Annotated in this window: 48 protein-coding genes (1 of these 48 running past the window's edge); 25 read left to right on the top strand and 23 right to left on the bottom strand. The window is 65.2% G+C overall.

All coding sequences use genetic code 11. The annotated features are described in order from the left end of the window. The 3 genes from bhcC to ACXAED_RS25540 form a co-directional block, all read left to right on the top strand. On the top strand, window positions 1-278 hold the final stretch of the coding sequence (bhcC, locus tag ACXAED_RS25550) for a 3-hydroxy-D-aspartate aldolase BhcC (protein WP_475054636.1). 886 nt of this gene lie to the left of the window's left edge; 278 of the gene's 1,164 nt are visible here — the last part of the coding sequence; its start codon lies beyond the left edge, outside the window; it ends in the stop codon at window positions 276-278. Between the two features lie 72 nt (window positions 279-350). Further along, window positions 351-1,316: an iminosuccinate reductase BhcD gene (gene bhcD, locus ACXAED_RS25545; RefSeq protein ID WP_475054635.1), complete on the top strand. Its 966-nt coding sequence runs from the start codon at window positions 351-353 to the stop codon at window positions 1,314-1,316. Window positions 1,317-1,411: 95 nt separating this feature from the next. Continuing rightward, a complete protein-coding gene (locus tag ACXAED_RS25540) occupies window positions 1,412-1,924 on the top strand; it encodes an AmiS/UreI family transporter (protein ID WP_475054633.1) in 513 nt (170 codons plus the stop codon). A 64-nt stretch (window positions 1,925-1,988) separates the two neighbouring features. Here the strand turns inward: ACXAED_RS25540 and ACXAED_RS25535 are convergent, their stop codons facing one another. From ACXAED_RS25535 to puuE, 3 genes are all read right to left on the bottom strand, one after another. Continuing rightward, a complete protein-coding gene (locus ACXAED_RS25535; protein ID WP_475054631.1) occupies window positions 1,989-3,461 on the bottom strand; it encodes a uracil-xanthine permease family protein in 1,473 nt (490 codons plus the stop codon). 76 nt (window positions 3,462-3,537) lie between these two features. Continuing rightward, the gene (locus ACXAED_RS25530) at window positions 3,538-4,029 is read right to left on the bottom strand and encodes an ureidoglycolate lyase (protein WP_475054630.1); all 492 of its coding nucleotides are present in this window, start codon (window positions 4,027-4,029) and stop codon (window positions 3,538-3,540) included. Beyond that, entirely contained in the window at window positions 4,026-5,441 is a 1,416-nt protein-coding gene (puuE, locus tag ACXAED_RS25525; RefSeq protein ID WP_475054628.1) for an allantoinase PuuE, read from the bottom strand. Before puuE ends, ACXAED_RS25530 begins: the two co-directional genes overlap by 4 nt. A 151-nt stretch (window positions 5,442-5,592) precedes the next feature. On the opposite strand from puuE, the gene uraH reads away from it, so the two are divergent. Next, window positions 5,593-5,949, top strand: coding sequence for a hydroxyisourate hydrolase (gene uraH / locus ACXAED_RS25520; RefSeq protein WP_421056872.1), 357 nt, complete (start codon window positions 5,593-5,595; stop codon window positions 5,947-5,949). A gap of 79 nt (window positions 5,950-6,028) precedes the next feature. Here the strand turns inward: uraH and ACXAED_RS25515 are convergent, their stop codons facing one another. Then, entirely contained in the window at window positions 6,029-6,937 is a 909-nt protein-coding gene (locus ACXAED_RS25515; protein ID WP_475054626.1) for a LysR family transcriptional regulator, read from the bottom strand. Between the two features lie 105 nt (window positions 6,938-7,042). Between ACXAED_RS25515 and ACXAED_RS25510 the strand changes: the two genes are divergently transcribed. Beyond that, window positions 7,043-8,302 (top strand): urate hydroxylase PuuD, encoded by a 1,260-nt coding sequence (locus ACXAED_RS25510; protein ID WP_475054623.1) that lies wholly within the window; start codon window positions 7,043-7,045, stop codon window positions 8,300-8,302. Window positions 8,303-8,629: 327 nt separating this feature from the next. Further along, window positions 8,630-8,833, top strand: a complete 204-nt coding sequence (locus tag ACXAED_RS25505; protein ID WP_475054622.1) for a hypothetical protein — start codon at window positions 8,630-8,632, stop codon at window positions 8,831-8,833. 74 nt (window positions 8,834-8,907) lie between these two features. Here ACXAED_RS25505 and ACXAED_RS25500 read toward each other — a convergent pair whose 3' ends face one another. Next, window positions 8,908-9,825: a LysR family transcriptional regulator gene (locus tag ACXAED_RS25500; protein WP_475054620.1), complete on the bottom strand. Its 918-nt coding sequence runs from the start codon at window positions 9,823-9,825 to the stop codon at window positions 8,908-8,910. Between the two features lie 207 nt (window positions 9,826-10,032). Here ACXAED_RS25500 and xdhA point away from each other — a divergent pair, with 207 nt between their 5' ends. From xdhA to guaD, 5 genes are all read left to right on the top strand, one after another. After that, complete coding sequence (xdhA, locus tag ACXAED_RS25495) at window positions 10,033-11,496, top strand: xanthine dehydrogenase small subunit (protein WP_475054619.1); 1,464 nt, start codon at window positions 10,033-10,035, stop codon at window positions 11,494-11,496. A gap of 12 nt (window positions 11,497-11,508) precedes the next feature. Beyond that, window positions 11,509-13,827 carry a xanthine dehydrogenase molybdopterin binding subunit gene (gene xdhB / locus ACXAED_RS25490; protein ID WP_475054617.1) on the top strand — a complete coding sequence of 773 codons (2,319 nt, stop codon included), beginning with the start codon at window positions 11,509-11,511 and terminating at the stop codon, window positions 13,825-13,827. 3 nt (window positions 13,828-13,830) lie between these two features. Continuing rightward, a complete protein-coding gene (gene xdhC / locus ACXAED_RS25485; RefSeq protein ID WP_475054615.1) occupies window positions 13,831-14,724 on the top strand; it encodes a xanthine dehydrogenase accessory protein XdhC in 894 nt (297 codons plus the stop codon). 31 nt (window positions 14,725-14,755) lie between these two features. Continuing rightward, a complete protein-coding gene (locus ACXAED_RS25480) occupies window positions 14,756-16,351 on the top strand; it encodes a xanthine/uracil/vitamin C permease (protein WP_475054614.1) in 1,596 nt (531 codons plus the stop codon). Window positions 16,352-16,414: 63 nt separating this feature from the next. After that, window positions 16,415-17,719, top strand: a complete 1,305-nt coding sequence (gene guaD, locus ACXAED_RS25475; RefSeq protein ID WP_475054612.1) for a guanine deaminase — start codon at window positions 16,415-16,417, stop codon at window positions 17,717-17,719. Between the two features lie 145 nt (window positions 17,720-17,864). Here guaD and ACXAED_RS25470 read toward each other — a convergent pair whose 3' ends face one another. Together ACXAED_RS25470 and ACXAED_RS25465 are read right to left on the bottom strand one after the other, a co-directional pair. Continuing rightward, the gene (locus tag ACXAED_RS25470) at window positions 17,865-19,229 is read right to left on the bottom strand and encodes a sensor histidine kinase (RefSeq protein ID WP_475054610.1); all 1,365 of its coding nucleotides are present in this window, start codon (window positions 19,227-19,229) and stop codon (window positions 17,865-17,867) included. Continuing rightward, the gene (locus ACXAED_RS25465; protein WP_475054609.1) at window positions 19,219-19,890 is read right to left on the bottom strand and encodes a winged helix-turn-helix domain-containing protein; all 672 of its coding nucleotides are present in this window, start codon (window positions 19,888-19,890) and stop codon (window positions 19,219-19,221) included. Before ACXAED_RS25465 ends, ACXAED_RS25470 begins: the two co-directional genes overlap by 11 nt. A 142-nt stretch (window positions 19,891-20,032) precedes the next feature. Here ACXAED_RS25465 and ACXAED_RS25460 point away from each other — a divergent pair, with 142 nt between their 5' ends. Both ACXAED_RS25460 and ACXAED_RS25455 read left to right on the top strand, forming a co-directional pair. Next, window positions 20,033-21,148, top strand: coding sequence for a Do family serine endopeptidase (locus ACXAED_RS25460; RefSeq protein WP_475054608.1), 1,116 nt, complete (start codon window positions 20,033-20,035; stop codon window positions 21,146-21,148). Between the two features lie 245 nt (window positions 21,149-21,393). Beyond that, window positions 21,394-23,931, top strand: a complete 2,538-nt coding sequence (locus ACXAED_RS25455; protein WP_475054607.1) for an AMP-binding protein — start codon at window positions 21,394-21,396, stop codon at window positions 23,929-23,931. Here ACXAED_RS25455 and ACXAED_RS25450 read toward each other — a convergent pair. The 3 genes from ACXAED_RS25450 to ACXAED_RS25440 all read right to left on the bottom strand — a co-directional run bounded on the left by ACXAED_RS25450 (window position 23,928) and on the right by ACXAED_RS25440 (window position 27,158). Further along, a complete protein-coding gene (locus ACXAED_RS25450; protein ID WP_475054605.1) occupies window positions 23,928-25,136 on the bottom strand; it encodes a pyridoxal phosphate-dependent aminotransferase in 1,209 nt (402 codons plus the stop codon). The two genes, ACXAED_RS25455 and ACXAED_RS25450, sit on opposite strands and share 4 nt — an antisense overlap. A gap of 227 nt (window positions 25,137-25,363) precedes the next feature. Then, window positions 25,364-26,251 carry a LysR substrate-binding domain-containing protein gene (locus tag ACXAED_RS25445; RefSeq protein WP_475054604.1) on the bottom strand — a complete coding sequence of 296 codons (888 nt, stop codon included), beginning with the start codon at window positions 26,249-26,251 and terminating at the stop codon, window positions 25,364-25,366. Window position 26,252: 1 nt separating this feature from the next. Beyond that, window positions 26,253-27,158, bottom strand: a complete 906-nt coding sequence (locus tag ACXAED_RS25440) for a LysR substrate-binding domain-containing protein (RefSeq protein WP_475054602.1) — start codon at window positions 27,156-27,158, stop codon at window positions 26,253-26,255. A 138-nt stretch (window positions 27,159-27,296) separates the two neighbouring features. On the opposite strand from ACXAED_RS25440, the gene amaB reads away from it, so the two are divergent. Further along, window positions 27,297-28,799, top strand: coding sequence for an L-piperidine-6-carboxylate dehydrogenase (amaB, locus tag ACXAED_RS25435; protein WP_475054600.1), 1,503 nt, complete (start codon window positions 27,297-27,299; stop codon window positions 28,797-28,799). Continuing rightward, window positions 28,789-30,060, top strand: a complete 1,272-nt coding sequence (locus ACXAED_RS25430; RefSeq protein WP_475054598.1) for an NAD(P)/FAD-dependent oxidoreductase — start codon at window positions 28,789-28,791, stop codon at window positions 30,058-30,060. The genes amaB and ACXAED_RS25430 overlap by 11 nt, the downstream gene beginning before the upstream one ends. 30 nt (window positions 30,061-30,090) lie before the next feature. Here ACXAED_RS25430 and ACXAED_RS25425 read toward each other — a convergent pair whose 3' ends face one another. Beyond that, window positions 30,091-31,155 carry a zinc ABC transporter substrate-binding protein gene (locus ACXAED_RS25425; protein WP_475054596.1) on the bottom strand — a complete coding sequence of 355 codons (1,065 nt, stop codon included), beginning with the start codon at window positions 31,153-31,155 and terminating at the stop codon, window positions 30,091-30,093. A 101-nt stretch (window positions 31,156-31,256) separates the two neighbouring features. On the opposite strand from ACXAED_RS25425, the gene ACXAED_RS25420 reads away from it, so the two are divergent. Genes ACXAED_RS25420 through ACXAED_RS25410 form a run of 3 tightly spaced genes read left to right on the top strand, consistent with a single transcriptional unit; the run spans window position 31,257 to window position 33,288 of the window. Continuing rightward, complete coding sequence (locus ACXAED_RS25420; protein ID WP_475054595.1) at window positions 31,257-31,739, top strand: Fur family transcriptional regulator; 483 nt, start codon at window positions 31,257-31,259, stop codon at window positions 31,737-31,739. Further along, window positions 31,736-32,485, top strand: coding sequence for an ATP-binding cassette domain-containing protein (locus tag ACXAED_RS25415; RefSeq protein ID WP_475054594.1), 750 nt, complete (start codon window positions 31,736-31,738; stop codon window positions 32,483-32,485). The genes ACXAED_RS25420 and ACXAED_RS25415 overlap by 4 nt, the downstream gene beginning before the upstream one ends. Further along, window positions 32,482-33,288, top strand: a complete 807-nt coding sequence (locus ACXAED_RS25410; protein ID WP_475054593.1) for a metal ABC transporter permease — start codon at window positions 32,482-32,484, stop codon at window positions 33,286-33,288. The genes ACXAED_RS25415 and ACXAED_RS25410 overlap by 4 nt, the downstream gene beginning before the upstream one ends. A 68-nt stretch (window positions 33,289-33,356) precedes the next feature. On the opposite strand, the gene ACXAED_RS25405 is transcribed toward ACXAED_RS25410, so the two are convergent. Continuing rightward, window positions 33,357-35,642: a response regulator gene (locus tag ACXAED_RS25405; RefSeq protein ID WP_475054592.1), complete on the bottom strand. Its 2,286-nt coding sequence runs from the start codon at window positions 35,640-35,642 to the stop codon at window positions 33,357-33,359. Between the two features lie 18 nt (window positions 35,643-35,660). Beyond that, window positions 35,661-36,557, bottom strand: coding sequence for a PhnD/SsuA/transferrin family substrate-binding protein (locus tag ACXAED_RS25400; RefSeq protein ID WP_475054590.1), 897 nt, complete (start codon window positions 36,555-36,557; stop codon window positions 35,661-35,663). 409 nt (window positions 36,558-36,966) lie between these two features. Between ACXAED_RS25400 and ACXAED_RS25395 the strand changes: the two genes are divergently transcribed. The 4 genes from ACXAED_RS25395 (at window position 36,967) to ACXAED_RS25380 (ending at window position 42,462) form a co-directional block, all read left to right on the top strand. Continuing rightward, entirely contained in the window at window positions 36,967-40,824 is a 3,858-nt protein-coding gene (locus ACXAED_RS25395) for a PEP/pyruvate-binding domain-containing protein (protein WP_475054701.1), read from the top strand. Window positions 40,825-40,969: 145 nt separating this feature from the next. Continuing rightward, the gene (locus ACXAED_RS25390) at window positions 40,970-41,206 is read left to right on the top strand and encodes a type II toxin-antitoxin system ParD family antitoxin (protein ID WP_475054589.1); all 237 of its coding nucleotides are present in this window, start codon (window positions 40,970-40,972) and stop codon (window positions 41,204-41,206) included. Continuing rightward, entirely contained in the window at window positions 41,199-41,501 is a 303-nt protein-coding gene (locus ACXAED_RS25385) for a type II toxin-antitoxin system RelE/ParE family toxin (protein WP_475054586.1), read from the top strand. Before ACXAED_RS25390 ends, ACXAED_RS25385 begins: the two co-directional genes overlap by 8 nt. 49 nt (window positions 41,502-41,550) lie before the next feature. Further along, complete coding sequence (locus ACXAED_RS25380; protein WP_475054585.1) at window positions 41,551-42,462, top strand: MurR/RpiR family transcriptional regulator; 912 nt, start codon at window positions 41,551-41,553, stop codon at window positions 42,460-42,462. A 9-nt stretch (window positions 42,463-42,471) separates the two neighbouring features. On the opposite strand, the gene ACXAED_RS25375 is transcribed toward ACXAED_RS25380, so the two are convergent. From ACXAED_RS25375 to ACXAED_RS25365, 3 genes are all read right to left on the bottom strand, one after another. After that, entirely contained in the window at window positions 42,472-42,906 is a 435-nt protein-coding gene (locus ACXAED_RS25375) for a GFA family protein (RefSeq protein WP_475054582.1), read from the bottom strand. Between the two features lie 67 nt (window positions 42,907-42,973). Further along, window positions 42,974-44,248: a Vi polysaccharide biosynthesis UDP-N-acetylglucosamine C-6 dehydrogenase TviB gene (tviB, locus tag ACXAED_RS25370; RefSeq protein WP_475054579.1), complete on the bottom strand. Its 1,275-nt coding sequence runs from the start codon at window positions 44,246-44,248 to the stop codon at window positions 42,974-42,976. Between the two features lie 106 nt (window positions 44,249-44,354). Next, entirely contained in the window at window positions 44,355-45,038 is a 684-nt protein-coding gene (locus ACXAED_RS25365; protein WP_475054577.1) for a DnaA N-terminal domain-containing protein, read from the bottom strand. A 554-nt stretch (window positions 45,039-45,592) separates the two neighbouring features. Between ACXAED_RS25365 and ACXAED_RS25360 the strand changes: the two genes are divergently transcribed. Together ACXAED_RS25360 and ACXAED_RS25355 are read left to right on the top strand one after the other, a co-directional pair. Beyond that, window positions 45,593-46,897: an AAA family ATPase gene (locus tag ACXAED_RS25360; protein WP_475054575.1), complete on the top strand. Its 1,305-nt coding sequence runs from the start codon at window positions 45,593-45,595 to the stop codon at window positions 46,895-46,897. Beyond that, entirely contained in the window at window positions 46,894-47,994 is a 1,101-nt protein-coding gene (locus ACXAED_RS25355; RefSeq protein WP_475054573.1) for a ParB/RepB/Spo0J family partition protein, read from the top strand. Before ACXAED_RS25360 ends, ACXAED_RS25355 begins: the two co-directional genes overlap by 4 nt. Before the next feature lie 772 nt (window positions 47,995-48,766). Here the strand turns inward: ACXAED_RS25355 and ACXAED_RS25350 are convergent. Next, window positions 48,767-49,807: an OmpA family protein gene (locus ACXAED_RS25350; RefSeq protein ID WP_475054571.1), complete on the bottom strand. Its 1,041-nt coding sequence runs from the start codon at window positions 49,805-49,807 to the stop codon at window positions 48,767-48,769. Window positions 49,808-49,995: 188 nt separating this feature from the next. On the opposite strand from ACXAED_RS25350, the gene ACXAED_RS25345 reads away from it, so the two are divergent. After that, on the top strand, window positions 49,996-51,510 hold the full coding sequence (locus ACXAED_RS25345; protein WP_475054570.1) for a caspase family protein: 1,515 nt from the start codon (window positions 49,996-49,998) through the stop codon (window positions 51,508-51,510). Between the two features lie 396 nt (window positions 51,511-51,906). On the opposite strand, the gene ACXAED_RS25340 is transcribed toward ACXAED_RS25345, so the two are convergent. From ACXAED_RS25340 to ACXAED_RS25315, 6 genes are all read right to left on the bottom strand, one after another. After that, complete coding sequence (locus tag ACXAED_RS25340; RefSeq protein ID WP_475054568.1) at window positions 51,907-53,457, bottom strand: DUF4384 domain-containing protein; 1,551 nt, start codon at window positions 53,455-53,457, stop codon at window positions 51,907-51,909. Continuing rightward, window positions 53,457-53,864: an ExbD/TolR family protein gene (locus tag ACXAED_RS25335; protein WP_475054566.1), complete on the bottom strand. Its 408-nt coding sequence runs from the start codon at window positions 53,862-53,864 to the stop codon at window positions 53,457-53,459. Before ACXAED_RS25335 ends, ACXAED_RS25340 begins: the two co-directional genes overlap by 1 nt. Next, window positions 53,861-54,271, bottom strand: a complete 411-nt coding sequence (locus tag ACXAED_RS25330; protein ID WP_475054564.1) for an ExbD/TolR family protein — start codon at window positions 54,269-54,271, stop codon at window positions 53,861-53,863. Before ACXAED_RS25330 ends, ACXAED_RS25335 begins: the two co-directional genes overlap by 4 nt. Before the next feature lie 17 nt (window positions 54,272-54,288). Then, window positions 54,289-54,906 carry a MotA/TolQ/ExbB proton channel family protein gene (locus ACXAED_RS25325; RefSeq protein WP_475054562.1) on the bottom strand — a complete coding sequence of 206 codons (618 nt, stop codon included), beginning with the start codon at window positions 54,904-54,906 and terminating at the stop codon, window positions 54,289-54,291. Between the two features lie 3 nt (window positions 54,907-54,909). After that, the gene (locus ACXAED_RS25320) at window positions 54,910-55,329 is read right to left on the bottom strand and encodes a hypothetical protein (RefSeq protein ID WP_475054561.1); all 420 of its coding nucleotides are present in this window, start codon (window positions 55,327-55,329) and stop codon (window positions 54,910-54,912) included. A gap of 66 nt (window positions 55,330-55,395) precedes the next feature. Then, the gene (locus ACXAED_RS25315) at window positions 55,396-56,241 is read right to left on the bottom strand and encodes a hypothetical protein (RefSeq protein ID WP_475054559.1); all 846 of its coding nucleotides are present in this window, start codon (window positions 56,239-56,241) and stop codon (window positions 55,396-55,398) included. Window positions 56,242-56,456: the final 215 nt, after the last annotated feature.

Raw genomic sequence — 56,456 nt, 5'->3', positions numbered from 1 at the left:
AAGCCGACAAGGCCATCGTGGACGCGGGCCTCAAGGCGCAGTCGGTCGACAGCGGCCTGCCCTTCATCTTTGGCCGCGACGACGTGGAATACATCAAATGCTCGGATGAGCACGGTGTGGTCTCCGACCCGAACGGCGCGCTGAAAGTGGGCGACAAGCTGCGCCTGGTGCCCGGCCACTGCGACCCGACCGCCAACGTGCATGACTGGTACGTCGGTGTCCGCAACGGAAAGGTCGAAACCGTCTGGCCCGTTTCGGCACGCGGCAAGGCCTACTAAGCAAACGATCCCCGAACTGGCGGAGGTGCGCATGCCGCCCTCCGCCGGCTTTTTTGTTGAGGAGAAACAGACATGTATATCGTTCCGGAAAAGGCGATTGCGGACCTGGTGACCCGCGAGGCCTCGTTCGATGCGGTCGAGAAGGTCTTTGCCGCCATGGCTTCGGGAGATGCCTACAACTTCCCAGTGGTGCGCGAGGCGATCGGTCACGAAGACGCGCTTTACGGCTTTAAGGGCGGCTTCGACCGCGCAGGCCTCACCCTGGGCCTCAAGGCCGGCGGCTACTGGCCGAACAACCTGGAAAAGCGCGGGCTGATCAATCACCAGTCCACCGTTTTCCTGTTCGACCCAGACACCGGCAAGGTGAAGGCGATGGTGGGCGGCAACCTGCTGACCGCGCTGCGCACCGCTGCGGCCTCTTCAGTGTCGATCAAGCATCTGGCCCGCCAGGACGCCAAGGTGATCGGCATGATCGGCGCAGGCCACCAGGCCAAATTCCAGCTGCGCGCGGCGCTGGAGCAGCGCAGCTTCGAGAAAGTGATCGGCTGGAACCTGCACCCCGAAATGCTGCCGAACCTGCAAGAGGTGGCGGACGAGGCAGGGCTGCCCTTTGAGGCGGTCGAGCTGGACGGCATGCGCGAGGCGGATGTGATCATCTCGATCACCTCGTCCTTCGATGCGATCCTGAAGGCCGGTCAGGTCAGCCCCGGCACCCACATCGCCTGCATGGGCACCGACACCAAGGGCAAGCAGGAGGTTGATCCCCAGCTGCTGGTGGCGGCAGACGTCTTCACCGACGAGGTCGCGCAGTCGATTTCCATCGGCGAGGCGCAGCACGCAGTGGCCCAGGGCCTGATCCAGGAGTCTGACGTGGCCCAGATCGGCGCGGTGATCAACGGCACCAACCCGGGCCGCACCTCCGACGATCAGATCACCCTTTTCGACGGCACCGGCGTCGGCCTGCAGGATCTGGCCGTCGCGGCCTCGGTCGTCGAAGTTGCGGTCGAGAAAGGCATCGCCATCGAGGTCGATTTCTAAGCCCCAGCCAGAAACACATTCTGCAAATATCCGCGTAGCGGAGCGGCAGGAGAGAGGTGTACCTCTCTCCTGTTTTTCATTGGGGTACTGCAAAAATGTTTCTGGGATTGAGCCTGCTGGTGGTCGGCGTAGTGCTGTGCCTGAACGGTCTCTGGCAGATGGGCCGCATTCAGGACCGCGAGATCATCCTGATCAACGCGGTTGCGACGCTGGTGTTCTTTGCCGTGGTCCTGCTGATCGCGCTGGATGCACAGCAGCCGACGGACCTGCTGGATGCAGGCATGACACTGCTGTTCGGGACCACCTATCTGTGGGTTGCCTACAACCGCACCTTTGCGTCCAGCGGCGAGGGGCTGGGCTGGTTCAGCGGCTTTGTGGCGCTGACCGCAGCGCCGATGGTGCTGCGGGTCCTGGCACAGGCAGACTGGCTGTTCGATGTGTGGCTGGCCGGATGCTGGGCCGCCTGGTCCGGGCTGTGGTTCTTGTTTTTCCTGAACCTCGCTCTCAGGCGCGGCAGCCCCCAGCTGACCGCCATTGCAACGCTGCTGTGCGGGATCTTCACGGGCTGGCTGCCGGGGCTGGCGGTGCTGCACGGCTTGGGCGGGTGAACCCGCACAAAAAAGCCGACCCAAAATGGGCCGGCTCTCTCATTTTCACTCGACGCTGGGCGCGTCAGGCGTGGTCCTCATGCGGCAGCGACCCTTTGCCATGGCCGCTCATGCCGCCCGAGACTTCCTCAGTGGCCTCATCCGCCAGCTCTTCCGGCAGGATCAGGTTCAGCACGATGGCAATCAGCGCGGCCGGAAGGATCCCCGAAGCGGCCAGGATGCGCAGGGTATCGGGCAGGTACTGCAGCGCGTTCGGCGAGCCGGGCTTGAGGTTCATCACCTCCAGCTGCAGGCCAAAGCCGATCGACAGCGCAATGGCAAAGATCACCATGTTGCGGCGGTTCCAGACCACATCCGACAGCATCGAGACGCCGGCGGACACCACCATGCCGAACATCACGATCACACCGCCGCCCAGAACTTCGATCGGGATGGTGCGGATCAGCGCGCCGACTTTGGGCACCAGGCCGCAGATGATCAGGAAGATCGCGCCGATGGTCACCACATGGCGGCTCATCACACCGGTCATGGCAATCAGGCCGACGTTCTGGCTGAAGGAGGTATTAGGCAGCCCGCCGAACAGGCCGGCGATGGCCGAGCCGACACCGTCAGCATAGGTCGCGCCCTGGATCTCCTTGTCCGTCGCCTCACGCCCGGCACCGCCCTTGGTGATGCCGCTGACATCGCCCACGGTTTCCACCGCGCTGACAAAGGACATCAGGCAGAAGCCGATCACCGCCGCCGTGGTGATCTCGATCCCGTATTTGAACGGGTTCGGCAGGCCAAAGGCGGCTGCATTGCTCCAGCTTTGGCCGATGCTGTCAAAGCTGACGAGGCCAAAGAACATCGAATAGACATAGCCGACCAGGATACCGATCAGCACCGCGGAGACCGACAGCATGCCGCGGGTGAAGAACTTGAGGCCCAGCGTCGAGAAGATCACCACCAGCGCCACCGACCAGTTCAGCAGGCTGCCGTATTCTTCTTTACCGAAGGCCTTGGCCGGCACGCCGCCTGCCGCGTATTCGATGCCAACGCGCACCAGGTACAGGCCGATCATCAGGACCACGAGGCCGGTCACCAGCGGCGGCAGCGCAAAGCGGATGCGGCCGATAATAGTGCCAAGTGCTGCGTGGAACAGCCCGCCGACCAGCACCCCGCCGAATATCGCGGGGAGCGCCTCAACCCCCTTGCCGGCAACCAGCGGGATCATGATCGGAATAAAGGCAAAGCTGGTGCCCTGCACAATCGGCAAGCGCGCACCAACCGGGCCCATTCCGATCGACTGGAACAGCGTCGCGATGCCGGCAAACAGCATCGACATCTGGATCAGGTAGCTCATGTCCGGGAAGCCCTGCGCCCCCGCATCAGAGCCAAAGCCAAAGCCCGCCGCACCTGAAATGATGATCGCGGGCGTGATGTTCGAGACGAACATCGCCAGCACATGCTGGATGCCCAGGGGCACGGCCTGCATCAGCGGCGGGGTGTAGTTGGGATCGCGCAGCTGCGCTGGCGTCCCAAGGGAAGTGTCAGCCATGAATATTCTCCTGTCGGTCATGGGGATCTCGCCGCTTCTTGTTATTGTGTGAGCGGCTTCGGGATTTTCTGGGGGGTTACTCTGAAATTACCGTGTAGGGGTCCTGGAACCAGTGTTCTTCCAGGTTCGGGGTTTGTCCGATGCGGTCGACCACGATGTACTGGCCGGGTGCGCCCAGCGGGGCGAGCACCCCGTGCCAGGTGCCCCGGTGCAGGTTGATGGACTGGCCCGGCTGGCTGATGAAGGCTTTAAGCTCAACCGGGACTCCGCCGGCGTCTTCTGCAACAACAACCAGCATCGGAACGCCGCTCACAGGCACAAAGGCCTGGCTGCCGTCGGGGTGGCGCTCCACCATGTCCACCTTGTGCGGCAGATGGCGGGCCTTGGCGTCGAACAGGCTGATGCCTGCCCGGCCGCCCTCTCCGAAATCCAGGGCTGCGCGGTCGTGATGACGGCCGCACATGCCCTGATTGATCAGCTTGTCCGGCGCGCCCGCGACCTCGATCACGTCGCCATAAGGCGCAAAGGCCTCTGCGGTCAGCGGCACGGCGGTCAGCAGCCGGCTCATGGCAGCAGATCCTGCAGCCGGAACTGGGCGATACGCTCTACCTGACGGCAGGCCTCATCGAATTCGGTTGCCCGGTCGTTGTGGATGCGGCGGTGGAACGCCTCCATGATCGACGCCTTGTTGTGGTCGCGCACCGCAATGATAAAGGGGAAGCCGTGCTTCTCCACATATTCGGTGTTGAGCCGGGTGAAACTCTCGCGCTCCTCGTCGGTCAGCATATCAAGGCCGGCGCTCGCCTGTTCAGAGGTGCTCTCCGCCGTCAGACGGCCCGCGGCTGCCAGCTTGCCCGCCAGATCCGGGTGCGCGGTCAGCACACCAAGGCGCTCATCCTCGCTGGCGGTGCGGAAGACCCGGCACAGCGCGTTGTGGACGCCGGCCGCGCAGTCATGCGCCGGGCCCAGCTCCAGATCAAAGGCGCGGTCAGCAATCCAGGGCGAATGCTCGAAGATCGAACCGAACTTGGCGACAAACTCTTCGCGCTCCATCCGGCTGGGGCGCTCGCGCTTCACCGGCGGGTGGGTCTCCGCCCAATGCCCGGCAATGTCGACGCGGCGCGGGCACCAGACGCCATCGAAGCCCTGGATGTAGTCGATGAAGCGCTTGAGGCCCGCGATCTTGCCCGGGCGTCCGACCAGACGGCAGTGCAACCCGATGGTCATCATCTTCGGCGCGCCAGCTTCGCCCTCGGCATAGATCACGTCAAAGGCATCCTTCAGATACTGGAAGAAATGCTCACCCGTGATCCAGCCCGGCGAGTTGGAAAACCGCATGTCGTTGGCTTCCAGCGTGTAGGGGATGATCAGCTGATCGCGCCCGCCGGTTTCCAGCCAATATGGCAGGTCGTCGTCGTAAGTGTCGGAGATGTAGTCGAACCCGCCTTCCTCAGCCACCAGACGCACCGTGTTGGCGCTGCAGCGCCCGGTGTACCAGCCGCGCGGGCGCTCGCCGGTCACCTCGGTGTGCAGGCGCACAGCTTCGGCAATCGCGGCGCGCTCTTCGTCCTCGGCCATGTCCTTGTGCTCGACCCATTTCAGGCCGTGGCTGGCGATTTCCCAGTCCGCGTCCTTCATCGCCTGCACCTGCTCAGGGCTGCGGGCCAGCGCGGTGGCGACGCCATAAATGGTCAGCGGGATGCCCGCCCCGGTGAACAGCCGGTGCAGCCGCCAAAAGCCTGCGCGCGATCCGTATTCATAGATCGACTCCATGTTCCAATGGCGCTGGCCGGGCCATTGCGTGGCACCGGGAATGTCGGACAGAAAGGCCTCCGAGGCTGCATCCCCGTGCAGGATGCAGTTCTCGCCGCCTTCTTCATAGTTAAGGACAAATTGCACGGCAGCTTTGGCCTCATTGGGCCACTGCGGGTCAGGTGCCTCAGCACCGTACCCGCGCAAGTCACGAGGATAGCGCGTCACGACTGGTCTCCTGTCTGTTTCATTGTTTATAGAACAAAATAATCCCGTTCGGCTTTCAGTATATTTTTGAAAGAACTTTTTGACTCTTCCTTCTGTATGCAATGGGCTGATGCGCGCATACCTAGGGAAACGGAATTGAAAGGAGGCTGGCATGGCCGGATTTCTGACCACCCATGTGCTGGACACCGCCCGCGGCTGCCCGGCGGAAGGGCTGAAGATCGACCTGTACCGGATCGAGAACGGCGAGCGCATCCACCTGCGCAGCCTGACCACCAATGACGACGGGCGCACCGATGAGCAGATCCTGCCCGCGGGCGAGTTTGCCACCGGCACCTATGAGCTGGTGTTCCACGCAGGCGGCTATCTGCGCGCCACCGGCCAGGCGGGTGCCGATCCGCTGTTCCTGGACGAAGTGCCGCTGCGTTTCGGCATGAGCGAGGCGGACAGCCACTATCACGTGCCGCTGCTGCTGTCGCCCTACGGCTATTCGACCTACCGCGGCAGCTGAGCCGCACGCCCCAAGATACCTCTCCTCCCGCTTGGCATCTGCCGGCGGTTCCCGCCTCAGGAAACTGAGGCGGGCTTTTTCATTCCGGGGGCAGCGACGCCTGGATGTGATCCACCATGAAATCCATGAACAGCCGCACCTTGGGGTCTTGGTGGCGGCGGTGGACATACAGACACGCCATCTGGATCGGGATCGGCGGCTCCTCCGCCAGCACCGGCACCAGCCGGCCGGAAGCAAGGTGCTCCGAAATCTCGAACACGGGCTTCAGGATGATCCCGTGCCCGTCCAGCGCCCAGCTGGTCAGCACATCGCCGTGGTCGGACTCAAACGGCCCGGTGACAGTCACACGCTTGACGCCGTCATGGCTGCGGAGCGGCCATTGGAACTCCGGTGCGCCGGGATAGCGCAGGTTCAGGCAGTCATGCGCCTCCGTCTTCAGCTCGTCGCTGTTCTTCGGCTGGCCGCGAAGTTTGATATACTCCGGCGCCGCGCACAGCACCCGCGGGCAGTCGGCGATCTTGCGGATGCGCAGGTTTGAATCCTCTGGCACGCCGAGGAAAAACGCCGCGTCCAGCCCCTCAGCCGCCAGGTCCAGCTTGCGGTCCGACAGCCGCAGCCGGATGGAGATCAGCGGATAGGCTTCCTTGAACTTCGGCACCGCCGGCGCAATCAGCCGCTGCCCCAGCCCCAGGGGCGCCGCCACATACAGCGTGCCGCGCGGGGTTTGGGTGACGCTGCTGATATCAGCCTCTGCCTCATCCACCGCCTCCAGGATCTTCACCGCACCGCGGTAGAACAGGTTGCCCTGCTCGGTCGGGTTTAACAGCCGCGTTGTGCGCTGGAACAGACGCACGTTAAGGTGTTCTTCCAGCTGGGAAATCCGCGACGACGCCACGGCAGCCGAGATCCGCATGTCGCGCGCCGCGGCGGACATGTTGCCAAGTTCATAAACCCGGACAAAGGTGCGGATATTGTCGAGATAAGCCATGCGGGTATTCTTTGTGTTATTTTGAAACAGCTTGGACTTTTTACCCAATACATGAAAATAGCGGCATGCTCTAGGGTCCTTGCCAAAGCTTATGAGGAGAGAACAATGGAAGAGCTTGTGATCATGTGGGACTGGCTGGGCTTTGCGGTCCGCTGGCTTCACGTCATCACCGCCATTGCCTGGATCGGGTCGTCCTTCTACTTCGTCGCGCTGGACCTTGGCCTGCGGAAAGTTCCGCATCTGCCGGTCGGCGCGCATGGCGAGGAATGGCAGGTCCACGGCGGCGGTTTCTATCACATCCAGAAGTACCTGGTGGCGCCGGAGAACATGCCGGACCATCTGATCTGGTTCAAATGGGAAAGCTACGCCACCTGGCTGTCGGGCGCGGGGCTGCTGATGATCGTCTACTGGGCGGGCGGAGAGCTGTACCTGATCAACTCGACCAAGGCCGATTTGGCCCTGTGGCAGGGCATCCTGATTTCGGGCGCGTCGCTCAGCATCGGCTGGCTGGTCTATGACTTCCTGTGCAAATCGCCGCTGGGGGAAAAGCCGACCTTCCTGATGGTGCTGCTGTTCGTGCTGCTGGTCGCCATGGGCTGGGGCTACAACCAGATCTTCACCGGCCGCGCCGTGATGCTGCACCTGGGGGCCTTTACGGCTACCATCATGACTGCAAACGTCTTTTTCATCATCATGCCGAACCAGCGCATCGTGGTGAAGGACCTGCAGGAAGGCCGCACGCCGGATGCGAAATACGGCAAGATCGCCAAGCTGCGCTCGACCCATAACAACTATCTGACGCTGCCGGTTGTCTTCTTGATGCTGTCGAACCACTACCCGCTGGCCTTTGCCACCGAGTACAACTGGCTGATCGCGGCGCTGGTGTTCCTGATGGGCGTGACCATCCGCCACTACTTCAACAGCAACCACGCGGGCACCAGCAACCCGACCTGGACCTGGCCTGTGACCGCCATCCTGTTCATCGGTATCATGATCCTGAGCCAGGCGCCGCTGCAACAGGACACCTACGAAGAATCCGAGGCGCGGGAGCTGACCAAATCCGAGCAAGTCTTTGCCAGCAACCAGCATTTCGAGGACGTGATGAATGTGGTGCCTGGCCGCTGCGCCATGTGCCACGCGCGGGAGCCCTACTATGAAGGCATCCGCCGCGCGCCCAAGAACGTGCTGCTGGAAACCCCGGCAGATGTAGCGAAATACGCCAAGGAGATCTATCTACAGGCCGGCGCCACCCATGCGATGCCGCCTGCCAACGTGACCTATATGGAGGAAGAGGAGCGCGCCCTGATCCGCCGCTGGTACGGCAGCGCCTCCAAGGATCTGCCCTTCACGCTGGCCGCGAACTAAGGCACCATCACGCTGGCCGCGAACTAAGGCACCATCACCTGCAATCTCCGATGGCCCCGCCTCCCTGGCGGGGCCATTTTCCGTCCGGCACCGGGCGTGCACCCCCTGTGCACCCCGATGCAGCAAGAGCATGGAACCAATCAGGCCCGCCGTATGTTATACTGATATGGGGTTTGCCCAATTGTGCCGGAGACCCGGTGTCTTCCGGCCTGTTCAGCCACAGCGCCAATCCCTTTCGGGCACCCTTTTACCGGCGAATAAGCCGGGCGCTGGCCGTTTGGGACCGCGGCAACACTGCGGGGTTTGGGCGCTGAAGGAGGTAATGTGATGTTTAAGAAGACTTTCGCTATTGGATTTGCACTCTGCACCACCCTGGCCGCCTGCGGTGACACAACCGGTGAGCGGCTGGTCTATGGCGCGGGCGCTGGTGCCGCCGGCGCGGCGGTTCTGGACGGCAACGTGGCCGCGGGGGCCGCTGTCGGGGCTGCGGCGAACCTGCTTTACTGCGAGGAAAACCCCCACCGCTGCTAAGGCGGGAGCCATTTCATAACAGGCGGGCCAGCTGTGCCCGCCTTTCCTTTGACGCAGTGGCTGCTTGGCAGCCGTTACTTGCCGGTCTCACTGTGCCGGAAGGCCGCCAGCCCGCGTTTCACCGCATAGTCGACAAACAGGCGGATCTTGGGATCCTGCAGCTTGCGGTGCGGGTACAGGCAGCCGAAAATGGTCGGCTCCGGCGGGGTGTCCGGCAGCACTTCCACCAGCGCGCCGGAGCGCAGATGCGCGGCGACGTCAAACCGCGGCTTGTTGACGATGCCACGCCCGTCCAGCGCCCAAGCTGTCAGCACGTCGCTGTCATCGGCATCGTATTTCCCCGAAACCTCCAGCTTGCGCGGCCCGTCCGGCGTGGACAGCGTCCAGAAATATTCCGGCGAGCGCGGGTAGCGCAGCAGCAGGCAATTGTGGCCAGTGAGCAAATCCTCCGGCACTTGCGGCGTGCCGTGGCGCTCCAGATACTCCGGAGCGGCGCAAAGAATCCGCGCGCAATCAGCGATCTTGCGCATCTTCAGGGTGGAATCATGCGGGGTGCCGATGAAGAACGCCACATCCAGCCCGTCGGCCAGAATGTCGACCTTGCGGTCCGACATCCGCATGCGGATTTCGGTGGCGGGGTAGTCCTCGACAAAGCCCGGCACCAGCGGTGCGATGATGCGGCGGCCGACACCCAGCGGCGCGGTCACCCGGATCACCCCGCGCGGCGCCTCGGAGAACTGTGAGACCACCGCCTCGGCGTCCTCAATCGATTCGAGCACCTTCTTGGCCTCGGTATAAAACAGCTGCCCGACCTCGGTCGGGGTCAGCGATCTCGTGGTGCGGTTGAACAGGCGCACGCCAAGATGCTTTTCAAGCTCCTTGATCCGCTTGCTGGCCACCGCCGGAGTCAGCCGCAGGTCCCGCCCGCCAGAGGTGATGCTGCCCAGTTCGACGACTCGGGTGAAGACCCGCAGGGATTCCAGATAAGACATGGTTCACAGACCTTTACAGGGCGCATCCGCCGCTTGCCCTTTCCCTCGGCAGGCGGCAGACACGCCGGTTCCGGCACCTATTAGCCTAACCATTTTCAACAGGGTGTTGAAAGCCTTTCGCGATTGCGGCCGTTAACCGTGGCAGTCGGACAAGGTAAAAATGAAGCAACAGAATTAGACGCTGTCCAGCGACTACTTGGAGGCCAGATGGAACATCAAAACGACATTCGCTTTTTGCTGAACGGGCGGGAGCTTTCGGTCAAGGACGTCAAGGCCACCACCACCCTGCTGGATTTCCTGCGGCTGGAACAGCGCCTGACCGGCACCAAGGAAGGCTGTGCCGAGGGCGACTGCGGCGCCTGCACCGTGCTGGTGGGCCGTCTGCATAATGGCGCGCTGCGCTATGAGGCGGTGAACGCCTGCATCCGTTTCCTGGCGTCGCTGAATGGCTGCCACGTGGTGACGGTTGAGCATCTGTCCGGCCCCAAAGGCCGTCTGCACCCGGTGCAGCAGGCAATGGTCGAATACCACGGCAGCCAGTGCGGCTTCTGCACCCCCGGTTTCGTGATGTCGCTTTATGCGCTGTGGATGGAAAACCCGCAGCCGACCGAGGCGCAGGTGGAAACCGCCGTGCAGGGCAACCTGTGCCGCTGCACCGGCTATGAGCCGATTGTGAAGGCCGCGCTGGCGGTGAACCAGTACGGCACCCCGGCCAATGACTACCTGAACACCGAGCGTGAGAGCCTGACCGCCAGGCTGAAGGCGATCCAGCCGCAGGCCCGCGTTGTGACCGGCCCGGAGGACGACCGCGCCATCCTGCCGCTGGATGCGGCGGATCTGGCAGAAGTGCTGGCAGAGAACCCCAAGGCGACCATCGTGGCCGGCTCCACCGATGTGGGCCTGTGGGTGACCAAGTTCATGAAACCAATCTCTCCGGTAGTGTTTGTCGCCCACCTGGAGGAGCTGAAGGCCATCGAGCTGACGGATGAGGCGCTGACCATCGGTGCCGGCGTCACCTACACCGAAAGCGAAGCGGCGATCCGCGATGCTTTCCCGCATCTGAGCGCCTACTGGGACCGCATCGCCGGCTGGCAGGTGCGCAACATGGGCACCATCGGCGGCAACATCGCCAACGGCTCGCCCATCGGGGATACCCCGCCGGTGCTGATCTCGCTGGGCGCCGAGGTGACGCTCCAGAAGAAGGGCGGTTCGCGCACGCTGCCGCTGGAGGATTTCTTTATCGACTACGGCAAGCAGGACCGCGAGCCGGGTGACTTTGTGGCCTCGATCCGTATCCCGCTGCGCCGCGACGGCCAGATTGATGCCGCCTACAAAATCTCCAAGCGCCGGGACGAGGATATTTCCTCAGTCGCCGCCGGGGTCAGCGTCACCGTCAAGGACGGCGTGATCACCGCTGCGCGCATCGCCTTTGGTGGCATGGCGGCGACGCCCAAGCGCGCTGCCGGAGCCGAGGCCGCGCTGGCGGGCCAGCCCTGGGGCGAGGCCGCGTTTGACGCCGCAGCGGAGGCGGTGAAGCAGGACTTCACCCCGCTCAGCGACTGGCGCGCCTCGGCCGAGTACCGCGCGCTGACGGCCAGCAACCTGCTGCGCCGCTTCTACCTGGAATATGATGCGGGAACCGCCGGTGCTGTCCGGCTGGCCGTCGCCTGAGGAGGATTTGAGATGAAAGACCATCAGACCATCAGCGGCGCCGTGCACCATGACCGCCAGCACGACAGTGCTATCAAGCATGTGACCGGCCGCGCCGAATACACCGACGATATCGCCGAACCCTATGGCACGCTGCACGCTTACCTGGGTGTCTCCACCGTCGCCCACGCCAATATCAAGGACATCGACCTCAGTGCCGTGCGCGCCGCCCCCGGCGTGTTGGATGTGCTGACCGCCGATGACATCCCCGGCGTCAACGACATCAGCCCCACCGGCAAGCATGACGAGCCGGTGTTCCCGACGGAGAAGGTCGAATTCCACGGCCAGCCGATGTTCGCGGTGATCGCCGAGACCCGCGATGCCGCCCGCCGTGCCGCCGAACTGGCGCAGGTCGATTACGAGGTGCTGCCGCACGCACTGGACCCGGTCCAGGCGCAGGAAGCCGGCTATCCGATGATCACCGACCCGCTGAAGCTGGAGCGCGGCGATGTGGAGGCGGGCCGCAAAGGCGCCGCGCACCGTATCCAGGCGCAGATGACCGTCGGCGGCCAGGACCACATGTATTTGGAGGGCCACATCGCCTTTGCCATCCCCGGCGAAGATGAAGATGTGACCGTGCATTGCTCCACCCAGCACCCGAGCGAGGCGCAGCATATGGTGGCGCATGTTCTGGGCGTGGCGAACAACGCGGTCACCGTCAACGTGCGCCGGATGGGCGGCGGGTTCGGCGGCAAGGAAAGCCAGATGAACCTGTTCTGCGCGGTGGCCGCAATCGCCGCGAAGAAGCATAACCGCCCGGTGAAGATCCGCCCGGACCGCGATCAGGACATGACCGCCACCGGCAAGCGCCATGACTTCGTGATCGACTATGACGTGGCCTTTGACGATGCGGGCCGCATCCAGGCGGTCGAGGGCGGTTTTGCCGCGCGCTGCGGCTATTCCTCGGACCTGTCCGGTCCGGTCACCGACCGCGCGCTGTTCCATGCGGATAACGCTTATTTCTATCCGAACGTGCTGCTGAAAAGCCGCCCGATGAAGACCAACACGGTTTCGAACACCGCCTTCCGCGGCTTTGGCGGCCCGCAGGGTGTGGTCGCCGCCGAGCGGATGATCGAAGAGATCGCCTATGCCCTGGGGAAGGACCCTCTGGATGTGCGCAAGGCCAATTTCTATGGCGAAGAGGGCCGCGACCTGACGCCCTACCATCAGAAGGTGGAGGACAACATCCTCGACCGGCTGATCGGGGAGCTGGAAGAGAACGCCGAGTACCGCAAGCGGCGGGAGGAGATCATCGCCTTCAACAAGGAGTCGAAGGTCATCAAGAAGGGCATTGCCCTGACGCCGGTGAAATTCGGCATCTCCTTCACTGCCACCTGGTACAATCAGGCGGGGTCGCTGATCCATGTCTACAATGACGGCTCGATCCACCTGAACCACGGCGGCACCGAGATGGGGCAGGGCCTCAACACCAAGGTGGCGCAGGTTGTGGCCGATGCCTTCCAGGTGGATTTCGAGCGCATCAAGATCACCAAGACCACGACCGAAAAGGTGCCGAACACCTCCGCCACCGCGGCCTCGTCCGGCTCGGACCTCAACGGTATGGCAGCACTGGATGCAGCGGAGCAGATCATTGCCCGGCTGACAAAATTCGCGGCTGAGAAGCATGGCGTGTCCGAGGCGGAGGTCGAATTCCTGCCCAACCGCGTGCGCGTCGGCAGCGAAGTGATCCCCTTCGACACGCTGGTGAAAGAGGCCTATATGGCCCGCGTCCACCTGTCGGCGGCGGGGTTCTACAAGACCCCGGAAATCCACTGGGACCGCGCGGCGGGCAAGGGGCAGCCGTTCTTCTACTACGCCTATGGCGCGTCCTGCTCCGAGGTGTCCGTCGACACGCTGACCGGCGAATACCGGGTGGAGCGCACCGACATCCTGCATGACGTGGGCCGCTCGCTGAACCCGATCCTGGACAAGGGCCAGGTGGAGGGCGCGTTCATTCAAGGCATGGGGTGGCTGACCACCGAGGAACTGTGGTGGGACGGCGAAGGCCGCCTGCGCACTCACGCGCCATCGACCTACAAGATCCCGCTGGCGTCGGACCGGCCGCGCATCTTCAACACGCAGCTGGCCGAATGGTCGGTGAACAAGAAGCGCACCATCAAGCGGTCCAAGGCCGTGGGCGAGCCGCCCTTCATGCTGGGCATCTCGGTGTTCGAGGCGCTGTCGATGGCGGTTGCCAGCACCGCGGACTACAAGGTCTGCCCGCGCCTGAATGCACCGGCCACGCCGGAGCGCGTGCTGATGGCGATCGAAACCCTCAAAGGGCAGGGCTGAGCCATGGCCCGCCGCCTCTCCCTCCAGGACTTTCTGGCCAGCCACACACATGTGGTGCAGGTCGCGCTGACCCGCGTTCGCGGTTCCTCCCCGCGCGAAACCGGCACCTGCATGTTTGTGGCGGCGGAAGGCCTGTGGGGGACCATTGGCGGCGGCCAGCTGGAGTACATCGCCATCGACCACGCCCGGCGGATGCTGAAGCAGGGTGTGATCAGCGACACGCTGGATGTGCCGCTGGGGCCGGAGATCGGCCAGTGCTGCGGCGGCCGGGTGGAAATGTCGCTGGCGCAGATGCGCCAGGCCGACCGCGACGGCGCCGTTGCCCGGCAGCAGGCCGAGGAGCAGGCGCTGCCGCATGTCTATGTGATGGGCGCGGGCCACGTGGGCCGGGCGCTCGCGGATCTGTTCCAGCATATGCCGGTGCGCTGCATCCTGATCGACCAGCGCGCCGAAGAGCTGGCACTGTGCCAAGCGGATGTGGAAATCCGCCAAAGCGCTATCCCCGAGATCGATATCGCCGCCGCGCCTGCGGGCAGCGCGTTTATCGTTCTCACCCATGATCATGCGCTCGACTTCCTGCTTGCCTCCGCTGCCCTGCAGCGCGGCGATGCGGGATACGTGGGCCTGATCGGATCGGCCACCAAGCGGGAGAAGTTCCGCCGCTGGTGCCGGGACCATTGCGACGGTCTGGGAACCGACCGTCTCATCTGCCCCATCGGGGCAGGCGGCAGCCGCGACAAGCGGCCCAGCGTCATCGCGGCCTTCGTGGCGGCGGAAGTGATCGCTGATTTGACCTCTGAAACTGCCGCGTCCGCTCCATCACGGAGCACAGACCTGCCTGAAACGGGCAAGCAACCGGACGCAGAGGGAGACACGGCTGGAGCAATCAGCCGGTAAGGACTGCGTCCTCTGATAGGAGGAGGCCGCCATGACCACAGGGCGGAGCTATACGTACAAACTGTTCGCGCGGAATGACTTCAGTGCATTCTGGGCGCTGTTCACCGACAACCTGATCAACCTGATCGTGCTTTCGGGCATCTGTCAGTTTGTGTTCAACATGCCCGCGGACATCGTGTTCGGCCGCATCGTGCCCGGCGCCGCAGTGGCGATCCTGGCCGGTATCGCGGTTTACACCTGGCTGGCCAAACACACCGCCGAGAAAGAAGGGCGCGACGTGACCGCGCTGCCCTATGGCATCTCGACCCCGGTGATGTTCGTCTATCTGTTCGGGGTGATCGGGCCGATCTACTGGTCGACCAATGACGCGATGCTGGCCTGGCAGGTGGGCATCGGCGCAGGCTTCATGGGCGGCATTGTTGCGGGCCTTGGTGCCATCGTCGGTCCCTGGCTCAAGCGTGTGACGCCGCGGGCCGGCATGCTCGGCACCCTCTGCGGCATCGCGCTGGTGTTCATCGGCACCGTGCCGCTGGCGACGATTTTCGAGAATCCGTTCATCGGCTTTGCCTCGATGATCATCATCCTGTGGGGCCTGGTGGGCCGCCACCGGCTGCCGTTCAACATTCCCGCCGGTCTGCTGGCGCTGATCGTCGGTACCGTTGTGGCGCTTGGCATGGGCGAGGCTTCGGTGTCGCTTGACGGTGTGGGTGTCTATCTGCCGGTCCCGTATTTCGGTGACCTGATTGCCGGTATCCAGCATCTGTTCGCCAACCCGGAACTGTTCCTGGTCCTGGTGCCGGTGCAGATCTACAACTTCATTGAAACCATGAACAACGTCGAAAGCGCCGAAGCGGCTGGCGACCACTATCCAGTGGGCCTTTGCCAGGTGACCGATGGTGTCGGCACCATGATCGGTGCGGTCTTCGGCTCGCCGTTCCCGACCACCGCCTATATCGGCCACCCGGCCTACAAGCGGATGGGCGCACGCTCGGGCTACATCATCGGCGTTGGCCTGGTGATCCCCTTTGCCGCCTTCTTTGGCCTGCTGGCGTTCCTCAATAACCTGATCCCCGTGGCCGCTGCCGCGCCGGTGCTGGTGTTCGTGGCCCTCAGCCTGGTGACCAATACCGCGCATTCGGTGAAGACCGACCACATCGCCGCGGTGACCATTGCGATGATGCCGCATGTCTCTGCCTTCCTGGTGATCAAATGGGGTGCGCTGGCCGGAGCACTGGGAGCACTGGGCGCGACCGGCATGGCGCAGCTGGGCGATCCGGAGCTGACCGCGGCGCTGCTGCAGCAGGGCGCGCATTACGAAGGCCATCTGGCGCTCAGCCAGGGTGCCATCCTGACCGGCCTGATCTGGGGCGCTATCGTGGCCAGCGTGATCGACGGCGACTTCCGCAACGCGGGCGGCTTTGCCCTGGCGGCGGCGGTGATGTCGCTGGTCGGCGTGATCCACTCTGCCAGCCTGCATTGGCCGGAGTTCAACGGCATCGCCCTGGGCTACCTGATCGCGGCCGGCTTCCTGTTCATCTACCCGATCTTCCACAAGGCGGATGAGCATGAGGAAGAGCCGGAGGACGGTGTGAAACCCCATGTGCCGCACCTGCCGGCGGGCGAATAATCCCAAGTGAAGAGGGGCAGGGGGCCGCGCGTCCCCTGCCTGCGAACCAAGGACATCAAAGACATGACATCGAAACAGACGCTGCTGCGCGGGCGGGTGCTTTCCTTCACCGCCGAGCCGCAAGGCCCTGAGGACACCAGCGCCTATGAGTTCATCGAGGACGGCGCGCTGCTGGTTGCAGACGGCATGATCCTGGCCAAAGGCAGCTATGGAGACCTCGCACAGCAGGCGGCAGGCGCCGAGGTGATCGACCACCGCCCCAACATCCTGATGGCCGGCTTCATTGACACCCACCTGCATTTCCCGCAGGTGCAGGTGATCGCCTCCTGGGGATCGCAGCTCTTGGAATGGCTGAACAACTATACTTTCCCCGAGGAGGTCCGTTTCGCCGACGCAGGCCACAGTGCCGAGATGGCCGGGCATTTCTTCGACCTGCTGACCGCGCATGGCACCACCACCGCCGTCGCCTATTGCTCGGTCCACAAAACCTCCGCCGAGGCCTATTTCAGCGAGGCCGCCCGCCGCAACATGCGGATGATCGGCGGCAAAGTGCTGATGGACCGCAACGCGCCTGAAGGCCTGCTGGACACGCCGGTCAGCGGTTACGACGACACCAAGGAGCTGATTGCGAAATACCACGGCAAGGGCCGCGGCATGTATGCAATCACCCCCCGCTTTGCCATCACCTCCACCCCCGGTCAGATGGAAATGGCCGGCGCGCTGGTGAAAGAGCACCCGGAGTGCTACGTGCAGACCCACCTGTCGGAAAACCACGACGAGATCGCCTTTACCGCCGAGCTGTACCCGCAGGCGCGCGACTATCTGGACGTCTACCAGTCCTACGGGCTGCTGACGGAAAAGATGCTGCTGGGCCATTCGATCCACCTGCAGCCGCGCGAGATTGATGCGCTGGCGGAGACCCAGGCCAAGCCAGTGTTCTGCCCGACCTCCAACCTGTTCCTTGGCAGCGGGTTGTTTGACGACGCCGGCCTGCGCAGCCGCGGCATCACCAATGCGATTGCCACCGACATCGGGGCCGGCACCAGCTATTCCATGCTGCAGACCCTGAACGAGGGCTACAAAGTGCTGCAGCTGCAGAACCAGAAGCTGCACCCGCTGCGCGCCTTCCACTGGATAACCCGCGGCAACGCGGTGGCGCTGGGGCTGGAGGACAAAGTCGGCACGCTGGAGGCCGGCACCGAGGCCGATATCGTGGTGCTCGATTCCCGCGCCACGCCGGCGATGGACCTGCGGATGCAGCGGGCCGAGACCCTGTCGGAAGAGCTGTTTATCCTGCAGACGCTGGGCGACGACCGCTCCATCGCGCAGACCTATGCGGCTGGCAAGCCGATGAAGACGGCGGCGTAGGTTTGCGCCAGAAATGAGCCGCCGCAGGAGGCTGATGCTGCCTGGCTCCGGCGGATCCCGTTGCCGTTTTCCGGCGCGGAAATCGGCCAGGAAAAATCGGTTTTTCCTGGCCGGAATTCTTGCAGAATTCCGGTGCCGCGGCGGACTACGCTGCGAAAATCACCTCCGCCCGCAGGCCGGGTTTTGCGCCGGACAGGCGCAGCTCGGCCCCGTGCAGGCTGGCAATCGCCGCCACCAGGCTCAGGCCCAGGCCGCTGCCCGGCGTGGTCCGGCTCCGCTCCAGCCGGTAGAGGCGGCGCAGCACCTTCTGGCGCTCCGCCTCCGGGATGCCGGGACCGTGATCGCGAACCGACAGCACCGCCGCCGCCCCGTCGCGTCGCAGCGACAGGCTGATGGCGGTGCCCTCGGGGGTATGGCGCAGCGCATTTTCGATCAGGTTGGCCAGCAGCTGGCCGAGCAGGGCGCGGTCGCCTGTGACGGTGACCGGCGCATCCGGCAAGCTGAGACTGAGAGTGCGGTTCTGCTCCTCTGCCGCCGGCTCATAGATCTCGGCAAAGGTGGCGGCAACTTCGCACAGATCCACTGCCTCGAACCGTGACCTCGGCGCGCCGTCCTCCAGCTGGGCGATCTGCAGCAGCGCCTGGAAGGTGCTGGTGATGCCGCGGGTCTCCTCCAGCGCCTTGTCCGCCAGCGCCTGCGCCGCTTCCGGCAGATCCGGCACCTCCTGCAGGCGCGACAGCTGCACCGCCACCCGCTGGATCGGGGTCTTCAGGTCATGCGCAATGTCCGCCGAAACCTGCCGCAGCGCCTCGGTCGCCTGCTGCTGCGCCTGCGCCATGCGGTTCACGCTGCGGCCGATGCGGCTGATATCGCCGTGCGTCTGCCCGCTCTCCGGCACCCGCGCACCAAGGTCGCCGGAAGTGAGCGCCGACAAGGTGCGCTCGATCCCCCGCAGGGAGCGGGCCGAACGGCGTGCCAGCAGCACCCCGCCCAGAACCGCCAGGGCGGTTGCCGGCAGCAGGCTGAACAGGAACACCCACAGGAACGTCTGGCGCAGGTCGTCCAGCGGTTTGGCGCTTTGCGCCACGGTCAGCAGCCCGCCGTGGATGTATTCGCTGAGCGAGATGAAGCGGCCGGAAATCTCCACCGGTTCCGGCCCCAGCGCCACCACCCGGAACCCCTCCTGCTGCTGCATGATCGCCGCATTGCCGGCCACCACCCGCCCGCCGGGGCGGCGGTAGCTGAGCAGGCGGCGCTGCGGGTCGGTCTCGCGGGTTTCGGCATTGACCAGCGCCGCCAGCGCCGCGGCGGAGGGCGTGGCGCGAAAGCCTGCCATGTCCTGGGTCAGGCTCTGCTCGATCGCCTGCCGCTGGGCGCCATGGGCGACATAGTAGGTGATCCCGAGGCTGAGCGAGCTGGCCGCGACAAACAGCAGCGACAGCCACAGCGACTGCCGCATCGGCGAGGAGCGCAGCAGCACCCGCGCCCGGCGGAGGAGGTCAGCCGGCAATCCGGTACCCCGCGCCGCGCACGGTCTCAATGAGTTCGCTGTCAAAGGGCTTGTCGACCTTGGCGCGCAGGCGGGAGATATGGGTCTCCACCACATTGGTCTGCGGGTCAAAGCTGATGTCCCAGACCGCCTCCAGCAGCATGGTGCGGGTCTGCACCCGGCCTTTGCGGCGCAACAGATGCTCCAGCAGGCGGAATTCGCGCGGCAGCAGCTCGATCTCCTGGCCCGCGCGCGTCACCTTGCGGCGGATCAGATCCATCTCCAGATCGCCCGCCCGCAGCACCGTCTCCTGCTCCTGCAGGCCCGGGCGGCGGGCCAGAGCGGCGACGCGGGCGGCCAGCTCGCCAAAGGCAAAGGGCTTGACCAGGTAGTCATCCGCCCCGGCCTCCAGCCCCTCGATCCGGTCATTCACGCCGCTCAGCGCCGTCAGCATAATGGCGGGCGTGCGCACGCCGGCACCGCGCAGGGTCTTGATCAGGCTCAGCCCGTCCAGGCCGGGCAGCATCCTGTCGATGATCAGCACGTCATAATCCGCCGCCGTGGCCTGCAGCAGGCCTTCGCGCCCGTCGGTGACGAGATCGGCGGTATGCCCTTCCTCGCGCAGCCCGGCCTGCACATAGGGGCCGGTGGTGGCGTCATCTTCGATCACCAGGATTTTCAAGGCCTTCTCCCGTGTTACAACCGTCCCGCTGATACACCCGAACGCGGCTCTGCGCACATTACAGATCTGTATAGAAGGCGTCAGGCGGTTGAAATCCAAGCCTTCCATCTGGCTTGCATCACTTCAACGCAAGGAGACGAAGATGTCCAATCCTGCTACCGCCCCCAAGAGATTTGCCTGTGGCCTGACGGCCGCCGCCTCCGCTGCCGCCATGCTCGCGATGGCCCCGGTGCCTGCGCTGGCGGTGCCTGCCGGCGGATACGCCGATCTGGTCGAAACCGTCGCGCCCGCCGTCGTCTATGTCGAGATCACCGGCAAGGCGCAGCCCGTGTCGGACCGGCAGGCGATGCCGAACGACCAGTTCATGGAAGACTTCATGCGCCGCTTCGGCGGCCGCCTGCCGCAGCAGCCGGAAAGCCGCCCGATGAAGGGCGCCGGCTCCGGCTTTGTGATTGCCGAAGAGGGGCTGATCGTCACCAACAACCACGTGATCGATAACGCCCAGACGGTGACTGTGACCCTGGCCGATGGCAGCGTGCATGACGCCACCGTCGTCGGCACCGACCCGCTGACCGATATCGCCCTGCTCAAGGTGGAGGCGGACACGCCGCTGCCGGTGGTGGAATTCGGCTCCTCTGAAGAGCTGCGGGTCGGTGATGAGGTGCTTGCCATGGGCAGCCCGTTCGGCCTGTCGGGCACGGTGACCTCGGGCATCGTTTCAGCCACCTCGCGCAACATCAACTCCGGCCCGTTTGACGACTTCATCCAGACCGATGCGGCGATCAACCGGGGCAACTCCGGCGGGCCGCTGTTCAATGCCGAAGGCGAGGTCGTCGGGGTCAACACCGCGATCTATTCGCCCGGCGGCGGCTCGGTCGGGATCGGCTTTGCGGTGCCCTCGGACATGGTGCAGAAGATCGTGGCCGACCTGGAAGATGACGGCGAGATCACCCGCGGCTGGCTGGGTGTGCAGATCAAGCCGCTGTCGGAGGACGCCGCCAACGTGCTGGGCCGCGAGGCCGGCAAGGGCGTGGTGATCGAAGGCGTGGAGGCGGACAGCCCGGCGGCCAAGGCGGGTCTGAAACCCGGGGATGTGGTACTTCGCTTTGGCGGTGCCGAGGTTGATGAGCTGCGCGACCTGACCGCTGCGGTTGCGATGAACGCCCCGGGTGAGGCCGCGCAGATCGAGGTGCTGCGCCAAGGCAAGGAGCTCACGCTGGACGTGACCCTGGGCGACCGCTCCGGCCAGGACGCCTGATCTGAACGCTTACCGTCGCACGCCCTTCACTCCTGCCGGGAAACCGGCGGGAGTGACCGCATTTGATGCACGGGGCGGCCGCCTGGCACTGCCGTTCCGGCACGATCCCATATTTACCATAATGTTGATTACACAGATCAGCCACGCCCGCGGGGCAGCCTGCGAATACGCGGTGCGCCCCGCCCCCATCAATAATTGACAAAATTTGTAAATTATCTTACCCGGCCCGCTCGAAGGAGTTCCGGATGTTTTTTGACCTCGAAAATTTGCGCGCTTTTGGCCCTCGGGTTTGCCTTTCGGCGGCGGACGGAACCCGCCTGTCCTATGCCGCCTTGGCCGATGCCGCTGCACAGTTTGCCGCCCTGCTGCCGCAGGACTGGCGGCTGATCGCGGTCGAGGCTGCACCAGATCCCGAGGCCATCACCGCATATCTTGGCGCCCTCGCTGCGGGCCATGCGGTGATGCCGCTGCCCGAGGGCGACGAGGCGACGGCTGTCCGGCTGGAGGAACGCTTCCGCCCCGCCGCCAGTTTCCGCCGCATTGGCGGCAGCTGGCAGCTGCTGGGCCATGCGCATGAACCAGCCGCCATCCATCCGGAGCTGGCGCTGCTGCTGCAGACCTCCGGCAGCACCGGCCATGGCCGCGGCGTGCGGCTGTCCGGCACCGCCGTGGATGCCAATGCCCGCGCCATCGCGGAATACCTCCAGATCCAGTCCAATGACCGTGCCGCGCTGATCCTGCCGCTGCATTATTCCTACGGTCTCTCAGTGCTGCACTCGCATCTGGCGGCCGGCGCCAGTCTCTGGCTCGCGCCCGGCTCGGTGCTGGACGCCGGTTTTTCCGATGCGCTGGAGGCCTCGGGCGCCACCAGCCTGGCCGGCGTGCCGCATCACTTCCGCCTGCTGGAGAGCGCGGGCCTGTCTCGTGCCTTGCCGGAAAGCATCAAGACCCTGACAGTCGCGGGCGGTGCCATGGAGCCGGACCAGGTCCGCGCCTGGACCAGCCGGATGCAGGCGCGTGCCGGGCAGTTCTTTGTCATGTACGGCCAGACCGAGGCCACCGCCCGGATCAGCTACCTGCCACCGGAGCTTGCTCTGGAAAATCCGGGCGCCGCAGGCCGCGCCATTCCCGGCGGCCACCTGCTGCTGCGCGATGCGGGCGGCGCGGAAATCACCACGCCCGAGGGTGAAGGCGAGCTGGTCTATCAAGGTCCGAACGTGATGATGGGCTATGCCGAAGACCACTCCGATCTTGCCAAGGGGCCGGAACTCAGCGAACTAGCCACCGGCGACCTGGCCCGGCGCGATGCAAACGGGCTCTATCACATCACAGGGCGGCTTTCGCGGATGTCCAAGATCGCCGGGCTGCGTATCGGCCATGACGCCATCGAACGCGCCCTGGCCGCCCAAGGGTATGAAGCTGCGGTCTGGGGCGATGACACCCGCATCTCCATTGCTATCTGCGGGGCGGAGGATGGCATAGCCGCGCTGGCCGCCAAGCTGACCGGCGTCGGCCAGCAGCATTTCACGGTGATCCCGCGTAGGTCCCTGCCCCGGTGCGCCAATGGCAAGATCGACTATCCGGCGCTCAAGACCCAATCCGCCAAACCCAAGCCCGCCAAGGGAGTGCTCGCTGCCTATCAGGCCGCCTTTGCACCGCAGACCGTGGGCCGCAACGACAGCTTTGCCTCGCTCGGCGGCGACTCCTTGCGCCATGTGGAGCTGTCGCTGGCGCTCGACGAGGCCCTGGGCGGCGCCCCCGCCGGCTGGGAAGAGATTCAGATCAAGGATCTGGAACAGGCCGCCCCGGCACCCGCCGCCAGCCTGCCCTTTGATCTGATGGCCCGGGTGGTTGCCATCCTCGCGGTGGTGGTCGCGCATCAGACCTTCTGGCCGGTCTACGGCGGTGCCGCGGCGATGGTGATCCTGATGGGGATGAGCGTTGCCGGCTTCCGCTGGCAGGCATTGAAATCCGGCGACATGCGCAGTTTCTTCAAACCCGTGGCAGCGGTTCTGATCCCCTATTACCTGATCCTGGCCGGCTATGCCGTGGCCTGGGAGCAGGTGCCCTGGGCCTCGGTCTTCCTGGCGGGCAACTTTGCCCTGACCACGCCCGAAACCCATCTGATGCTGCCGTATCTTTACTGGTTCATCGAGGCCTATCTGCAGATGACCCTGCTGGTGGCGCTGCCCTTTGCGCTGCCGCCGGTGCGGCGCTGGCTGGTGCGCCAGGGTGCATTGCGCGCGGGCCTGTGCTTCCTATCGTTTGCCGTTGCCATCCGCCTGATTGCACCGGAGGTCTGGCAGATCGGCGGGCGGGGGCAGTTCACCGTGCCGTGGGTCTTCTACCTCTTTGCCCTCGGCTGGTGCATCACTGCCGCAAGCACGCTGGGACAGCGGCTGCTGGTGCTGGCGGCGGCCTGCGTGATCATGCCCGCAGCCGCCTATCTGGGCGGCAACTGGTACGGCGGCTGGGTCAAATACATGTGGCTCCTGGTGCTGATCGCCGGGCTGCTGTTCATCACGCGCCTGCCGGTGCCGCGGCTTGCCGCCCGCCCGCTGATGCGGCTGGCGCAGGCGGCCTTCCCGATCTACCTGCTGCACCGGTTTGTGCCGGAGCTGCTGATGCCGATGATCGGACTGGAGGGCCGCAGCCCGCTGAACGACGCGCTGGCAATCTTTGGCGGCATCGCCCTGGGCCTCGCTGCAGCTGCCCTGCAGCGCCAGCTGGTGCAGGCGTGGTCAAGCGCCCGGAGCCGCCGGCCGTCAATGGCGCAGGCCTAGGCCAGCGCCGCCACCGCCCGGTCAATCCGGGTCAGCGCCTCGCGCAGCTCCGCCTCGGAGGTGGCATAGGAAATCCGGAAGTACGGCGAGATGCCAAAGGCGCGGCCCGGAACCACCGCCACATGATGCTGGTCCAGCAGATGGGCACAGAAATCTGCGTCTGTTTCCAGCACCTGGCCCTCCGGCGTGCGCTTGCCCAGCACCCCTGCGCAACTGGCAAAGGTATAGAACGCCCCCTCCGGCACCGGGCACGTGATCCCCTCCATGCCATTGAGCGCCTCCACCACCAGATCGCGCCGCGCCTGAAAACTGGCCCGCCGCTCTGCCAGCACCCCCTGCGGGCCATTCAGCGCCGCCGCCGCAGCAGCCTGCGAAATCGAGGAGGGGTGCGAGGTCGATTGCGACTGCACTACCTTCATCGCGTCGATCAGCGCCTTCGGCCCGCCCGCATAGCCCAGCCGCCAGCCTGTCATCGCATAGGCTTTGGAGACGCCATTGACCGTCAGCACCCGGTCCTTCAGGCGCGGCTCCACCTGCACGGGGGTGGCGAATTCGAACCCGCCATAGGTGATGTGCTCATACATGTCATCGGCCATCAGCCAGACATCCGGATGCCGCAGCAGCACCTCCAGCAGCGGCCGGTAATCCCCGGCGCTGTAGCCGGCGCCGGCCGGGTTCGACGGCGAATTCAGCAGCAGCCAGCGGGTGCGCGGGGTGATCGACGCCTCCAGCTTCTCCGCCGTCAGCCGGAAGCCGGTGTCATCCCCGCAGGGCACCAGCACCGGCTCGCCCCCGGCAATGCGGATGATGTCGGAATAGGAGGTCCAATAGGGCGTGGGCACAATCACCTCATCGCCGGGGTTGAGGCTGGCCATGAAGGCATCAAACAGGATCTCCTTGGCGCCGGTGCCCGCGATGATCTCATCCAGCGCGTAGTCCAGCCCGTTGTCGCGCTGGAACTTCGCCTGGATTGCTTGCCGAAGCGCCAGCGTGCCGCCGAGCGGGGTGTATTTCGTCTCCCCCGCCCGCATCGCCGCGGCGGCGGCCTCCTTGATGTGATCCGGCGTGTCGAAGTCCGGCTCGCCTGCGCCCAGGATGATCACCGGCGCGCCCTGACGCTTCAACTCTGCCGCCTTGGCGCCGATGGTGAGGATCTCGGAGACCTCAAGCGGGTCAAGACGGCTGGCGCGGCGGAATTGGGCCATGGCGGAGGCTCCCTGCTGGTTTGCTTCGCCAGCTAGCATGGAGCGAATGCCGTTCTCCGGAAAACCAGCCCTTTGCGACCCGACCTATTCCGGTTTGGCATCTATCGCCGAGGGCGGTGCCCGTCCGCGGGCGGAAGCGAAGCGCCCGCCGCCGTTTTGCCGGAGGCAAACCTTCGGTTTGACGGGGCGGACGGGCGCTGCCCGGCCTATCGGCCAGGCGAAACAACTCAATCCGGCCTGGTCCGCAATTGCTTGCGCATCCAGGCTTCCAGCTTCTGCACCGCCTCCGGCACCGGCCCGTGCGGGCGCACCAGGTAATAGCGCTTGCGCGACTCCAGCGCGGGCCCCGGTATGCGCAGCAGAACCCCTGCCGCAATCTCCCTCGCCACCATGTCATAGGGCACGATTGCCGCCCCCAGACCCGCCGCCGCCGCAGCGATTACCATTGAGTGCTGGTCGAAATAGCGCCCGTCCTGCCGCGGCGCGCCCGCCAGCCCTGCGCGCTCGAACCATTCCGCCCAGGACCCCGCGCGGCTTTCCAAGTGCAACAGCGGCGCCTGCGCCAGATTGGCCGCGTGATCCAGCTGATGCGCGGCAAAGAAACCGGGCGCGCAGACCGGCACCATCTCCTCGCCGAACAAGGCCGCCATATGAGTGCCCGGCCAGTTGTCCAGCCCGTAATGCACCGCCAGGTCGAAGTTTTCCCGGGCAAAATCAAACGGCTCCAGCCGGGTGGAGAAGCTCAGCTCCACCTCCGGATGGCGCTGAAAGAAATCCGGCAGCCGCGGGATCAGCCACAGGTTGGCGAAGGCCGGCAGCACCGCAATCCGCAGGGCCGAGCGCCCGGCCCCGGCCGCGGCGGCCTTTTGCAAAGTGGCGCGCAGCCCCGCCAGATCCAGCTCCAGATCCGCCGCCAGCCCCTGCCCCGCGGGCGTCAGAACCACCCCCCGGCCCGCCCGCTGGAACAGATCGAAGCCAAGGTCCGCCTCCAGCTCCTTCACCTTCTTGCTGACCGCACTTTGCGTGAGGCCCAGCTCCTCACCGGCAGCAGTGAAGCTCTGATGCCGCGCGGCGCTCTCGAAACAGCGCAGATGGGTCAGGCTTGGCAGGCGCATCTCAATTCTCCTCCAGCTGCGACAGCAGCCATTCGCGGAACTTGATCAGCGGATACTCCTCCGCATGGTCCGCAGGCCAGACCAGGAAATACTCCCCCAGGCTCACCGCATCGCCTTCCATCGCCAACGCCAGCCGCCCGTGCGCAATCTCATTCTCCGCCAGGAAATCCGGTAAAAGCGCGACCCCCAGCCCATGCACCGCCCCCTGCGTCATCGCAGACGACTGGTCAAACAGCATCCCGCGAAGCTTGGCCGCCGGCACATCGTGCAAATGAAACCATTGTTCCCAGCAGTCCGGGTGCGTTTCCAGATGCAGCAGCGGATAGTCCAGCAGTTCCGCCGGAGCCGCCACAGGCCCCCCCATCAGCCCCGGCGCGCAGACCGGCAGCACATGTTTCGGCATCAGCGGCAGATACTCCACCCCCGGCCAGTCCCGCGTGCCATAGTGGATCGCTGCCTGCGCCGTCCCCGCGTCAAAGCTGAACGGCAGATTGTGGGTATGCAGGTTCACCGTGATGCCGGGATGCGACGCGGCAAACCCCTTCAGCCGCGGCGCCAGCCAATGCAGGCCAAAGGACGGCAGGATCGACAGGGTGAAACTGCCCCCGTCCGGGTTTGCGCGCAGCTTGACCGAGGCCTGCGCCAGCCGCGTCAGAATTGCCCGCGCCTCCTTGGCAAACCCTGCGCCCGCTGGCGTCAGCTGCATCCGCATCTGGTCGCGGGCGACCAGGTCCACTCCCATCTGCTCCTCCAGCTGTTTCAGCTGGCGGCTGATGGCGCTTTGCGTCAGCGACAGGTCCTCTGCCGCCGCCGAGGCGCTGCCAAGCCGGTCCACCGCCTCCAGCGCCAGCAGAGAAGGGATTGAGGGTAAAAAACGGCGCGGGGCAATCATATGATTAAAACTCATGTCTTCAGGATTTAGTTTCAATAGCAATCCAGGCCGCAGGGTGCAATTTCTATATTCAACCGACGCCCGGCGGGACATCGGCGCAAAGCAAGCTAAAGTTTTTCTCATGCCCTGCCCTCGCACCGAAAGGACGCAGACATGCCCTATTCCGACATCCTCGCCGCCGCTGGCCTTACCAAAGCCGAGCTGACCGGCGGAAGCCTCTCTGTCACCACGCCGGTCGACGGCAGCGAAATCGCCCGCCTGAAAACCCACAGCGCGGCTGAGGCCGAGGCCCAGATCGCCGCCGCCAAGAGCGCCTTCAAATCCTGGCGCCTGGTCCCCGCCCCGCGCCGCGGCGAGCTGGTGCGGCTCTTGGGCGACGAGCTGCGCAAGGAGAAGGAAAACCTGGGCCGCCTCGTCACCCTGGAATGCGGCAAGATCTACCAGGAGGGCCTCGGCGAAGTGCAGGAGATGATCGACATCTGCGACTTCGCGGTTGGTCTCTCGCGCCAGCTCTATGGCCTCACTATCGCCTCCGAGCGTCCCGGCCACGCGATGCGTGAAACCTGGCACCCGATGGGCACCTGCGGCATCATCACCGCCTTCAACTTCCCGGTTGCCCCTTGGTGCTGGAACGCGGCGCTGTCGCTGGTCTGCGGCGATCCGGTGATCTGGAAGCCGTCCGAGAAGACCCCGCTGACCGCGCTGGCGGTGCAGAAAATCTGCGAGCGCGCCATGGCCGCCTTTGGCGGGGACGCGCCTGAGGGCCTGATCCAGGTGCTGATCGGAGAGCGTGATCTGGGCGAGGTGCTGACCGCCTCCAAGGACGTTGCCCTCATCTCCGCCACCGGCTCGGTGCCGATGGGCAAGGCAGTTGCGGCCGATATGTCCAAACGCCTGGGCCGCACGATTCTGGAACTGGGCGGCAACAACGCGATGATCGTGGCCCCCTCCGCCGATCTGGAGATGGCCCTGCGCGCCATCGTGTTCTCCGCTGTCGGCACCGCCGGCCAGCGCTGCACCTCCCTGCGCCGCCTGATCGTGCACGAAGACATTTACGACCAGCTGATCCCGCGCCTGATCAAAGCTTATGAGGGCCTGCCCATCGGCGACCCGCTGGCCGACGGCACCCTGGTCGGCCCGCTGATCGACCGCCACGCCATGGACGCGATGCTGCGGGCGCTGGAGCGCGCCCAGGGTGAAGGCGGCACCGTGCACGACGGCGGCCGCGCATTGACGGACAGCTTCGCCAACGCGGCCTATGTGCATCCCGCAATCGTCGAGATGCCCGCCCAGACAGAGATCATGCACACCGAAACCTTCGCCCCGATCCTCTATGTGGTGAAATACGCTGACCTGGATCAAGCCATTGAAATGCAGAACGAAGTGCCGCAAGGCTTGTCTTCCTGCATCTTCTCCACCGACGTGCGCGAAACCGAATATTTCCTCTCGGCAGCGGGCTCCGACTGCGGTATTGCCAACGTGAACATCGGCCCCTCCGGCGCTGAAATCGGCGGCGCTTTCGGGGGCGAGAAGGAGACGGGCGGCGGCCGCGAAAGCGGCTCCGACGCCTGGAAAGGGTACATGCGCCGGCAGACCAACACCGTGAATTACTCACGCGAGCTGCCGCTTGCTCAGGGGATCAAGTTTGACATCTGATCTGGCGTCCAGCCTCTGGCATCAAACCTGCCAGGAAAACCCCGCCTTCCCGGAATTTTCCGGGGAGGCCGACACCGATCTGGTGGTGATCGGCGGCGGCTACACCGGCTGCTCTGCAGCACTGAAAGCCGCCGAAATGGGTGCCACGGTCCACCTCATCGAAGCGGACGAGATCGGCTGCGGCGGCTCCGGCCGCAACGTGGGGCTGGCCAACGCGGGCCTTTGGCTGCCGCCCGAGGACATCAACGCCGCGCTGGGGCCGGAGACCGGCAGCCGCCTCTCCTCCCTGCTGGCGGGCGCCCCCGGGATGGTGTTCTCGCTGATCGAAAAACACGCCATCCACTGCGAGCCGGAGCGCAGCGGCACCCTGCACTGCGCCCATGCGCCCGGCGGCCTGAAAGACCTGCAGCGCCGCCACGCCCAGCTCACCGCCATCGGCGCGCCGGTGGAGCTGATATCGCGCGAGGAAGCCATTCAGCGCACCGGCTCCGAAGCCGTGCACGGCGCTCTGTTCGATCCGCGCGCCGGGACCATCCAGCCGCTGGCCTATGTCCGCGGCCTCGCCCGCGCTGCCGCGGCAGCCGGTGCGCAGCTGCACAGCGGCACGCCTGCCACCAGCATTACCCGCAATGGCAGCGGCTGGCAGGTGGACACCCCCAAGGGCAGCCTGCGCGCGAAACACCTGATCATGGCGACCAACGCCTATGCCCGCGAAATCACCGGCTATGACGCGCCGCAGGTGATCCCGGTGCATTATTTCCAGGCCGCCACCGATCCGCTGCCCGCACCCCTGCTGGACAAGATCCTGCCGGGCAGGGAAGGCTGCTGGGACACCGCGCTGGTGATGTCATCGTGGCGGCTGGAGCAGGCCGGGCGGCTGGTGATCGGCGGCATGGGTGCGCTCAACCACTTCGGCAGCGCCCTGCACCGCAGCTGGCTGCCCCGCAAACTGGCCGCGCTATACCCCGAATTGAAGGACATGGCGCTGAATAACCACTGGCACGGCCGCATCGCCATGACCACCGAGCACCTGCCCAAGATCCTGGACCTGGACGGCGGCTTTGCCTGTTTCGGCTACTCCGGCCGCGGTATCGGCCCCGGCACCCTGTTCGGCACCGCCATGGCAGAGGCGCTGTTGAGCGGCGACCAATCGCGCCTGCCGGTGCCGCCGGTGCGCGATCACGCGATCCCCTTTGCGGGCCTGCGCAGCGCCTATTACGAGACCGGCGCCACGCTCACCCATCTGATCAGCGACCGATGAAAAAAGCGGGCCGAATGGCCCGCCCTACCCTCATTCGCAGCCGGCAATCGCCGTCCCGATCTCCTGCAGCAGCGCCGGGTAGAACTGCGGCCCCGGCTCCAGCTTGGCGCCCAGCGGATCCAGCACGGCGGTGCCCGCACCGGTGCCGTCCAGCACCGTGGCAACCACGCCTGGATTGAACTGCGGCTCCGAGAACACGCAGGACACTTTCAGATCAGCCACCACGTCACGCACCTCGGCAATCCGCGCCGGGCTCGGCTTGGCGGCATCGCTGATCGAAATCGCACCCGCCGCGTTCAGGCCAAATCCGCGCTCGAAATACTGGTAGGCATCGTGGAACACGATGAACTGCTTGGCCCGGAACGGTTCAAGCTGTGCCGAGATGCTGGCCACGGCCTCTGCAATCTCCTGCTTGCCGGCCTCGGCATTGGCCTTGTAGGCGGCAGCATTGTCCGGGTCATGTTCTGCCAGTTCTTCGGCGATCACATCCAGCCAGGCCTGGGCATTGGCCGGCAGCAGCCAGGCATGCGGATCGGCGCCCTCGTGGCGGTGCCCATCCGCATCCGCGTGGTCCTCATGATCATCATGGTCCGCGTGACCCTCATGACCTTCGGCGTGCTCTTCATGACCGTGGCCATCGTGATCATCATGGCTGGCTTGCTCCTCGTGACCATGGTCATCGTGGCCCTCATGATCTTCGTGCTCGCCGTGGCCAGCATGATCATCATGCGCATGCGCCTCGAACCGTGCGCCTTCGCGGAACGGCAACACTGTTGTGCCCTCGGCTTCCAGCAGCTCTACCCGGTGCGCGCCGCCGGCCAGCTCTTCCAGCGGCCCTTCCAGCCAAGGGGTCAGCGCCTCACCCAGCCAGAACACCACATCCGCCTGATCCAGCGCCCGCGCCTCAGAAGGGCGCATCGAGTAGCCATGCGGTGAAGCGCCGGGCGGCACCACAAGCGCAGGCTCGCCCAGCCCCTGCATCACCCGGGCCACCAGACCATGAACCGGCGGAATGTCCGCCGCAACCTTGGGCACCTCCGCCCAGGCAGCCCCTGTTCCTGCCATCAGCGCAGCCACTGCTACCGCGTTCCGCATGTCATCCTCCGATGTAACTTTATAACATTCGCCCGGGTTGATAAACGTCATAACATTACATATCAAGAGCCAATCCTGCCCGCGCCCGGAGACCCCGCCCCATGGATTCCATTGGTTTTGAACCGCACGATCACGCCAGCTGCATCCAAGACGGCATTGCCGCCGTGGATGCCTATTGCCGCGCCAACGGCCTGCAATTCACCCCGGTGCGCCGCCGGGTGCTGGAGATCCTGCTGCAGGAGCACCGCGCGCTTGGAGCTTACGAAATCCTCGACCGCCTGCGCGAGGAGGGCCTGGGCTCGCAGCCGCCCGTCGCCTACAGAGCCTTGGATTTCCTGGTGAAAAACGGGTTCGCGCATAAGATCGAGCGGCTCAATGCTTTCATTGCCTGCTCCCACCCGGGCGAGACCCACGCGCCAGTCTTCCTGATCTGCCGCGCCTGCGATGCAGTGGCCGAGGCGCAGCGCGAACCCACTCAGGGCCAGCTGGGCCAGGCTGCCCGCGACGCCGGTTTTGTGATCGAACGGGCGGTGATCGAGGCCGAGGGCCTCTGCCCCAAATGCCAGGAGGACGCCGCCGCATGAGCTTGATTGCTCTCGATAACCTGACGGTCCGGCACGGCGGCAATACAGTCCTGTCCGGCGTCAGCCTGGCGATCGAACCGGGTGAAATCGTCACTGTGGTCGGCCCCAACGGCTCCGGCAAGTCCACCCTGCTGCGCAGCGTCATCGGCGCGCAGAAACCGTCGCGCGGAACCGTCCGGCGCGCAACCGGGCTGCGGATCGGCTACGTGCCGCAAAAGCTGCATATCGACCCGACGCTGCCGCTGACCGTGCGCCGCTTCCTCAGCCTGCCGGAACGGGTATCCGACACCCGCGCCGCGGAGGCGCTGGAGCAGGCCGGCGCCGGTGATCTGGCGGCGCGGCAGATGTCAGGCCTGTCTGGCGGCCAGTTCCAGCGGGTGCTGCTGGCCCGCGCCCTGCTCAGCAACCCCCAGCTGCTGATCCTCGATGAGGCCACCCAAGGGCTGGACCAACCCGGTTCGGCCGCCTTTTACCAGCGAATCGAGAAGGTCCGCCAGGAGCTCGGCTGCGCGGTGCTGATGGTCAGCCACGAATTGCATGTGGTGATGGCGGCCTCGGACCGGGTGATCTGCCTCAACGGCCACGTCTGCTGCGAGGGCGCGCCGGAGCATGTCGCCACGGCTCCGGAATACCGGGCCCTGTTCGGCACAGGCACCCAGGGCGCCCTGGCGCTCTACCGGCATGAGCACAACCACAGCCACGATCACGACTGCGCCCACAACCACACTCACGAGGCGGCGGAATGACCCTGCTTGACGATTTCCTGATCCGCGCCGCGCTGGCGGGTATCGGCGTGGCGCTGGCCGCGGCGCCCTTGGGCTGTTTCGTGGTCTGGCGCCGGATGGCCTATTTCGGCGACGCCACCGCCCATGCCTCCATCCTCGGCGTGGCACTTGCGCTCAGCTTTGATGTTTCGGTGTTTGCCGGGGTGCTTGCGACGGCGCTGGCGATGGCCACCACCGTCTCGGCGCTGGCCGGACGCGGCTATGCGATGGACACTTTGCTGGGCGTGCTGGCGCATTCCTCGCTCGCCTTCGGTCTGGTCGCGGTCTCCTTTCTGCAAGGGGTGCGGATCGACCTGATGGCCTATCTGTTTGGAGACATTCTGGCGGTGGGCCGGGCGGATCTGGCGGTGATCTGGGGCGGCGCGGTGCTGGTACTGGCTCTCCTGTGGTGGCGCTGGTCTGCCCTGCTGACCGCGACGCTGAACCCGGACCTGGCGCATGCCGCCGGCATTGATCCCCGGCGCGAGCAGATGGTGCTGACCATCGCGCTGGCGCTGGTGGTGGCGGTCGCAATCAAGGTGGTAGGGGTGCTGCTGATTGCGGCAATGCTGCTGATCCCGGCCGCAGCCGCCCGCCCCTTTGCCGCCACCCCGGAGCGGATGGCCGCCATTGCAGCGCTGCTGGGCATGCTGGCCGCCACCGGCGGTCTGCAGCTCGCGTTTGTCCTGGACACGCCTGCCGGACCCAGCATTGTCTGCCTGGCCGCGGCGCTGTTTGCCGCATCCAGCCTGACCGGGCTGCTGCTGCAGCGCCGCCGGGGCTGATGCCACCGGCACCCGCAGTTGCTGTCTTGAGGTAGAAACCCGCTGGCCTGCCGGGCAGGCAGCCCGGATCAGCTGCCGGTCCGCAGCAGGTCCGGGCTGCCCACCCATTTGCTGATGGCTTCGGTCAGCGCTTTCTTGTTGATCGGCTTGCTCAGGAAATCATCCATCCCGGCCTGCAGGCATTTTTCGCGGTGGGTCTGCAGCGCATTGGCCGTCAGCGCCACGATCGGGCATTTGCCGCTGCCGGTCTCCGCCTCGATCCGGCGCATTTCGGCGGTGGCTTCGATCCCGTCCATTTCCGGCATCATCATGTCCATCAGCACAATGTCCGGCCGCTCAGCCCGGAAGCGGGCAACAGCCTCCACGCCGTTGCCGGCAATGCTGATCGCCAGCGGCGCGTCCTTCAGCATCTTGGTCACCACCAGTTGATTGGTGCGGTTGTCCTCTGCCAGCAGCACCTTCAGCCGCCGCCCCTCTGCCGGCAGCTCCGCGGCCGGCTCTGCCGCATCCGCCGTTTCCTGCGGCGGCCTGCTCAGCAGCCGGCTCATCACCTGGCGAAGCTGCACTGCCCGCACCGGCTTAAGCGCGAACTCGCAAGCGCCGATCGCCTCGCAGTCTGCCCGGCACAATGCGTTGTCAACCGACGACAGTATGACCAGCGGCACGGTTTCAAAACCCGGCATGGCCCGGATCCGGGCCGCCAGCTCATGCCCGTCCATTGCCGGCATCTGGTAGTCCAGCAGAATCACGTCGAACCGGCGCCCGTCGAGCTGCGCATCCGACAGGATTTCCAGCCCCTCATGCGCGGACGCCGCCTGTGTGCTGGCCACGCCCCAGGTGCTCAGCCGCTCCGACAGGATCACCCGGTTCAGCTCCAGATCATCGACCAGCAGCACACTGAGCCCGGCAAAGCTGCGCGCGCCGCTGTCCCGCCGCGGCGCCGCCTTGGCACAGGCCTCCAGCGGGATCCGGATGGTGAACACCGAGCCTTTGCCCGGATCCGACTGCACTTCGACCGAGCCGCCCATCAGCTCCAGCAGCCGCGCCGAAATCGCGAGCCCAAGGCCAGTGCCTTCAAAATTGCGGGTGGCCGCATTATCGGCCTGCTCAAAGGCGCGGAAGATCCGTCCGATCCTGTCCTGCTCAATGCCGATCCCGGTATCGGTGACCTGCAAAGTCACCATATGGCCGCCGTCCGGCGCCTGGCTGCCGGTCACTTCGATATAGACATAGCCCTCGCGGGTGAACTTGACGGCATTGCCCGCAACATTGGTGATGACCTGCCGGATCCGCCCGGCATCGCCTTCAAACACCTCCGGCAAAGCGGGGTCATAGCGCATGGTGACCTCAACCCCCTTTTCCGCCGCCTTGGGCGACAGGAGGGTGACCACGTCCTCGACCGCGGTCTGAAGGTTAAAGGGGGCACAGCTGAGCTCCAGCTTGCCGGCCTCGATCTTGGAGAAATTGAGGATGTCGTTGATGATTGTCAGCAAGGCCGATCCGGATTTGCCGATCGTCTCCGCATACATCCGCTGATCATCGTCCAGCTCGGTTTCCTGCAGCAGCTCGGCCATGCCGATCACCCCGTTCATCGGGGTGCGGATCTCGTGGCTCATGTTGGCAAGGAATTCCGATTTGGCGCGGTTGGCGATATCCGCGGCCTCGCGGGCCTGCTCCATCGCAAACTCGCGCTCATCACGCTCGGCAAAGGTTTCCTCCAGCACCCCGACTGAGAAATCCAGCGCCCGGAACTCCCGCGAGGCAAACCAGGGCAGCGGTTGCAGCGGGCTGCGCAGGCCGGAAATCGCATCCGACATCCGCTTGTGGATCATCTGCAATGGGCGGAGCGCCAGCACATGCACCAGCAGCAGCACCAGCAGTGACAGCGCCAGCACCGGCACCACTGTCCAGATGATGATCTGGCGCACCTTTTCCGCAACCATCGCCTGGCCGTCACGGGTCGACCATTTCACCAGCATGGTGCCGAAGGAAGCCCCTTCCAGCTCGATCGGCCTTTCATAGATCACCTGGCTGTCATCCTCCGCCGCATCAGGAGCCTGGGCCGAAGCCAGCAGCTTGCCCGACGGGTTGCGGATCTGGATCGACACGATCTGCGGCTTGCGGGCCACCGCCTCATAAAGGCCGGTTTCCAGCACCGGCACATCCTCAACGATGATCGCTTCCAGCATCAGACCGCTCAGCAGCGACACCGTCAGGTCCGCCTGCTCGGTCAGCTGCTGCTCCAGCCGCTGCACCTCCTGGCGCTGCGCCAGATGGCCAACCGCAAAGCCAACCGCCGAGGCGGCCAGCAGCAGCGACAGCACGATCTGAAAAAGGATGCCTGTTCGTTTCATGTTTTCAATGCAGCGCTCTTAAAAGGCCAGGCTGCGCTCCATCGCCCGGCGGATAATGTCATAATCCTGATCGGCTCCCAGCAGAAACCCGTTCTTTGAGATCCGGCGCACTATTTCCTCGTTTTCCGAGGCCAGCATCACCTTGCGCATCGCCTCCAGGACGTTCTCCGGCATTTGCGACGACGCCAGCCACGGCTTGGTCACATTGTCAAAAGAGGCCAGAACCCGGATCGGCACCCCCTTGGCGACCAGCTTCTTATAGGTGCTCTCCTTCAGGGCGCCTGCGCTGTATTTTCCCGCGCCCACCGCTTCGCCAACCAGGTCATGGCGGCCGAGATAGGCGAACTCATGCAGGTCGGCGCTGCTGATGCCGGCGTCCAGCAGGTATTCCTGCGCCAGATAGCGGCCGATGGTGGACAGTTCATCGCCAAAGGCAAAGCTGAGACCGGCCAGATCCTCCACCGCCTGCACGCTGCTGTCCTTGTGCACGACGATCACACCCTTGAACCGCTTTGCACCGTTCTTGGACTCCATCGCGACAATCCGGACACCCGGGTCTTCCTTCATCACATGCACATAGGACGCGGGGCCGAACCGGGCAAAATCCACCTCGCCGCTTGCAAGCTGGCGGATCCCTTCACCGTATTCTTTGGCGATCTTCAACCGGATCGACACCGGTTCGCCCAGCTCCTCGCTCATCCGCCCGGACAGGAAGGACAGGAAAGGCTGGTACTTTTTGACCGTGGAAGTAGGTTTATCCGCCGCATACGTGCCGAAAACCAGTTCGATTCCGGCATAGCCAGCCCCTGGGAACCAAGCTGCAAGGCAAGCTGAAACAACAGCCGCCGGTGCTGCCGTCCGCAGCCGTGCTAAGAAAAGCTCAATGATACCAATGGTCCACTCAAAAACGTTCACGTTATTAGCCTCCTGACTGACATTGGCTGGCACAGCGGACGGGCCTTTACCCTTCGTTACATGCCCCATGGTTAAGAATACAATGTTAACGCACCTCCAATTCTCTACAAAATTTTGCGGTTCTTTTATTCTCCGTCCGCTATATTAACGGTTCAGTAAGATTTTCGTAATCTTTTAGGCAAATTCGCCATAATTCAGAATGCCCGCACGAACTGGCTCAACAGGAAACGCCGTGAAGAATACCACTTTGACACCCGCCCCCGCCGGGTCCCACCGCCGCTCAGCGCAAATCATTGTGTTAACGACACTTTTTTCAGCGCTCCCCGTCGCTGCCCTGGCCATACCCTCGCCGGAGCTGGTGATTGGCTCGGTATCTTCGCTGTCGCAGGTGCTGGCGGTTGGAATTGCCATGGTATCCGGCCTCGGCGCTGTTATTGCGGCAAAACTTGGTTTTACCCCCAAACCGGGCGGTTCGCCGCGTCGGTACCCGGTCAAGCTGATTTCTGTGCTGGTTCTGGCAGCAATGGCGCTGGCCGCTGGCAACTACTGGCAGTATTCCTCGCATGCGCAGGCCGAGCTGGCAAGACTGCAAGCGACATTGACCCGGCCGGCGCAGTTTGACGGCACCACCATCAAGGATGCGACCCTCAAGGAGACCAGCTTCTCCAAGCAGGAAAACCATCCCCTGGCGATGAGCACGACGGACGCCGCTGCGGCGCTGGAGGACGGCTCCACCCTCTTCTACGACATCCGCGAGACCGGCGAGAACGCCATGGGCACCCTGCCCGGCGCCACCCATATCCGCTTCCCGGACTTCCTGGAAACCCGCCCGGTGCAGCCGGGCCAGAAGGTCGTTCTGTTCTGCCACAACGGCAACCGCAGCTCTGAAACCTGCGCCAAGCTGGCGGCAATGGGCATCGACTGCAGCTTCATCGCGGGCGGTATCGAAAAGTGGATCGTCGAGGGGCGCGACTTTTCCGACAAGAACGTGAAGACCCTGTCCGACCTGCGTGCGATTCCGGAATATCCGGGCCGGGACGTGCTGCTCAGCACCGATGATTTCAAAAATCTGCTGACCACCGAGGATCTGCAGATCGTCGACACCCGCTACCCGGGCGATTTCGCCTCCGGCCACCTGCCTGGCGCCGTCAACATCCCGATCCGCAAGATGACCACCGCCGACCTTATGGACCGCATCGCGGAACTGGACCCGGACAAGCCCACCATCGCCGCCTGCTATGACCGCCGCAGCTGCTTCATGAGCCAGGTGCTGGGGCTGGAGCTGTCGCAGAAAGGCATAGACTTCCGCGGCCGTTACACCCTGCCGTGGGAATACTTTGTCGCGCCCAAGCCGAAACCGCATGTGCAGGCCTGGCTGGCAGACCAGCAGTCCGGCTTGTGGGACAAGGCGATCTCGGCGCTGGCTACCGCCCTCCTGTGGGTGCATGAGCGCAGCCATATCCTGCTCGGCCTGCTGGCACTGTCCATCGTGACCCGCATCCTGGTGCTGCCCGTCGCGCTGAAATCCGAACGCGATCAGATCATCACCAATGAGACCGCGGATGAGATGAAGGCGCTGAAGGCGAAACTGGCCCATGACCCGGTGCGCAAGGCGCGTGCAGTGCAGGCGTTTTACGCCGACAAGGGCCTGACGCCGATGAAGAACCTCACCGCGCTCTTGTTCCTGCCGGTGATGATGCTGGGCGTCTCTGCCGCACAAGAGGCCAGCGCCAGCCTGCAAACCCCGTTCCTGTGGATGGCCGACCTCGGCGCGCCCGATCCGCTGTTCATCCTGCCGGTGCTGTTCTGTGCGCTTGCTGCCGTCTACCTGCTGTGGGCCGTTGCCAAGACCCCGCGCCAGAAAACCCTGTGGATGGTGCTGGGCATGCCTGCGCTGTTTGCGATGGTGTTCACCCTGACAGCGGCTGCAAACGCCTACCTCTGCTTCAGCCTGACGCTGTTGCTGGTGCAGCGCGCCTACGTGACCGGCATGCACCGCAAGCTGGGCGAAGCCATCGCCTTGCGCGCCCACAAGCGCCGCCTTGCCAGGCTGCCGCGCGGCGTGATCCCGATGGGCTACACCGAGGAGCTGGAGCACGCCGGCAACAAGGCCCTGCGTCTGTCGATCCTGCGCAACGCCGGCCTGCCGGTGCCCGGCGGCGTGATCGTGCGTTCCGATGCGATCCACGACTACCGCGAAATGTCCGATGCAAAGAAAGACGCCTTCGCGGCACAGGTCTTTGCCCTTGCAGGCGGCAAACCGGTCGCAGTGCGCTCCTCCGCCAGCAACGAGGACGGCCACGACCAGAGCTTTGCCGGCGTCTTTGAATCGGTGCTGGATGTGACCGCAGAGACCATGCGCGCCGCGCTGGACGAAGTTGTGACCAGCTTCTCGTCGGAACGCGCCGCCAGCTACTCCGGCGAAGGCGACAGCACCGACCAAGGCAACATCGTGGTGCAGGAGATGGTGCAGGCGGAATACGCCGGCGTCCTCTTCACCCAGGACCCGATGGCCCCCGGCATGGCGATGATCGAATGGGTCGAGGGCTGCGGCGAGGATCTGGTGTCCGGCCGCGTCACCCCGACCAGCTTGCGCTTTGGCCGCTACACCGGCCTGCCGGCCGCGGAAGATCAGGACCAGACGCTGGACATGGCGCCGCTGCTGGCCCTCGGCAAACAGATCGAGGACACCTTCGGCTGCCCGCAGGACGTCGAATGGGCCTATGCCAACGGCCAGTTCCAGATCGTGCAAAGCCGCGACATCACCACGCTGTCGCTTGGCACCGAGCAGGAGCAGACCCGTCTGGCCGAATGGCGCGATCTCTTGGACCGCTACGCCGATGCAGACCCGGACCAGACCATCCTGGAACAGGATGAAATGTCAGAGGTCCTGCCCCGCCCCACCCCGCTCTCCTTCTCGCTGATGAGCGAGCTCTGGGCGCCGGGCGGCAGCGTTGACCTGGCCTGCCGCGCCCTCGGCGTGCCCTATGGCCTGCCCGAGGGCCGCGACGGCCATCTGGTCAACCTGTTCGGCAAGACCTACGTCGATGTGGCGCTGAAACAGGGCATGACCCTGAAACTCACCGCCGCCAAGGCCAAGCAGCTGCGCAAACAGGCACATCCGATGATCACCCGCTTTCGCAGCGAAGTCATGCCGGAGCTGCGAAACAAGCTGGCGATCTGGCAGGCCGTGGACTACACCGCCCTGCCCCAGGACAAGCTCCTGGAAGCGATCTCCACCCTCAAGGACATGTTCATCCGCGAGGTCTACCTGGAGGCGGAGAAGATCAACATTCTGGCAGGCTTCACCATGGGCGAGGCAGGCACGGCAGCGGCTGGCGATCCTGCCCTGCGCGCGCACCTCATGCACGCGGAACTGCCCAATGCGCCCTCCAGCCTGCTGGCCTCCTGCACCGGCAAGGACGCCCAGGCCCGCGCCATGCAGCTGATGGGCCACCGCTCGATCTTCGACTACGAGCTGTCCTCGCCCCGCTACAGCGAGGCGCCGGCGCTGCTCCAATCGCTGCTCAGCAACACGGTGGAGCCGATCGGCCAGGTGCCGGTCCCGGCCAACCTGCCGGATGAGCTGGACGATACCATCGGCATCGCCATCGCCTATCAGGACCTCAAGGAACAGGCCAAGCACGAGGCCCTGCGCGTCGTCGCCGAACTGCGCCGCGCCCTGCTGGCGCTGGGACAGATCAGCGGGCTGGAGGATCTGGTGTTCAGCCTGACCTTCGACGAGGTGCTTTCCGGCGACTGGTCTGCACCCGCACAGCTGCGCGCGCTGGCAGAAGCCCGCGCAGCCAAAGAAGAGCTTCGCAAGAAATCCGCGCCCACTGACGTCACCCTCACCCTGCGCGACTGCGAGCTCTTGTCGCTTGGCGCGCAGGCCCAAACGGGTGATGGCACCATAGGCGGCACCTGCGTCGCGGGCAGCGGCAGCGCCACCGCCCGGGTGTTCTGGATGGAGGACGACAGCTGCATCGACCCCGCGGCATTCGCAGACTTCCAGGACGGCGACATTCTGGTCTGCCGCATGGTCAACCCGGCCTGGCTGCCGTGGGTCCAGCGCTCCGGCGCGGTGCTGTCCGAGGTCGGCGGCTGGCTCAGCCACATGGCCATCGTCGCCCGCGAAAAGGACGTCCTGATGCTGGTCGCCTGCAAGGGTCTCGACAGCCTGAGCCACGGCGAACAGGTGACCGTCAGCGAAGACGGCACCATCCAGCCGCTGGAGGAAAAGGGCCTCAAGGCGGTTTCCGCCTGACCAAGGCCAGACAGGAACAAAGAAAAGCCCGCACCAACTGGTTGCGGGCTTTTTACGTAGGGTGGGCGATTCCGCCCACCATTCCCCTCCTCTTGCAAACATGGCAAAGATTGCCATATCCTGTCCCAGCGAAAGGAACCCGCCCATGGCCACCATGAACGTATCCCTGCCGGACCAGATGAAGGACTGGGTCGAAGAACAGGCCCGCACCGGCACCTATGCCAACTCCAGCGACTATGTCCGCGACCTGATCCGCCGCGACCAGGCCCGCGCCACTGCCATTGCTGACCTGCAATCCGCCATCGACGCAGGCCTCGCCAGCGGCCCGGCAGAGACGCTGAGCGCGCAGGACTTCAAGGCCGCCATGCGCCGCAATGGCTGAGCCGCGCTGGCGGATCCGCCCCGCCGCCCGCGCCGACCTTGCTGCCATCTGGCGGTATGGCCTGGACACCTGGGGAGAGGCTCAGGCCGATACCTATGCCGACAGCCTGTTTGCCCTGTTCGATCTGCTGGCGGAGTTTCCGCAGATGGCCCGCGAACGCCCGGAATTCACTCCGCCTGTCCGCATCCATGCGTCGGGCGCGCATCTGGTGATCTACCGGCTGGAACAGGGCCGCCCCGAAATCATCCGCATCCTGCACGCCCGCCAGGACCTGATGGCCTTCCTGTCGGAATAACATCCGTTTCACTCTTGTGATTTTCCGCACATCTGCTCTGATGCGGTGCATGGACCCGCATCTCGACCCCCGAAAAACCGTCCGGCTGATCCAGCACCTCAAGGACCAGATGGACTCCCTGCCGCCCAAGCTCAAAGCGGCGGCCAAATACGTGATCGACAACCCAGGCGACTTCGGCCTCGATACCGTGCGCACCTCGGCAGAGAAAACCGGCATCAGCGCCAATGGCTTTGTCCGCCTTGCCCAGCACCTGGGCTATGACACGTTCGAGGCCTTCCGCGCCCCCTTCCGCGCCGCGCTCACCACAACGCACGAGGCCGACCTCGGCCAGGACTGGCTGGAGCGCATGGCCGGCGAAGGCCCCGCCGGCGCGCTGCAGGCCGCTGCCGCCCGCAACCAGCTCAACATCACCTCCCGCTCGCTGCGGCTGATGACGGCAGAACGCACCCAGGCCATCGTCGACGCCCTCACCACCGCACGCCGCACCTATGTCACCGCCACCCGTTCCTCCTACGCGCTGGCCTATTACTTCCACTACGTCGGCCGCATGGCCCTGCCCTCATTGGACCTCGTCCCCCGCCACATGGGCGCCGCGCTGGACGATTTGCTGGACATCGGCCCCGGGGACTGCCTGATCGCGCTCACGTTCGCCCCCTACTCCGCCGGCACCATCCAAGCGCTGCGGCTGGCGGGCGAACGCGGCGCCAGGGTGATCCTGATCTCCGACAGCGAGGTGATCGCTCCCGGCATCCGCACCGATCACGTGCTGGCGATAGCCGCCAACTCGCTGCACCCGTTCGGGGCCATCGGCGGCGCGATGGCCGTGCTGGAATGCCTGCTCACCCATCTGATCGAGGCCGGCGGTGAAGACGCCCGGCGCCGGATCGAGGCCTATGACGCCCTGCGCCAGGACAGCGGCGCCTATTGGAGCGGCCCGAAACTGCCGCGCGTCGGGGGCTGACTTTTCCCCTCAAACATCCCCGTCAATGAACGGATTCTGGGCTTCCCACTCGTCCCGGGTTGCCCGCTTGTGATCGCCCCTCAGCCGCACCGATGCCATTGCCCGGTCGGCATAGATCTCTGACCTCAGCGGCCAGGCCAGCGCTTCATCAAACAGCCCCGGCATCAGGTCATAGGGGCCGCCGTCCTCATCCACATCCCGCATCCACAGATGCGAGCCGCAGGTGCTGCAAAACGCCCGCTCGGCAAACGCCGAGGATTGGTAGCGCGAGACCGGCCCCTCGACCGCTACCGCCTCCGCATCGGCCTCAAAACACAGGAACAGCCCGCCGCTCCAGCGCTGGCACATGCGGCAATGGCAGGCGCCTGGACGCGGATCATGCGCCCCTTCAACACGGATTTTAACCGCGCCGCACAGGCAGCGGCCTTCCAGAACATCACTCATCACAGACCTCCTCGCCGATACCGCAAGGTTACAGCATATCAGGTTTCAACGGGAGGTTTCGCCCGGGTTAGAGCCGCAAATCTGCCTCTTCCGGCGCCAGCACGTACTTGAGGTCATAGACCAGCGCGCCCTCGGCCCCCAAGGCGCGGATTGCTTCCGCCCCCATCTCCCGGAACTCGGAATGCGCGACCGCCAGGACCACCCCGGCATAGGCCCCCTGCCCCGGCTCCGCCACCAGCGGAATATCGTATTCCTCCTGCGCCTCCGCAGGGTCCGCGTGCGGGTCATAGACATCCACCGATGCCCCGTATTGCTGCAGCTCCCGCACCACGTCGATTACCCGCGTGTTGCGCAGGTCCGGGCAGTTTTCCTTGAACGTGAGGCCCATCACCAGCACCCGCGCGCCCGCCACCGGCAGGCCGCGTTTCAGCATCGCCTTGACCATCTCGCCCGCAACATAGGCGCCCATGCCGTCATTCAGACGGCGGCCCGCCAGCAGGATCTCCGGGTGATAGCCGAGCTGCTCCGCCTTGTGGGTCAGGTAATAGGGGTCCACCCCGATGCAGTGCCCGCCCACCAGACCGGGGCGGAACGGCAGAAAGTTCCACTTGGTGCCCGCCGCTTCCAGCACCGCCTGGGTGTCGATCCCCATCTTGTTGAAGATCTTCGCCAGCTCATTCACCAGCGCGATGTTGATGTCCCGCTGGCTGTTCTCGATAACCTTGGCGGCCTCTGCCACCCGGATGCTGGCGGCCTTATGAGTGCCCGCCGTCACCACCTCACGGTACAGCGCATCCACCCGCTCCGCCACCTCGGGCGTAGAGCCAGAGGTCACCTTGACCACATCCTTCAGCCGCCGCTTCTTGTCGCCGGGGTTGATCCGCTCCGGGCTGTAACCGGCAAAGAAATCCCGGTTGAACGTCAGACCGGACCGCGCCTCCAGCACCGGCACGCAGTCTTCCTCCGTGGCGCCGGGATAGACGGTGGATTCATAGATCACCAGATCGCCCGGTTTCAGCACCCCGCCCACGATGGCCGAGGCCGCCAGCAGCGGGCTCAGGTCCGGGCGGTGGCTGGCATCCACCGGCGTTGGCACGGTGACGATGTAGATGGAACAGTCTGCAATCGCCGCCGGGTCCGAGGTAAAGCTCAGGTGCTCGGCAACGGCCAGCTCCTCAGGCTCCAGTTCGCGGGTCCGGTCCTCACCCAGCCGCAGCTCTGCAATACGGCCCGGATCTATGTCGAACCCGATCACCTCCCGGTGCTGCCCGAACGCCGCCGCCAGCGGCAGACCCACATAGCCAAGGCCAATGATACAGATCTTGTCCTGCACGCTGCTCATTCCGGGCTGCTCCTTGTTTCCGCGGGGCTTTTCCAGACGAGTCCCCTGCCCGCCCACATAAGCCCCTGCCCCCAAGGGGTTCAACCGCAGGCGCGAAGTTTCGGCCTCACGCCTCCACAACAATCGCAGAGACCGCGCCATCCACATCGCGGCACGCGGCCAGCAGCCGCGGCATCAGGTGCGACATGACGTAGTTCGCATGGAACCGGCTCGGCGCCTTCAGTACCAAACGGCCGCCTGCGCGGCTGGCCCGCTCCAACCCCTGGATCCACGACGCATAGTTTGCCGGGTCCTCCGCGTGCAGAACAGCCTTGGCCAGGCTCCACTCGCTGCCGTCTGTCACGTCCGGCGCGGGCGGCGCCGCACCGGGCCGCAAGGGCACCACATTCGGCGCGGGCTCATCCGCCCCCTGCATCCGGTGCTCAAAGTCCGGGCCGACAGCCGCCCACCTCTCCTGCGTGTCCGCCAGCAGCCGCTCCAGGTCTATGCCGTATTCCGTGACCCGGCCGCGTGCACCCTGGCGCTTCACCACCAGCCAGCCCATGCCGCGCAGCTTGGCCATCTCGCGCTTCACCGTGCGCTCGTCCACATCCCACAGCCGGGCAATCTCGCGCTGGCCCACCGCCAGTTCATCGCGCTGCCAGTTGTAGCGCGCGGTCATCAATGTCATGAAGCGCAGAACCAGCTTCTGCGCCCCCTTGTCCTGGCCAAGCGCATAAGCCCCCATCGCCGTGAGGATATCGTATTTCAGCGCTGAGGCGTTGCGCCCCGCAGGCCGTATGGCAAGCATTACTGCCCCCGTTTCTCCCTCCCCTGCCCTCCTGGGCCGGGATATGCTGCCTCATATCTTCCCGGCTGGTTTCCGGGAATTGCGCTGGCCCGATTTGCTCCGAACTCAACGCTATTCGTTTGTTGTATCCGATTTGCGTCCGGAATTCCAATTCTGTCAAGCGCTGAGGGGAATTGAATTCAACCCCAATCCCTTTTTCGAAAGAAAAATTGGTATCTATGGTATGGGGGGACATGCAGTGTGTCCCCTATTCCGGCAGCAATGTCCCCCAATCTGCTGTGGCCGGGCCTGGGATGTCCCCCTAAATCTGGCCCTCAGACACTGGAAAAACCCAATGAAACGAATCGTTTGGCGGGACTGCCCCGAATCGCTCCGGCCCTTGTTTTCCTGGGCGTTCCGCAGATGTGTCCCCGCGGGGACAGGACGCTGATCCTCAACATATTAGCTTTTGCGTTTTTTGCAAATTCGGCGTAAATGAATATTGAGGCTGAATTAGCGTCCGCAGGAAATGGGCGCCGCCAAATAAGAACAACGTGTGAGACTAAGGAGCAGTGATGTTTACGCACGAAGACCTGTCCAAAATGCAGGCCCAATCTCTCAAGATGCAAAGCTGGATCCGTCAGCAGACCTTCTCTCCGGAAATGGAAAAGACCCTGCGCCGGTTCTCCTCCTGGGAAGTGGCGGAGCTGATCTTCCGCGTCAACCAGTCGACCCTGCGGGGACGCCTGGCCGCTGACCCCTCCCTGCCCCAGGGCCATGTCGAGGAGGAAGGCCGCCAGCGCTGGTATTCGCTCGAGGAGATCAACGAGCTGCGCCGCCGCATCAAGATCAACCGCAAGTCCCTCCTGCCCAAGCGCCCCGCGGGGAAACGCGCCCTGCGGGTGGCGATCTCCAACTTCAAGGGCGGCGCCGGCAAGTCCACCGTCGCCCTGCATTTCGCCCATGCCGCGGCGCTGGACGGCTACCGGGTGCTCTGCGTCGACTTCGACCCGCAGGCCACCCTGTCGCACTCCATGGGCCTCAGCGACGTTACCGAGGATTATACCGTCTGGGGCATCATGGCCCGCGACCTGGTGCGCGAGACCGAGCGGATGAATGCCACCCTTCAGGGGGCCGAGTCCGGCACCGCCCTGCCCCAGCGCCAGCTTCCCGACGCCATCACCGGCATGGGGCTGCAGGATCTCCGGACCAGCGATTTCGTCAAGCCCACCAGCTGGCCCACCATCGACATCATCCCCTCCTGCGCCAACGCGGCGTTCGTGGAATTCGCCTCCGCCCAGTACCGGCATCTGAACCCGGAATGGTCGTTCTTCGCCGCGGTCTCCCGCTACCTCGACCAGCTGCCGTCCGAGGATTACGACCTGATGATCTTCGACTGCCCGCCGGCCATCGGCTACCAGTCGATGAACGCGGTGTTCGCGGCCGACATGCTCTATATCCCCTCCGGCCCGGGCTACTGGGAATACAACTCCACCACCTCCTTCATCGGTCAGCTCTCTGAGGCGCTGGAGGATCTCTCCGCATTTAACGGCGTTGTCCCCGCGGGGACATTTGCCCTGCCCAAGGTTTTTCAGGACGTCCGCTTCCTGCTGACCCGTTATAAGTCCGGTAACGATTTGCACCGTGCGATGCGTTCGGCATTTATGAAGGTGTTTGAGGGTAGGATGACCGAACACCCGATCGAGATGACCCGCGCGGTCGAACAGTCGGGGCGGTTCCTGAGTTCCATCTACGAAATCGACTACCGGGATATGACACGCGAAACCTGGCGGCGCGCGCGGGCGTCGTTCGACCAGGCTTATGATGAATTCAAAGCCTACGCGCTGGAAGCCTGGGAGAAACTGGAGGATGAGGCATGAGCAAGCGCAGAGTTTTCGACATCGACTTCACCCCTGACACCGCCGCTGTCCCCGCGGGGACAGCACCGGAAAATCCGGCGGAAAAGCCAACTGAGGTCCGCCGCGGGCCGATGGCCACCGCGATTTCCGAAAACGCCGATGCGTTGCGCACCCGGGCTGAGGCAGAGCAGAAAATCCGTGAGGAGAACGACCGGCTGGCGCATGAATTTGTGCGGCTGAAGAAACTGGGCCTGGTGGTCGACCGCATCCCGCTCGGCATGATCCGCATGGACAAGCTGATCCGCGACCGCAAGGAGGAGCGCGATCCGCAACTGGACGAGCTGAAGGAATCGATCAAATCCGTCGGCTTGTCGAACCCGATCCGTGTCGAAGAGCGCGGCGACGGCCGGTATGAACTGATCCAGGGCTACCGCCGGATGAAGGCCTATTATTCCCTGCTGAACGAGACCGGCGATGAAAGCTATGCAGCGATCCCCGCGGGTTTGGTGGCCAAGGGCGACAGCCTGCAAAGCCTGTACCGCCGGATGGTCGATGAAAACCTGGTGCGCCGCGACATCTCATTCGCCGAGATGGCGCAGCTGGCGCTGCGTTACGCGGAGGACACCCAGACCGGGGCCGAGACCATCGAGGATGCGGTCAACGACCTTTATGCCTCCGCGGGCCGCCAGAAGCGGATTTACATCCGCCATTTCGCCCAGGTGCTGATGGCCGTGGGCGACTCGCTGAAATTCCCGGAGGCGATCCCGCGGGCGCTGGGGCTGGACCTGAAGAAACGGCTGGAAGCAGACGCGATGAACGCACAGGTGCTGCGCGATGCGCTGGTGCGGGTGCAGCCGCAGAGCGAGGAAGCGGAACTGGAGGTGCTGCGCAGCTTTGCCGAGGGCAAGCGCAAGAACGCCCCCCGCACCCCCGCCGCGCCGCGCCCCGGTGTTGCCAAGACCACCCTGCGCTGCACTGTCCCCGCGGGGACAGTCCGCTGCCAGGCGCGCGACGGCAAGATTGAAATGGCGATGGAACGCGACTTTTCCGAGATCGACCGGCACAAGCTGGAGGACGCCATTGCGGCCTTCTTTGCGGCGTTGGAACAGGACGGGTGATCCGCTGTCCCCGCGGGGACAGCTCAGAAAAACGGCAAGGGCCCGGCAGAGATGCCGGGCCTTTTTCATGCCTAACAGGCGCGTTTGCGTCTGTTTCGCGCCAGTGTCCCCGCGGGGACAGCGGATCAGAACAAACAGAATTGATGCTGAGTGTGATGCCCCCATCGGCAAGCGCCCGCCGCGCGGCAGGCATAGCTTCGGACGGCCGGGCCGGGACGCGCCGGTTGCAGTTTCATCGTCTTGTCCCCGCGGGGACAAATGCGAGGTTGCTGCTGATAGGCCGCAGTTTTGGCGTTGGCAGCAAAGGTGTCCCCGCGGGGACAAGCTCTGAAAACGGCCGCACTTCTTGTCCCGGGGCAGCACGTGCGGATGGAAAATCCGGTCAAAATCATCAGCGTCCCCGCGGGGACAATCGGGTGAAACGGGCAGGGCGTGCGGGCAGAATTCCGGTCTGTCCCCGCGGGGACAGAACTGCGGTCTTGGCGGCGGCAGGCGCAATCGGCCATACGGAATATGCAGTCGATACCTGTAGGGTGGGCAATCTGCCCACCGCACAATGCCTGCAACCTTGCGTGTCCCCGCGGGGACAACCGCCTGAAACCGGCGGCGGATGTCCAAAACACCTGCCTGTCCCCGCGGGGACAGAATGCGAAACGCACCTTCAGAACGGTGCAGCCTGCAGCAAAAGACCCGGCGCGGGGCCGGGTCTTGGTTTGTTTTCTGCTGCTGTCCCCGCGGGGACAGCGGGCGATTTTGCCGGATTGCCGGCTGGTCAGTTCAGCACCTTGAACTCGATCCGCCGGTTCTTGGCCCGGTTCTGCACCGTGTTGTTCGGCACCAGCGGCGTGGTCTCGCCATATCCGACGGCCACCAGCCGCTCGGCCGGGATGCCCATTTGCTGCAGGTAGCCGTTCACTGCTGCCGCGCGTTTCTCGCTCAATGCCATGTTCCAGGCGGCCTTGCCCTGGCTGTCGGTGTGGCCGCCGACCTCAACCACCATGCCGGGGCAGCGGCGGATGATGTCCGAAAGGCTGTCGAGGAAACCACGGGAGCTGGCATCCAGCCGGGCGGTGGAGGGGGCGAAGTTGACGCTGCGGCTGCGCGACAGGATCTCGAACCGGCCGGTGCAGGCCTCCCGGCTGAAATCGCCGCTGGCCTCCAGCGCCGCAGAGGCGCCTGCGGTCACTGTCCCCGCGGGGACAGAAGCGGTGCCGAGGGCGGTGCGGTCAAACATCAGGTCCAGGCTTACCAGCCCCACGGGGGTGATGGTGACGCCCGCCGCTTCCTCGAGCTTTTCGCGGCCAGGATTCAGCGCGAAGTCCTCCAGCTTGAGGATGATCGGCTGCACGGTGGCCACGGCGACGCGGTCCTTGCCCAGCAGTGTTACCGCTACCGGCGCGGTCAGCTGAGCCTCGACCCCATGCAGCGACAGTGTGACCGGCAGATCGATCTGTTTGCGCTGCACTGCAGCAAGATCGGCAATCTGATCGGGATCGATGCGGGCGGTGATGGTGGCCTCGGGGTAGGTGAAGGTCTCAAAGAACAGGAACCGCATCCGCACGTTGCGCAGGTCGATGGAGGTATCGACGGAATCCAGCGCGTTGTTGATCTTGGCGTCGCCCTGTTCGGAGATGCTGCCGGAGAAGGCGGCAAAGCGGCTCGATTCCGCAATGCTGCCTTTTTTAATCGATATGAACCGGATGGCGGAGGATTCGGCGTCGAGCTGCCAGCCGTGCTCAAACGGGCCGGAGGCCAGGGCCGGGCGGAGCAATAGAAGGAAAACTGTTAAGATTGAAAGGGTTAATCGGAGCATGCGCGATCCATTCGGGTTGGCGGACGTGAATTCCCGGCCCGGGGGCAGGGATGAAAGATACCCCTCCAGTCTAACAGCAGGGTTGCTGCATGGTGCAAGGGACGCGATAGTTTGGTAACCAAATACCCTTAATAATTGGGAAGCTGCCCCGGGCACGGTTACCGGGGGCTAAGAAGTGGAGCAGGTGCGTGCGAATTTTCGGGATGTGGGTCCGGCTGGCTGTGCTGGCCGCCGCGGTGCTGGGCCTTGCCAGGGCCGCCTGGGCGGAGGAACGGCTGGCGCTGGTGATCGGCAATTCGGCCTACGGGTCGGTGCAGCCGCTGGACAACCCGGGGCGCGATGCCCGGCTGATGGCCGAGACGCTGGAGCGGCTGGGCTTTGACGTTACCCTGGCGGTGGATGCGCGCCAGATCGAGATGAAACGCGCCATCGGCCGGTTCGGGCGCAAACTGCGCGGGGCAGGGGAGGACGCGACGGGCCTGTTCTATTATGCCGGCCACGGGGTGCAGAGCTTTGGCAGCAACTACCTGCTGCCGGTCGATGTGGCCCTGGCGGATGCCGCTGACCTCGACCTGATGGCGGTGGAGGCACAGTCGGTCTTGCGGCAGATGGCCTCGGCCAGGAACCGTACCAATATCGTGATCCTGGACGCCTGCCGCAACAACCCGTTCGAGGCGGTGGCCGATCTGAACGAAAGCGGCCTGGCGGAGATGAAGGCGCCGACCGGCACCTTCCTGGCCTATGCCACCGCGCCGGGCGATGTGGCGCTGGACGGGGAGGGGGAGAACAGTCCCTTTACCGAGGCGCTGGCGCGCGAAATCGTGGTGCCGGGCGCGCCAGTGGAGCAGGTGTTCAAACAGGTGCGCCGGGCGGTGCTGGAGCAGAGCGGCGGCAGCCAGACCCCTTGGGACACGTCTTCGCTGGTCAGTGACTTCACCTTTGCCGCGGCAGAACCGGAAGCGGTGATGAGCGCCGCAGAGATCGAGGAGGCGCAGATCTGGCGCTCGGTCGAGGCGTCGCGCGATGCGATGCAGATCATGCTGTTCCTGCGCGGTTACGGCAGCGGCAAATATGCCGGTGAGGCGCGTGCGCTGCTGGCCACCCTGATGGAGGAGGAGCTGCACGGCGGCACTGGGGCGGCGGTTGCGGCTGCTCCGGCGGAGCCTGCGCCTGCTGCCGCTCCGGCGCCGGATGCCGAGACTGCGATGTTCCAGGCAGCGCAGGGCGACGGCAGCAAGGCGGCCTATGAGGCCTATCTGATGGCCTATCCTGAGGGCCGGTTTGCGGAGATGGCAGCGGCTGAGGTTGCGGCTCTGGCGGCTGGAGCGGCTCAGGATCCGCAGGCGGAGGCCGAAGCACCCCCGGCGGCGGCTGAGCCCGCGCCGGAAGCTGTGAAGCTGACGGAAGCCGGGCCGGTCACCTATGCCAGCCCGTTGCAGACAGAGGTGGCGGCGATTTCCGGGCTGACTTTGGCCGAAGCGGTCACCCGCACACCGGCCTTCCCGCCGGTGGAGGGGCTGCCGGACAGCTACTGGAAGGACCAGTCCTGCAGCAGCTGCCATCAATGGACGCGGGAGCGGCTGTGCACGCAAGGCAATACCTACCTGAGCCTGAACATGCAGCGCTCTTTGGGCAAGCAGCACCCCTTTGGCGGCGCGCTGAAACAGGCGCTCAAGAGCTGGGCGGCGGGCGGCTGCCAGTAGAGGTCTGCGGGCCGGCTGCAAAAGGGCAGGGGAGGGCTCCCGCCTGCTCCGGTGCATTTCAGGAAATGCACGGTCCCAGTTGGGCGTGGCGCTGTGCTGCGCACAGCGCAGGGCATTCCAGGAACTGACGGACTGCCAGCCCGGTACATTTTTTCTGTTTGCTTAGAGGCGCTTAAGGGCAGGTTTGCCCTTAAGACACCGCTTCGAGAGTGATCCGCCCATTTCCGCGTAAAGGGTGAACCGCGCGTGCCGCGCGGCTGCTGGCGCAGCCCTTGACCCGGTATTGGGCGGGCGAGGGCGCTGCGCGTCAGCGCAGCGCCGGGCCCAAGGCCGCCAAGGCCTGGCGGCGTCAGCCGCGGGCCTGCGGGCGCGGGAGCTTCCCCCTGCCGGACGGTTCTACGGCGCGTGGGTGGTGATCAGGAAATAGACCCATTCGCCTTTGAAATCAGGGTGTTCAGCGCGGGCCTCGGCCACTTGGGTGCGCAGGAAATCGAGGTAGGGCGCTGCGGGTTCGCTGAGCGGGCGGGTGCCGCCGTACAGCGGGTGCGAGGCGGCGAAGGCGACGGCGATTTCCTGGCCGTAGGGCGGGCCGACGGAGATTTGCAAGCCCGGGTCTCCGGCCTCCTTGGCGCCGACGCGCAGGGCGCTTTTGGGGGCGGCCTCTGTCAGCGGTACCAGCTCGTTCGGGCTGAGGTGCAGCACCGCGCCGCCGGCGTCGAAGTAGTCGACATAGACATAAGCCGGGTAGTCCGGGGCGGTGAGGTCGAAGAACAGCCGGTCACCGCCGGAATAGTCGAGCACCCGGGCGTGGGCGTCCTCGCCGACCAGCAGCGGATTGGTGATCTGGTCGGTGCTTTGCGGCAGGCCGACGCTGGAAATCCCGGCCAGCGCGCCGCATTGCGGGCGGGGCAGCAGGCGCATCTGATCGGAGACAGTGATATCGGCGCCCATCTGCGTTTGCAGCGCCGCCAGGACCGGGCTGCGCAACCCGTCTTCGGGCAGGTGGCCGCGGACCTCCAGCGTGGCGGTTTCGGGGACAAAGGCGACCTGCAGGCGGGAGCAGGGGACGGCGGCGAGGATGCCGGAAACGCCGTCGCGCAAGGGGTCGCCTTCGGCCACCGCATCGCCGGGTTGCATGAAGCTCTGGAAGGCGGCGAGGGAGACCGGGTCGATGTCGCCGCTCCCGCCCTGGAAGGCCAGCGCGGCCTTGATGCGGGGGGCGTCCGGGAGAACGTATGGCGTTTTCCGGGCGGGTGGAATGGTGTCCGGCAGCGGTGCGGAAACGGGCTGCGCCTCGGGACTGGGCTGGCTGGCGGGAGCGGACTGCGGCAGGGCCGCCGCGTTCGGCTGGGCCGTTGCGGCGGCGGTCAGCGGAGCGGATGTGTTTGCAAGTGCTATGGCGGGTTCCTGCGCGGCAGCCAGCAGGACAGGGGCCGCGGTGGCGGCGGTGGCCGGTTTCACCGCCGCGGCTGCCGGGGCGGCCTGCTGCAAGGCGGCTTGGGCTGGGGCAGCTTGGGTAGGTTGCAGTTTTACCGTCTGGGCCGGAAAGGCAGCCGGGCGGACGTCAGGCAGATGGGCGGCGGATGCAGGGGCGCTGGCGAGTTTGCTGGAGGGGGCATGGGCAGGAGCGGCCGCAGGGCCCCGGGCGGCAGCGGGGGCGAGGCTGGCTGCTGCTGGGGGCTTTGCCTGGGCCTTGGACAGCGGGATGCTGCCAGCGGAGAGGCCTTGGCTTTGTGCCTGGGATTCAGGAGCTTGCTCGCCTTCTGGTGTTTGCGGAACGGCCTCGGACCGGGGGATGCGGTGGGCTTGCAGGTTGAGGCTGCTTTCCGGCGCGGGCTGCTGCGGCAGCGGATCGGGGGTGAGCGAGATCAGCAGCGCGGCGGCGCCGGCGGCGTGGACCAGGGCGGAGGCCGCAAGCCCCAGCGCCCATATGGCCGGGGCGCGCATCACCCGTCTGTTTCCGGGGTGACCACCAGCACCACGTCCCGGAACCCCAGCGCCTCGCCCTCGGCCACCAGCGGCAGCACGTTGCGCAGCTCCGCCGTGCGGTGGGCGTTGATGCGCAGGCGCAGCTCCGGGTCCTCTGCCAGCAGGGCGGAGAGGGCAGGGGAGAGGGCGCCGCGTGTGAGTTCCTCGCCGTCGAGCGCCAGGGCGCCTTGGGCGGAGATTGCCAGGGTGATGCCGCCCGAGGGCATGTCGCGGCCGGTGACGGCGGTTGCGGGGCGGACGTCAAACGGGGCGGTTGCGTCCATCCGGCCGATCAGCATGAAGAACACCAGCAGGAAAAACACCACGTCGATCAGGGCGATGATGGTTTCGGAATGCGGATTGCGGGCCGGGCGGTTGAGCTTCATGGGGACGCCTCCAGCCGCAGGACGCGCAGGCGGGTAACGCCAGCAAGTGCGGCGCTGTCCATCACGGTGATCAGCGCCTGGGTCTGGGCGGCGCCGGAGGGGAGGATCACCACTTGGGTGAGCGGTTCCTCGGCGACGGCAGAGGCGAGGGTGGCGCGGAGGGTGTCCTGATCCAGTGCGGTGCCGCGCAGCACCGGCACGCCGTCGGCGCCGAGGCGGATCATCAGGGTGCCTGCCGGACTTTGCGGGCTGGCGGCGGTGCCTTTAGACGGTTTCACCGCCGGGATCATGTCGAGGTTCAGGTAAGTGGAGGTCACCATGAAGAACACCAGCAGGATCAGCATCACGTCGATCATCGGCACCAGTGAGATCAGGGCGCGGGGCCGGGAGGGCCGGTTGATCATCATGGCAGATCCCCTCCGTGTCAGCGCGACCCGTCTATCAGCAGCAGGCGGCCGGCGGCGCTCTCGATCGCTTGGGCGGCGGCGTCGATGCGGGCGGCGAACAGGCCTGCTGCGACGGCGGCGGGGATCGCCACCAGAAGGCCCGCGGCGGTGGTCAGCAGCGCTTGCCAGATGCCGCCCGCCAGAACCGAGGCATTGGCAGCACCCTGCGCCAGCTCCAGTTCCTGGAAGGACTGGATCATGCCCAGGACGGTGCCGAGGAGGCCCAGAAGCGGGGCGACCATGGCGATCAGCTCCAGGAGGCGGATCAGCGAGTTCATCCGGCTGACCTCCTCATTGCCGCGGCGCTGCAGCTCGTCTTGCAGCAGCGGGCCGCGCAGGCCCTCCTGCAGCGCCTGCATGGCGTAGGCCATCACCCGGCCGGCGGGGGATTTGTCGGTCTCGATGCTTTGCCGGGCACGTGTGCGGTCGCCGTCCTTCCACAGGTCCAATGCCTGCTCGCGGGCGTCCCCGCCGGAGCGCACCGGCCAGAGCTGGATCAGCTTGACCGCAATCACGGTGACCGACAGCAGCGACATCAGCGCCAGAAGCGCAATCACCGGGCCGCCGGTGCCGAGCATATCCCAGGTGCCGCTCATGGCTTATTTCACCAGCGGCGCGGCGGCGCGGGAGCCGAGCTCCAGGATCGGGAAGCAGTCCATCTGCTCCTCGTTCTGGGGCTGGCAGGAGGTGATGTCGTGCAGCAGGATCTCGGAGATGTTGCCGCAGGAGATTTCCGGGATTTCGAACAGTTTCAGGGTGGTGCGCTGGACCGGCAGCGGGGCGGCGTCGATCGACAGGAGGCGGTCGATCACCCCGTTGCCATCGAGGATCGCCAGCGACATTTCAAAGCCTTCGAAGCTTTTGCCGGTCTCGTTGCGGAACAGGAAGAAGGCGCGGCAGCCGCCGCCCTCGATCTCCTCGGTCTTGTTCAGCTCGACCCGCAGCGGGCCGGTTTCCGCCGCGGCGGAAACCGGCAGGCAGATCAGGGCGAGGGCAGTCAGCAGGCGGGTCAAGGGCATCACTGTCTCCGGGTTCCGGTGGGATGCCCAGTCCGCAACCGCTGCGGGCCGGGCGTTTGTTCGGGGTCAGACCAGGGCTGTCAGCGCCTTTTCGATCTTGTCCATGGCGTCGCGGGCGGAGTTGAGGTCGCGGCGTTTCAGGTGGCGGGCGGCGACATGCAAGGCGCGGCCCAGACGGGAGCGGACCTTGCCGGGGGCGCGGGCGACGTTGGCCTGCAGCGACTGGGCGCGCTTGACCTGTGCGCCCAGGCTGCGCTGGTCCATTTCGCGCTGGCCGCGTTTCATCGCCTTGCCCTCATCCTCGCGGTCCTTGCCGATGCGGGCGACGGCGCGTTCGATCACCACGATCATGGTCTCGGCCTCCTGCAGGCGGCCCTTGTTGATCAGGCTGACGGATTTCGCCAAGGCGCGCTTGAGTTTCAGCTCCAGCGGGCCGGGGGCGAGGCCGATGCGCGGCTGGATGCGCTTGAGGCGGCGTTTCAGCGGCGCGATGGCCTTCTTGTCGATGCCGGTGGCGGAGATGTCGGCGGCCTTCTCCTCGGTCACCTGGCCCTCGGGCTTTTCCGGCTTGAGGCTGTCCAGCAGGTTGCCGCCGTCGTCGTAGAACAGCACGTTGACCTTGGGCTTGTTGCGCTTGAGAAACTTCTTGAGTTCAGTGACCATCCGCTGCGGGGCGGTTTCGCAGATCATCTCCATGGCGCCGGAGCGCACCACATAGGTGCCCCAGGCCATCGGCGGCCCGCCGCCTTCCTTCTTCATCGGGTTTTTCAGGGTTTCGGGTTTCTTGCCCGGCTGGATCATCAGAAGCGGGTCTTTGCTCTGGTCCAGGCAGAAGGCAAAGCTCATCCGCTTCTTGGCGCCCTCGCGTACCATCGCTTTGACTTCCTTACCGGAAATACGCTCAATACTCATTATTCGCCCGCCGCAAAAAGCTGTGAAAACATTTGACTTTAGGATGCCGATAAGGCTCACTTGGGGTCAAGTTTTAGTTTGAGATTAAGGCGGCCTTAACCACCGGATCAAAAAAGGACGGGGGGTCGCTTGACGTTACGTTAACGCGTCCGCAAAATCGGAAGAAAAAGCGGGGGGGCAATAGATGGATCCGGCAGTATTACTGCAGCCCAAAG

The sequence above is a fragment of the Leisingera sp. ABM4_103 genome (genome assembly GCF_056158685.1).
The sequence above is the reverse complement of the archived record's forward strand: the minus strand, read 5'-3'. Positions and strand labels throughout refer to the sequence as shown.

What these genes read in the sequence shown, in the direction of transcription:
- ACXAED_RS25360 (WP_475054575.1), top strand. Translation starts at nt 45,593, where the DNA reads ATGTTTACGCACGAAGACCTGTCCAAAATGCAGGCCCAATCTCTCAAG.
- xdhB (WP_475054617.1), top strand. Translation starts at nt 11,509, where the DNA reads ATGAAAGACCATCAGACCATCAGCGGCGCCGTGCACCATGACCGCCAG.
- ACXAED_RS25445 (WP_475054604.1), bottom strand. Translation starts at nt 26,251, where the DNA reads ATGCGCCTGCCAAGCCTGACCCATCTGCGCTGTTTCGAGAGCGCCGCG.
- ACXAED_RS25540 (WP_475054633.1), top strand. Translation starts at nt 1,412, where the DNA reads ATGTTTCTGGGATTGAGCCTGCTGGTGGTCGGCGTAGTGCTGTGCCTG.
- ACXAED_RS25510 (WP_475054623.1), top strand. Translation starts at nt 7,043, where the DNA reads ATGGAAGAGCTTGTGATCATGTGGGACTGGCTGGGCTTTGCGGTCCGC.
- ACXAED_RS25505 (WP_475054622.1), top strand. Translation starts at nt 8,630, where the DNA reads ATGTTTAAGAAGACTTTCGCTATTGGATTTGCACTCTGCACCACCCTG.
- ACXAED_RS25395 (WP_475054701.1), top strand. Translation starts at nt 36,967, where the DNA reads ATGGTATCCGGCCTCGGCGCTGTTATTGCGGCAAAACTTGGTTTTACC.
- ACXAED_RS25415 (WP_475054594.1), top strand. Translation starts at nt 31,736, where the DNA reads ATGAGCTTGATTGCTCTCGATAACCTGACGGTCCGGCACGGCGGCAAT.
- ACXAED_RS25355 (WP_475054573.1), top strand. Translation starts at nt 46,894, where the DNA reads ATGAGCAAGCGCAGAGTTTTCGACATCGACTTCACCCCTGACACCGCC.
- ACXAED_RS25375 (WP_475054582.1), bottom strand. Translation starts at nt 42,906, where the DNA reads ATGAGTGATGTTCTGGAAGGCCGCTGCCTGTGCGGCGCGGTTAAAATC.
- ACXAED_RS25335 (WP_475054566.1), bottom strand. Translation starts at nt 53,864, where the DNA reads ATGAAGCTCAACCGCCCGGCCCGCAATCCGCATTCCGAAACCATCATC.
- ACXAED_RS25390 (WP_475054589.1), top strand. Translation starts at nt 40,970, where the DNA reads ATGGCCACCATGAACGTATCCCTGCCGGACCAGATGAAGGACTGGGTC.
- ACXAED_RS25515 (WP_475054626.1), bottom strand. Translation starts at nt 6,937, where the DNA reads ATGGCTTATCTCGACAATATCCGCACCTTTGTCCGGGTTTATGAACTT.
- ACXAED_RS25325 (WP_475054562.1), bottom strand. Translation starts at nt 54,906, where the DNA reads ATGAGCGGCACCTGGGATATGCTCGGCACCGGCGGCCCGGTGATTGCG.
- ACXAED_RS25410 (WP_475054593.1), top strand. Translation starts at nt 32,482, where the DNA reads ATGACCCTGCTTGACGATTTCCTGATCCGCGCCGCGCTGGCGGGTATC.
- ACXAED_RS25365 (WP_475054577.1), bottom strand. Translation starts at nt 45,038, where the DNA reads ATGCTTGCCATACGGCCTGCGGGGCGCAACGCCTCAGCGCTGAAATAC.
- ACXAED_RS25340 (WP_475054568.1), bottom strand. Translation starts at nt 53,457, where the DNA reads ATGCGCGCCCCGGCCATATGGGCGCTGGGGCTTGCGGCCTCCGCCCTG.
- ACXAED_RS25450 (WP_475054605.1), bottom strand. Translation starts at nt 25,136, where the DNA reads ATGGCCCAATTCCGCCGCGCCAGCCGTCTTGACCCGCTTGAGGTCTCC.
- ACXAED_RS25425 (WP_475054596.1), bottom strand. Translation starts at nt 31,155, where the DNA reads ATGCGGAACGCGGTAGCAGTGGCTGCGCTGATGGCAGGAACAGGGGCT.
- ACXAED_RS25320 (WP_475054561.1), bottom strand. Translation starts at nt 55,329, where the DNA reads ATGCCCTTGACCCGCCTGCTGACTGCCCTCGCCCTGATCTGCCTGCCG.
- ACXAED_RS25380 (WP_475054585.1), top strand. Translation starts at nt 41,551, where the DNA reads ATGGACCCGCATCTCGACCCCCGAAAAACCGTCCGGCTGATCCAGCAC.
- ACXAED_RS25405 (WP_475054592.1), bottom strand. Translation starts at nt 35,642, where the DNA reads ATGAAACGAACAGGCATCCTTTTTCAGATCGTGCTGTCGCTGCTGCTG.
- ACXAED_RS25315 (WP_475054559.1), bottom strand. Translation starts at nt 56,241, where the DNA reads ATGAGTATTGAGCGTATTTCCGGTAAGGAAGTCAAAGCGATGGTACGC.
- xdhC (WP_475054615.1), top strand. Translation starts at nt 13,831, where the DNA reads ATGGCCCGCCGCCTCTCCCTCCAGGACTTTCTGGCCAGCCACACACAT.
- ACXAED_RS25350 (WP_475054571.1), bottom strand. Translation starts at nt 49,807, where the DNA reads ATGCTCCGATTAACCCTTTCAATCTTAACAGTTTTCCTTCTATTGCTC.
- ACXAED_RS25440 (WP_475054602.1), bottom strand. Translation starts at nt 27,158, where the DNA reads ATGAGTTTTAATCATATGATTGCCCCGCGCCGTTTTTTACCCTCAATC.
- ACXAED_RS25500 (WP_475054620.1), bottom strand. Translation starts at nt 9,825, where the DNA reads ATGTCTTATCTGGAATCCCTGCGGGTCTTCACCCGAGTCGTCGAACTG.
- amaB (WP_475054600.1), top strand. Translation starts at nt 27,297, where the DNA reads ATGCCCTATTCCGACATCCTCGCCGCCGCTGGCCTTACCAAAGCCGAG.
- tviB (WP_475054579.1), bottom strand. Translation starts at nt 44,248, where the DNA reads ATGAGCAGCGTGCAGGACAAGATCTGTATCATTGGCCTTGGCTATGTG.
- ACXAED_RS25535 (WP_475054631.1), bottom strand. Translation starts at nt 3,461, where the DNA reads ATGGCTGACACTTCCCTTGGGACGCCAGCGCAGCTGCGCGATCCCAAC.
- bhcD (WP_475054635.1), top strand. Translation starts at nt 351, where the DNA reads ATGTATATCGTTCCGGAAAAGGCGATTGCGGACCTGGTGACCCGCGAG.
- ACXAED_RS25330 (WP_475054564.1), bottom strand. Translation starts at nt 54,271, where the DNA reads ATGATGATCAACCGGCCCTCCCGGCCCCGCGCCCTGATCTCACTGGTG.
- ACXAED_RS25385 (WP_475054586.1), top strand. Translation starts at nt 41,199, where the DNA reads ATGGCTGAGCCGCGCTGGCGGATCCGCCCCGCCGCCCGCGCCGACCTT.
- ACXAED_RS25460 (WP_475054608.1), top strand. Translation starts at nt 20,033, where the DNA reads ATGTCCAATCCTGCTACCGCCCCCAAGAGATTTGCCTGTGGCCTGACG.
- xdhA (WP_475054619.1), top strand. Translation starts at nt 10,033, where the DNA reads ATGGAACATCAAAACGACATTCGCTTTTTGCTGAACGGGCGGGAGCTT.
- ACXAED_RS25455 (WP_475054607.1), top strand. Translation starts at nt 21,394, where the DNA reads ATGTTTTTTGACCTCGAAAATTTGCGCGCTTTTGGCCCTCGGGTTTGC.
- ACXAED_RS25480 (WP_475054614.1), top strand. Translation starts at nt 14,756, where the DNA reads ATGACCACAGGGCGGAGCTATACGTACAAACTGTTCGCGCGGAATGAC.
- ACXAED_RS25530 (WP_475054630.1), bottom strand. Translation starts at nt 4,029, where the DNA reads ATGAGCCGGCTGCTGACCGCCGTGCCGCTGACCGCAGAGGCCTTTGCG.
- ACXAED_RS25420 (WP_475054595.1), top strand. Translation starts at nt 31,257, where the DNA reads ATGGATTCCATTGGTTTTGAACCGCACGATCACGCCAGCTGCATCCAA.
- guaD (WP_475054612.1), top strand. Translation starts at nt 16,415, where the DNA reads ATGACATCGAAACAGACGCTGCTGCGCGGGCGGGTGCTTTCCTTCACC.
- uraH (WP_421056872.1), top strand. Translation starts at nt 5,593, where the DNA reads ATGGCCGGATTTCTGACCACCCATGTGCTGGACACCGCCCGCGGCTGC.